50 protein-coding genes and 3 pseudogenes (1 of these 53 cut by a window edge) are annotated in these 57,671 nt (G+C 42.3%); 17 read left to right on the forward strand and 36 right to left on the reverse strand.

Annotated features, from left to right (window positions below):
* From AAC155_RS11570 to AAC155_RS11580, 3 genes and pseudogenes are all read left to right on the forward strand, one after another.
* Positions 1-716 (forward strand): helix-turn-helix transcriptional regulator (locus AAC155_RS11570; protein ID WP_445260688.1); only part of this gene is annotated, 716 nt, incomplete at its 5' end.
* Between the two features lie 160 nt (positions 717-876).
* Positions 877-1,600: pseudogene (locus tag AAC155_RS11575) on the forward strand (helix-turn-helix transcriptional regulator).
* A gap of 317 nt (positions 1,601-1,917) precedes the next feature.
* Positions 1,918-2,640: a helix-turn-helix transcriptional regulator gene (locus AAC155_RS11580; RefSeq protein WP_113042260.1), complete on the forward strand. Its 723-nt coding sequence runs from the start codon at positions 1,918-1,920 to the stop codon at positions 2,638-2,640.
* Between the two features lie 320 nt (positions 2,641-2,960).
* On the opposite strand, the gene AAC155_RS11585 is transcribed toward AAC155_RS11580, so the two are convergent.
* The 3 genes from AAC155_RS11585 to AAC155_RS11595 all read right to left on the reverse strand — a co-directional run bounded on the left by AAC155_RS11585 (position 2,961) and on the right by AAC155_RS11595 (position 6,130).
* Complete coding sequence (locus AAC155_RS11585; protein WP_125026268.1) at positions 2,961-3,170, reverse strand: helix-turn-helix domain-containing protein; 210 nt, start codon at positions 3,168-3,170, stop codon at positions 2,961-2,963.
* 562 nt (positions 3,171-3,732) lie between these two features.
* Positions 3,733-4,926 (reverse strand): MFS transporter, encoded by a 1,194-nt coding sequence (locus AAC155_RS11590; protein WP_011145281.1) that lies wholly within the window; start codon positions 4,924-4,926, stop codon positions 3,733-3,735.
* 22 nt (positions 4,927-4,948) lie between these two features.
* Positions 4,949-6,130: a cysteine desulfurase family protein gene (locus AAC155_RS11595; protein WP_113042261.1), complete on the reverse strand. Its 1,182-nt coding sequence runs from the start codon at positions 6,128-6,130 to the stop codon at positions 4,949-4,951.
* Between the two features lie 28 nt (positions 6,131-6,158).
* Here AAC155_RS11595 and AAC155_RS11600 point away from each other — a divergent pair, with 28 nt between their 5' ends.
* The gene (locus AAC155_RS11600; protein WP_158536555.1) at positions 6,159-6,299 is read left to right on the forward strand and encodes a hypothetical protein; all 141 of its coding nucleotides are present in this window, start codon (positions 6,159-6,161) and stop codon (positions 6,297-6,299) included.
* A 21-nt stretch (positions 6,300-6,320) separates the two neighbouring features.
* On the opposite strand, the gene AAC155_RS11605 is transcribed toward AAC155_RS11600, so the two are convergent.
* From AAC155_RS11605 to pyrG, 5 genes are all read right to left on the reverse strand, one after another.
* Complete coding sequence (locus AAC155_RS11605) at positions 6,321-7,028, reverse strand: hypothetical protein (protein WP_041380620.1); 708 nt, start codon at positions 7,026-7,028, stop codon at positions 6,321-6,323.
* Positions 7,029-7,836: 808 nt separating this feature from the next.
* Complete coding sequence (locus AAC155_RS11615) at positions 7,837-8,106, reverse strand: type II toxin-antitoxin system RelE/ParE family toxin (protein ID WP_110091105.1); 270 nt, start codon at positions 8,104-8,106, stop codon at positions 7,837-7,839.
* Positions 8,107-8,108: 2 nt separating this feature from the next.
* The gene (locus AAC155_RS11620; RefSeq protein ID WP_113042263.1) at positions 8,109-8,366 is read right to left on the reverse strand and encodes a type II toxin-antitoxin system RelB/DinJ family antitoxin; all 258 of its coding nucleotides are present in this window, start codon (positions 8,364-8,366) and stop codon (positions 8,109-8,111) included.
* Between the two features lie 146 nt (positions 8,367-8,512).
* Positions 8,513-9,814: a phosphopyruvate hydratase gene (gene eno, locus AAC155_RS11625; protein ID WP_112876847.1), complete on the reverse strand. Its 1,302-nt coding sequence runs from the start codon at positions 9,812-9,814 to the stop codon at positions 8,513-8,515.
* A gap of 72 nt (positions 9,815-9,886) precedes the next feature.
* A complete protein-coding gene (gene pyrG / locus AAC155_RS11630) occupies positions 9,887-11,524 on the reverse strand; it encodes a glutamine hydrolyzing CTP synthase (RefSeq protein ID WP_113042264.1) in 1,638 nt (545 codons plus the stop codon).
* Between the two features lie 333 nt (positions 11,525-11,857).
* On the opposite strand from pyrG, the gene AAC155_RS11635 reads away from it, so the two are divergent.
* The 3 genes from AAC155_RS11635 to AAC155_RS11645 are packed head-to-tail and all read left to right on the forward strand — an operon-like array spanning position 11,858 to position 13,545.
* The gene (locus tag AAC155_RS11635; RefSeq protein ID WP_113042265.1) at positions 11,858-12,205 is read left to right on the forward strand and encodes a hypothetical protein; all 348 of its coding nucleotides are present in this window, start codon (positions 11,858-11,860) and stop codon (positions 12,203-12,205) included.
* A gap of 1 nt (position 12,206) precedes the next feature.
* Positions 12,207-12,809: a restriction endonuclease fold toxin 5 domain-containing protein gene (locus AAC155_RS11640; RefSeq protein WP_113042266.1), complete on the forward strand. Its 603-nt coding sequence runs from the start codon at positions 12,207-12,209 to the stop codon at positions 12,807-12,809.
* A 13-nt stretch (positions 12,810-12,822) separates the two neighbouring features.
* Positions 12,823-13,545 carry an Imm52 family immunity protein gene (locus AAC155_RS11645; protein ID WP_113042267.1) on the forward strand — a complete coding sequence of 241 codons (723 nt, stop codon included), beginning with the start codon at positions 12,823-12,825 and terminating at the stop codon, positions 13,543-13,545.
* 28 nt (positions 13,546-13,573) lie between these two features.
* Here AAC155_RS11645 and AAC155_RS11650 read toward each other — a convergent pair whose 3' ends face one another.
* The 5 genes from AAC155_RS11650 to rlmD are packed head-to-tail and all read right to left on the reverse strand — an operon-like array spanning position 13,574 to position 18,237.
* The gene (locus AAC155_RS11650; RefSeq protein ID WP_262405144.1) at positions 13,574-13,699 is read right to left on the reverse strand and encodes a hypothetical protein; all 126 of its coding nucleotides are present in this window, start codon (positions 13,697-13,699) and stop codon (positions 13,574-13,576) included.
* Positions 13,700-13,713: 14 nt separating this feature from the next.
* On the reverse strand, positions 13,714-14,463 hold the full coding sequence (gene mazG / locus AAC155_RS11655) for a nucleoside triphosphate pyrophosphohydrolase (RefSeq protein WP_228900732.1): 750 nt from the start codon (positions 14,461-14,463) through the stop codon (positions 13,714-13,716).
* The gene (locus tag AAC155_RS11660; protein WP_228900718.1) at positions 14,369-14,614 is read right to left on the reverse strand and encodes a hypothetical protein; all 246 of its coding nucleotides are present in this window, start codon (positions 14,612-14,614) and stop codon (positions 14,369-14,371) included. Before AAC155_RS11660 ends, mazG begins: the two co-directional genes overlap by 95 nt.
* Before the next feature lie 33 nt (positions 14,615-14,647).
* On the reverse strand, positions 14,648-16,879 hold the full coding sequence (relA, locus tag AAC155_RS11665; protein WP_113042269.1) for a GTP diphosphokinase: 2,232 nt from the start codon (positions 16,877-16,879) through the stop codon (positions 14,648-14,650).
* A 41-nt stretch (positions 16,880-16,920) separates the two neighbouring features.
* A complete protein-coding gene (gene rlmD / locus AAC155_RS11670) occupies positions 16,921-18,237 on the reverse strand; it encodes a 23S rRNA (uracil(1939)-C(5))-methyltransferase RlmD (RefSeq protein WP_113042270.1) in 1,317 nt (438 codons plus the stop codon).
* A 53-nt stretch (positions 18,238-18,290) separates the two neighbouring features.
* Here rlmD and AAC155_RS11675 point away from each other — a divergent pair, with 53 nt between their 5' ends.
* Positions 18,291-20,642 (forward strand): ATP-binding protein, encoded by a 2,352-nt coding sequence (locus AAC155_RS11675; protein WP_113042271.1) that lies wholly within the window; start codon positions 18,291-18,293, stop codon positions 20,640-20,642.
* Here the strand turns inward: AAC155_RS11675 and dgt are convergent.
* The gene (dgt, locus tag AAC155_RS11680) at positions 20,626-22,152 is read right to left on the reverse strand and encodes a dGTPase (RefSeq protein WP_113042272.1); all 1,527 of its coding nucleotides are present in this window, start codon (positions 22,150-22,152) and stop codon (positions 20,626-20,628) included. The two genes, AAC155_RS11675 and dgt, sit on opposite strands and share 17 nt — an antisense overlap.
* A 126-nt stretch (positions 22,153-22,278) precedes the next feature.
* Here dgt and mtnN point away from each other — a divergent pair, with 126 nt between their 5' ends.
* Complete coding sequence (gene mtnN / locus AAC155_RS11685) at positions 22,279-22,980, forward strand: 5'-methylthioadenosine/S-adenosylhomocysteine nucleosidase (protein WP_113042273.1); 702 nt, start codon at positions 22,279-22,281, stop codon at positions 22,978-22,980.
* Here mtnN and AAC155_RS11690 read toward each other — a convergent pair.
* Positions 22,943-23,164 carry a hypothetical protein gene (locus AAC155_RS11690; RefSeq protein WP_158536556.1) on the reverse strand — a complete coding sequence of 74 codons (222 nt, stop codon included), beginning with the start codon at positions 23,162-23,164 and terminating at the stop codon, positions 22,943-22,945. The genes mtnN and AAC155_RS11690 overlap by 38 nt on opposite strands.
* A gap of 27 nt (positions 23,165-23,191) precedes the next feature.
* Between AAC155_RS11690 and btuF the strand changes: the two genes are divergently transcribed.
* Positions 23,192-24,019 carry a vitamin B12 ABC transporter substrate-binding protein BtuF gene (gene btuF / locus AAC155_RS11695; RefSeq protein ID WP_113042274.1) on the forward strand — a complete coding sequence of 276 codons (828 nt, stop codon included), beginning with the start codon at positions 23,192-23,194 and terminating at the stop codon, positions 24,017-24,019.
* Between the two features lie 86 nt (positions 24,020-24,105).
* Here btuF and erpA read toward each other — a convergent pair whose 3' ends face one another.
* The gene (gene erpA, locus AAC155_RS11700) at positions 24,106-24,450 is read right to left on the reverse strand and encodes an iron-sulfur cluster insertion protein ErpA (protein WP_113042313.1); all 345 of its coding nucleotides are present in this window, start codon (positions 24,448-24,450) and stop codon (positions 24,106-24,108) included.
* A gap of 341 nt (positions 24,451-24,791) precedes the next feature.
* Here erpA and AAC155_RS11705 point away from each other — a divergent pair, with 341 nt between their 5' ends.
* Both AAC155_RS11705 and hemL read left to right on the forward strand, forming a co-directional pair.
* On the forward strand, positions 24,792-25,577 hold the full coding sequence (locus tag AAC155_RS11705; protein ID WP_113042275.1) for a DUF1460 domain-containing protein: 786 nt from the start codon (positions 24,792-24,794) through the stop codon (positions 25,575-25,577).
* Positions 25,578-25,627: 50 nt separating this feature from the next.
* Positions 25,628-26,911 (forward strand): glutamate-1-semialdehyde 2,1-aminomutase, encoded by a 1,284-nt coding sequence (hemL, locus tag AAC155_RS11710; protein WP_113042276.1) that lies wholly within the window; start codon positions 25,628-25,630, stop codon positions 26,909-26,911.
* A 40-nt stretch (positions 26,912-26,951) separates the two neighbouring features.
* Here the strand turns inward: hemL and AAC155_RS11715 are convergent, their stop codons facing one another.
* From AAC155_RS11715 to AAC155_RS11800, 18 genes and pseudogenes are all read right to left on the reverse strand, one after another.
* Positions 26,952-27,212 carry an antitoxin gene (locus AAC155_RS11715; RefSeq protein WP_113042277.1) on the reverse strand — a complete coding sequence of 87 codons (261 nt, stop codon included), beginning with the start codon at positions 27,210-27,212 and terminating at the stop codon, positions 26,952-26,954.
* A 141-nt stretch (positions 27,213-27,353) separates the two neighbouring features.
* Positions 27,354-32,216: a non-ribosomal peptide synthetase gene (locus AAC155_RS11720; RefSeq protein ID WP_113042278.1), complete on the reverse strand. Its 4,863-nt coding sequence runs from the start codon at positions 32,214-32,216 to the stop codon at positions 27,354-27,356.
* Positions 32,213-36,922 (reverse strand): non-ribosomal peptide synthetase, encoded by a 4,710-nt coding sequence (locus tag AAC155_RS11725; RefSeq protein WP_113042279.1) that lies wholly within the window; start codon positions 36,920-36,922, stop codon positions 32,213-32,215. Before AAC155_RS11725 ends, AAC155_RS11720 begins: the two co-directional genes overlap by 4 nt.
* On the reverse strand, positions 36,919-40,425 hold the full coding sequence (locus AAC155_RS11730; RefSeq protein WP_113042280.1) for a non-ribosomal peptide synthetase: 3,507 nt from the start codon (positions 40,423-40,425) through the stop codon (positions 36,919-36,921). Before AAC155_RS11730 ends, AAC155_RS11725 begins: the two co-directional genes overlap by 4 nt.
* Before the next feature lie 285 nt (positions 40,426-40,710).
* Positions 40,711-41,028 (reverse strand): annotated as a pseudogene (locus AAC155_RS11735) (hypothetical protein); the annotation flags it as partial.
* Positions 41,029-41,236: 208 nt separating this feature from the next.
* Positions 41,237-41,569, reverse strand: coding sequence for a helix-turn-helix transcriptional regulator (locus tag AAC155_RS11740; RefSeq protein ID WP_240002839.1), 333 nt, complete (start codon positions 41,567-41,569; stop codon positions 41,237-41,239).
* Positions 41,570-41,930: 361 nt separating this feature from the next.
* Positions 41,931-42,152, reverse strand: coding sequence for a DUF6392 family protein (locus AAC155_RS11745; RefSeq protein WP_113042281.1), 222 nt, complete (start codon positions 42,150-42,152; stop codon positions 41,931-41,933).
* A 114-nt stretch (positions 42,153-42,266) separates the two neighbouring features.
* Positions 42,267-42,728 (reverse strand): DUF6392 family protein, encoded by a 462-nt coding sequence (locus tag AAC155_RS11750; protein ID WP_191214849.1) that lies wholly within the window; start codon positions 42,726-42,728, stop codon positions 42,267-42,269.
* A 125-nt stretch (positions 42,729-42,853) separates the two neighbouring features.
* Positions 42,854-43,108 (reverse strand): annotated as a pseudogene (locus AAC155_RS11755) (bacteriocin immunity protein).
* A 61-nt stretch (positions 43,109-43,169) separates the two neighbouring features.
* Positions 43,170-43,637 carry a DUF6392 family protein gene (locus AAC155_RS11760; protein ID WP_113042282.1) on the reverse strand — a complete coding sequence of 156 codons (468 nt, stop codon included), beginning with the start codon at positions 43,635-43,637 and terminating at the stop codon, positions 43,170-43,172.
* Between the two features lie 105 nt (positions 43,638-43,742).
* Positions 43,743-44,201, reverse strand: coding sequence for a DUF6392 family protein (locus AAC155_RS11765; RefSeq protein WP_113042283.1), 459 nt, complete (start codon positions 44,199-44,201; stop codon positions 43,743-43,745).
* Positions 44,202-44,310: 109 nt separating this feature from the next.
* Positions 44,311-44,778 carry a DUF6392 family protein gene (locus tag AAC155_RS11770; RefSeq protein WP_065822745.1) on the reverse strand — a complete coding sequence of 156 codons (468 nt, stop codon included), beginning with the start codon at positions 44,776-44,778 and terminating at the stop codon, positions 44,311-44,313.
* On the reverse strand, positions 44,775-45,182 hold the full coding sequence (locus tag AAC155_RS11775) for a hypothetical protein (protein ID WP_228901633.1): 408 nt from the start codon (positions 45,180-45,182) through the stop codon (positions 44,775-44,777). Before AAC155_RS11775 ends, AAC155_RS11770 begins: the two co-directional genes overlap by 4 nt.
* Positions 45,183-45,264: 82 nt before the next feature.
* On the reverse strand, positions 45,265-45,516 hold the full coding sequence (locus tag AAC155_RS11780; protein WP_113042285.1) for a bacteriocin immunity protein: 252 nt from the start codon (positions 45,514-45,516) through the stop codon (positions 45,265-45,267).
* Between the two features lie 7 nt (positions 45,517-45,523).
* Entirely contained in the window at positions 45,524-45,949 is a 426-nt protein-coding gene (locus tag AAC155_RS11785) for an HNH endonuclease signature motif containing protein (RefSeq protein WP_113042286.1), read from the reverse strand.
* Between the two features lie 53 nt (positions 45,950-46,002).
* Positions 46,003-46,272, reverse strand: coding sequence for a DUF6392 family protein (locus AAC155_RS11790; protein WP_223121431.1), 270 nt, complete (start codon positions 46,270-46,272; stop codon positions 46,003-46,005).
* Between the two features lie 81 nt (positions 46,273-46,353).
* Positions 46,354-46,806 (reverse strand): DUF6392 family protein, encoded by a 453-nt coding sequence (locus AAC155_RS11795; RefSeq protein WP_011145252.1) that lies wholly within the window; start codon positions 46,804-46,806, stop codon positions 46,354-46,356.
* Positions 46,806-48,479, reverse strand: coding sequence for an S-type pyocin domain-containing protein (locus AAC155_RS11800; protein ID WP_113042288.1), 1,674 nt, complete (start codon positions 48,477-48,479; stop codon positions 46,806-46,808). Before AAC155_RS11800 ends, AAC155_RS11795 begins: the two co-directional genes overlap by 1 nt.
* A 217-nt stretch (positions 48,480-48,696) precedes the next feature.
* Between AAC155_RS11800 and AAC155_RS11805 the strand changes: the two genes are divergently transcribed.
* Positions 48,697-48,885, forward strand: coding sequence for a hypothetical protein (locus AAC155_RS11805; RefSeq protein WP_158536557.1), 189 nt, complete (start codon positions 48,697-48,699; stop codon positions 48,883-48,885).
* A 75-nt stretch (positions 48,886-48,960) separates the two neighbouring features.
* On the opposite strand, the gene mrcB is transcribed toward AAC155_RS11805, so the two are convergent.
* Positions 48,961-51,420 carry a bifunctional glycosyl transferase/transpeptidase gene (gene mrcB, locus AAC155_RS11810; protein WP_113042289.1) on the reverse strand — a complete coding sequence of 820 codons (2,460 nt, stop codon included), beginning with the start codon at positions 51,418-51,420 and terminating at the stop codon, positions 48,961-48,963.
* A gap of 93 nt (positions 51,421-51,513) precedes the next feature.
* Entirely contained in the window at positions 51,514-53,952 is a 2,439-nt protein-coding gene (gene hrpB, locus AAC155_RS11815) for an ATP-dependent helicase HrpB (protein ID WP_113042291.1), read from the reverse strand.
* A 92-nt stretch (positions 53,953-54,044) separates the two neighbouring features.
* On the opposite strand from hrpB, the gene sfsA reads away from it, so the two are divergent.
* The 4 genes from sfsA to pcnB form a co-directional block, all read left to right on the forward strand.
* Positions 54,045-54,752 (forward strand): DNA/RNA nuclease SfsA, encoded by a 708-nt coding sequence (sfsA, locus tag AAC155_RS11820; protein ID WP_113042292.1) that lies wholly within the window; start codon positions 54,045-54,047, stop codon positions 54,750-54,752.
* 195 nt (positions 54,753-54,947) lie between these two features.
* A complete protein-coding gene (dksA, locus tag AAC155_RS11825) occupies positions 54,948-55,403 on the forward strand; it encodes an RNA polymerase-binding protein DksA (RefSeq protein WP_011145244.1) in 456 nt (151 codons plus the stop codon).
* A gap of 63 nt (positions 55,404-55,466) precedes the next feature.
* Positions 55,467-56,417: a tRNA glutamyl-Q(34) synthetase GluQRS gene (gene gluQRS, locus AAC155_RS11830; RefSeq protein ID WP_113042294.1), complete on the forward strand. Its 951-nt coding sequence runs from the start codon at positions 55,467-55,469 to the stop codon at positions 56,415-56,417.
* A gap of 90 nt (positions 56,418-56,507) precedes the next feature.
* Positions 56,508-57,671 carry the 5' portion of a polynucleotide adenylyltransferase PcnB gene (gene pcnB / locus AAC155_RS11835; RefSeq protein WP_262405145.1) on the forward strand. Its footprint extends 339 nt past the window's final position, so only the first 1,164 of its 1,503 coding nucleotides appear in the window; its start codon is at positions 56,508-56,510; its stop codon lies off the right edge, out of view.

Genomic DNA, 57,671 nt, shown 5'->3' on the forward strand with positions numbered 1-57,671 from the left:
ATAACACGATGAGTTTCTCTGTAAACAAGGATCTGGATGTTCATTCAAAAAGCTTTGACGCCTTTATATCATATATGGAAAACAGCAATGATATTTGGGCTATAAAAGACAAGGAACATCGATTCATCTATGCCAATGATACAATGATTTATTACAGCGGTCTTCCTAAAGGTTTTAATATAGAAGGGAGGCTTGATGGTGAGTGTCCAGCACCGTGGTCTGAGTTTGAAAATATTATACAAGCTAGTTGTGATGTTGTAATGACGAGTCAAAAAACCATTCCAGTATTAAACACCTTGACTTATGGTGGGAAACAAAAAATGATCCAACCATTTCTGACCAATGTTACACCGCTAATGAAGGATGGAGAATGCATTGGCATTGTTGGACACGGCAAAAAACTTGAAATTTACTCCATGTATCATTTTGAAAATAACATTCATCCAGAGTCATTAACTTTTGGCAAACCAACTGATTTATTTACCGACAGAGAGTTCGATATAGTATTTTTTGCATTACAATCGCTAAGCGCTAAAGATATTGCCAGAAAATTAAGTATTACCTATAGAACGGTACAAAGCAGGCTACATATCATTTATCAGAAAATAGGGATAAATTCATTAAGCCAGTTAAAAGAATATTGCAGGGGTAAGGGGTATGATAACTATGCTCCTACCCGATTTATTAACACGAATCCCTATATAACTCTGGCATAACAATGCACAGCATCACTGTCGTTACTATGTCATTAGGGTTCTGCCAAGCAGAACCTTATGCTCCGCCCAAAACTCACTCAGCAGCGCGAAGGGTGATTTTACGGGATACCTCACATGGAGGTTATCACAGTTTTATAGTTCAATCATGATAGGTGAAATTATGAAAGATAACACGATGAGTTTCTCTGTAAATAAAGATCTGGATGTTTATTCAAAAAGCTTTGATGCTTTCATATCGTATATGGAAAACTGTAATGAGTTCTGGTATATAAAAGATAAGGAATCGAGATTTATCTATATGAATGATTACGGACTTCATCATAGCGGACTACCCAAAGGGTTTAATGTTGAAGGTAAACTGGATAGTGAGTGTCCGGTTTATTGGTCTGAGATTGCTGATATTATTCAATCTAATGATCGTAGAGTGATGGAGGAAAAAAAAAGTCATTCCTACTTTGATTACATTTATGTATGGCGGTAGGGATAAAATTATTCAACCATTTATGGCGGACGTCACGCCTTTGATAAAAGATGGAGAGTCGATTGGCGTAGTAGGCAGAGCTAAAAAGCTAGAAATTTTTTCAATGTATCATATGGAAATTAATAAACCTCCTGAATCATTATCATTTGGCAATCCAACTGATTTATTTACTGATAGAGAGTTCGATATAGTATTTTTTGCTTTGCAATCACTAAGCGCCAAAGATATTGCTAGAAAATTAGGTATTACCTATAGAACGGTACAAAGCAGGTTACAATTTATTTACCAAAAAATAGGAATAAACTCATTAAGCCAGTTAAAGGAATATTGCAGAGATAAGGGGTACGATAATTATGCTCCTACCCGATTTATTAACCCTAATCCCTATATACCTCTGGCATAACAATGAACCACACCGTTATCATCACTATGCTATTAGGGTTCTGCTTGGCAGAACCTTAAGCCTTGTTTCTCTCACATTCCATCCAGCATATTTCATATTGCAATTACTCATTAAAAACATAATTACTAATAAAAATTTTACACAATATAGAATATTAGCATATTGAAGGTGATTACAGGAAACTGCTCCTCTGTAAAATCATCCGCACCAAATAGGTGCCCAAAAACTCATAAATATAATTATCCATTGTGTCGCAAAAGTGATAACCTTACATGGAAATTATTCCAGTTTTACCGTTTAATCATATAGGTGAAATTATGAAAGATAACACTATGAGTTTCTCTGTAAATAAAGATCTGGATGTTCATTCAAAAAGCTTTGATGCTTTCATATCATATATGGAAAACAGCAACGATTTTTGGATCATAAAAGATAGCGAATCTCGATTCGTTTATGCTAATGATGTTACACATTATTACTGCAACCTACCCAAAGGTTTTAATATGGAAGGTAGGCTTGATATTGAATGTCCAGGACCGTGGGTTGATTTTGTAGATGTTATACAAGCTAATGATAGAAACGTAATGACGAGTCAAAAAACCATTCCGGTACTAAACACTTTCACTTATGGCGGAAGACAAAAAATAATCCAACCACTACTAGTCAATATTACTCCTCTAATGAAGGACGGAAAATGCATTGGCATTGTTGGGCACGGTAAAAAACTTGAAATTTATTCCATGTACCATTTTGAAAACAACAGGCACCCTGACTCATTAACTTTTGGCAAACCAACTGATTTATTTACCGACAGAGAGTTCGATATAGTATTTTTTGCATTACAATCACTAAGCGCTAAAGATATTGCCAGAAAATTAAGTATTACCTATAGAACGGTACAAAGCAGGCTACATATCATTTATCAGAAAATAGGAATAAATTCATTAAGCCAGTTAAAAGAATATTGTAGGGGTAAGGGATATGATAACTACGCTCCTACCCGATTTATTAACACGAATCCCTATATAACTCTGGCATAACAATGAACCACTCCGTCACTGTTCCATTAGGGTTCTGCCAAGCAGAATCCTACCCACTTCCAAAAAAATTTTTGGTTTACCCGCTTTTGTAATATTACGCCTATCTGGCGATCCGTGAAATCAACAGAAATATAGAGAGGAATGTCAGCACAGTACAAAAGATTAAATAATTTATACAGAAAAATTAATTATGACAAACATCAAGGCAGGGAGTTAATCACTCCATTTTAATCATACCTGAAACTTTCCACAAAACACTAGAAAAGTTTCAGGTACTTAATCTCTTCTCATTGACTTTTTTTCGAGAAGTTTATTTTAATTCATTTTGAATATCTGCTTGGCCATATTTCAAAAGGCTCACAATTTAGAGCGGTAGCAATGAGTTTCTCACCTTTAGGCCACGGACGATGCAAAGCATTTGATAAAGTGGATGATGCAAGCCCCGCATCCCTTGAAACAGCAGCTAACGACGTTCCCCGTTTTTTAAGCCCTGCAATAATATCAGCCGGGTGCCAGTCGTTTTTTACAATCATTCCTTATTCTCCTTTCAGTTTGGTTATTCAAGGTGCTATATTCATACTTTCTTCAAATTTATATTTTTATACCCGTTATCTTTCAAGTTGCCTCTTTGTTGGCTGCACTCGCTCACCCCGGTCACATAGTTATCTATGCTCCCGGGGATTCGCTCCCTTGCCGTCGCGATGTATCTTGAAATCCATAGGGTATATATTGTTACAGCTTTTCCCCTGAGTCCGCACTGGTGCGGAATACTAAAAAATAACTGTACTAAAACGTTAAATCCCGCTAAGTACAGCCAAATATTCTCCGAATAAGAAAATATTATATCTAACGATTAAAAGTCATAAATGAATTTTAATCGTTAATAAATGTTCTTTTATGAATACTCGAATATTTAAAAAGTTTAGTTATTTTGGGAAATGTTGGAAGCTGCATTAAATACATTAATGAATGCCCTAAAAAAGCGCTTCAATTACGAGGAATAACACCCATTAAATACTTTATGTCCATCGAAAAGTTACTTGTGCAACGGCAAATCAGCCAGTCGATAATTATCGACTGGCTGAATGACTGTTAACGTGCTTCATTCTGTGCCGTTAACCTATCCTTAATGCGGCAAAACCATCTCCCTCCCAATAACGCCACCCCAAGTTCAAGAGAAGCTATTGCAGCTAGAGTGAGGATAAACAAGGTCTTGCCCGCACCCACTAATATCCATCCACCTATTGCAGGAAATCCAAATATCCCCACAAAGTAGGCGACAACGAACCAAGTGAGGGCAGCGTGACGATTCTCAAGCGCAGAATCGTTTACTGCCCATGTTTGAATAACGGGATACACCAATCCATAGCCTATTCCCGTTAACATGGCCGCCAAAACCTGGAACATGGGGTTAACTGGTATGCCTAACAGGGCCAGAATGCCCATGATTAAGAATAACATCAGCGCGATGACCAATGGGATACGGGGCATCATCGATAAACGCCGGGCTAACAAAAGCCGCGACACAACCACAGTCGCTGCATGTACAGCAAAGAATGTACTTGCATTTGCTTGAGTCCCTTCAACCAACGAACTTTGGAACGACATCATTCCAGAGAATACGCAGCCTCCCAGACCTACCATCACAATAGGACGGATCGCACTGCTGGCAGCAATCTTGGTTATTTTTCTCACCCAAGGTCTCAGTGATAACTCCCGTTGACCATGCGGTTCCCTGATCCCAAAGGTCGCCAGAAGTAGTGAGGCGAGGATGCCAATGACGCCAACAAAGAGAAACGTTGTTTGTATGGGCACTCCTGCCTGTTCAACCGCGGCGGCGAGGAGGATGGGACTGCCGCAAATTCCAGCCATTTGAAACGCGCTGAAACGGGTAAACCAGTGGCCCCTGTCAGCATCAGTGACACGCTCTGACAACGCCATAGGCCCACTGATATAGAACATTCCCCAACCAAGTCCAATCAAAAATGCTGCGATACGCGGGATGTAACTCAGTTCACCGCTGAAACCCCCTAAAAGAAAATAACCACAAGACATCGCCAGCGCCGCGAGGGCTGCAAGGCGTGATGCTTCCAGTTGCCCGGCAAACCATCCAACCAAAGGAACGCCAATCAAAGTGCCGACCAAGGCCACGCTAAGGGTCGTCCCAGTGTCAATGTCACTCCCCCCTTGTGAGCGAAAATACGCGGAAATAAGAAAGGTGGCACCATATCCCCCCGCAGTGAACAGGGTTCCGAACAGGAGAAAAAGTGCCGACATTGTTCGCATAAGTCAAACTCCATCTTAATTATTACAGGACGCCGAATGGCTTTGGCACCATCGACCTCAGTTTATTCACCGCTTTTTCCAGACGGAGACAAACATAGCGTATCTCGTCTTCATTATTAAATCTTCCTAACCCGAAGCGCACACTGGCTTGAGCCTGTGCATCACTGACGCCTATTGCCTTCAGTACATGTGACGGTGCCCTGTTAGCGGATGTGCATGCAGACCCAGAGGACAACGCAACTTCGGAAAGCTCCAGCAAAAGCGAATCAGCATCCAAACCGTTGAAGGAGACATTTAACAGACCGGGAAGGCATTCGGTAAGATGACCGTTTATCCGAACGTCAACCACATTCTCGATAATATACGAGCGAAGTAAATCCCGTAAATAACGTAACCTCATCGACTCATCAGGCAAGTTTTTAACCGACAGTTCGACGGCCCGCCCGAAGCCTACTATCCCCGGGACGTTAAGAGTTCCAGAGCGTAAGCCTCGCTCATGTCCCCCACCAACGATGAGAGGAGCGAGTGTTATATTCTTATTACGTGAATCGATATAAAGTGCACCGACCCCCTTTGGTCCATATATTTTGTGCGCAGAAAATGAGGCAAGGCTGATATTCATGCGCTGTACATCAAATTTTATTTTGCCGAGCGCTTGCGTGGCATCGGTATGAAGAGGAATGTCATGTTCCTTACAGATCGCGCCTATCTCTTCAATTTTTTGTATTGAACCAATCTCGTTGTTGGCGGCCATAATCGAAACGAGATAGGTATCATCTCTTATTGCACGAGATATTAAATCTGGGGATACGATGCCGTCGCTTTGCGGCGGTAAGTAGGTCACCTCCGTTCCCATTGCTTCGAGCCTACTACAACAATCAAGGACAGCCTTATGCTCAATTGTCGATGTGATGACATGCCCCCTTTTGCCCCGATGTTGAAGGCCCGCGATTGCAAGATTGTTCGACTCGGTGGAACCCGACGTGAATATAATATCGGAATGACTCGTCGCATTTATCGATGTTGATATCAATTTTCTTGCATTATCAACAGCTTCCATAGCTTTCCACCCAAATGCATGGTGATTACTGGCAGCATTTCCATAAGCGCTGGTAAAATAGGGCATCATAGTTTGAAGCACGTCGGGATCTAATGGCGTTGTAGCATTGTTATCCAAATATATCGGCCGGGTTAAGTTGTACATAATTTATTTCCCCCACTAACAAACGAAGATGAAATTATTTTTTTATTATCTTGACTATATCTATACCCTATGGATTTCAAGATGCATCGCGGCGGCAAGGAAACGAATCCCCGGGAGCATAGAGAACTATGTAACCAGAGTGAATGCAGCCAACAAAGAGGCAACCTGAAAGATAACGGGTATATATCTGCTAGGCAGTAATTACATCACCTTGACTCACCTCCCCCTCTTCATTAACAAGATTAAGACGAATGGCGGTTGAAACACCGAGCATATGACTGAGTTGCAGCCCACGCACATAGGCCAAAGCTCTCGACCAAGCGCAATCCTCAAAGAACACCTCCAGAATAGTATCTGAGCCTTTGTGATCACCGGCAGCTTTCTCAAAGTACTCCTTCGTAATTGCTGCACAGGTGAGTTTCTGAGTCGGCTCTTCGTAAGCAGCATCTGATGTCGGTGGTTTGCCGTCAGCGAGGTTTTTGGACACCATCCGCCGTGTGATGATTTCGGGTATTTCTCCAGAGGCTAGGATGTGGACAAGGTGCTGCCTGGCTGAATCTTCGTGAATAACACGTATCTCACTGAGCGGAATCTGATATTTTTCTGCTACGGGCAAGAAGATATTCCTGATCGAGGCGTGGAGATGACTCAGACGAGGGTTCCGTTTTTGAGAATTAGTGAGATTATTTATCAGGAACTGGAGGCGGAATATCCCATGATGATCGAACGCCACGGATATCCTCGGTAATTGACCACATTCATCTTGGCTTCGTTTGGCGAACATCAGAGCAGCCTCAAAGGCTTTCAACTGAGCCTCGACAACTATCTCGCTATCCTTATTGAGATAAACTCGTGAATTCCCTGCCAATATGCTTACGTTAGTTTCTCGCTGATTCATTTTCATCAATATCCTTTTCCAAGATGGATCGTACGTATAAGGATGACCGCAAAAATCCATTAATTTTTAGATCGGGGAAGTTCTATAAAGAGTGGTCAATATAACGAATGGAAAATAAGGCGATCTTTATAATTTCACGTACGTTAAATATCTTTTTCTCTTGCGACCCCGGTTATGAAATAAATATGTCTGATATCAAGCAAAAGTATAATTGCCATAAAAAAGCTGAGTTCTGAGTTCTGAGTTCTGAGTTCTGAGTTCTGAGTTCTGACTAAAGGTTAGCGTGTCTTTTCTATTAAAAAATAGATCTTCGTCTTGTTTAAATGTTTTTTTCTTTTTAACCTTGCAGTCGAGGCTCTGAGCCCGACCATCGGACATCATTTAGCTCTCAGCTTACCGGGTAATTCTGTCACACCAATACAAGGCTCTAGTTGCCAAGTATGGATATGTCCGAACTGTTGTTGAGACAGCTAACTAAAATCCGTTATATCAAGGTAAATCTTCTCAGCAACATTAAAGGGGGGATTCTCGCTATTAAGCCATCGGCGAAAAGTTTCATATGTGAAAACATGGCTGCACCGACCGACTGCCTCAGGAAAACTCAAAAATTGACGTTGTAGAAGTTATCAGGCTATTACCCTTATGAAGGAAGGTTTTAGCCTTTCATTTGGAAGAATAAAATTATTTCAGGTTTGTCATGCTCAAACATCAACCTATTACACACAGCTCAACTTAATTCTTTCTCTTCGAATCACAGCTAGCTCTCCGCTCAACAAACATATTTAAAAATCCATCAGTTATCCTCTTACTATCCGAATAAATCAGCATGGCTACCAACTCGATACAAGATCAATTCAGTGTCCGTACGTCGATAAATCAGTAGTAAATCCGGTGCTCCATGACATTCCAAATAACCAATATAGTTACCGCTCAGACGGTGTTCTTTGTACTTCGGTGGTAATGGCTGGCCGGTTTGCAAAAGCGCAAGAGTTTTCATAATGATTTCTTGCGCTTTTTTATTGTTAACGTACTTTTTGGCATCCCTTTTAAATCGGCTCTGATAAACGAAAATCAGCACTGTTACCAACCTAAATCACTTTTTAATTCATCAAGCGTGTTGGAACGGTGAACACCTATCCCGTTCTCTAGATCATGAATTGCCTGTAACGTCTCGCTATTCGGTTGCAGCAACCCATCCGGTAGCCGACCTTCTGCGGCTAATCGATTAATAACCATACGTATAACGGTAGATAAATCGAGCCCAAGTGCTTTGGCATTTGCCATTGCCGCCGCTTTGCAGGCTGGTGACACCCTGGCTCTGACAACAGTATCAGTCATAGTAAATGCTCCCCTGTGTGTTTGATTAGAACACCGTAGCCTTTTTGTAGCCACACGTCAAAAGATTATAAATATGACTTGGTAGCCAATTATCTGAGGAGGGTTTTACCCCTCCTGTTTAATTCTAATACTTAATTAATTACCTATTAAGCCTGACCTTTTACTTCTTTCAGGCCATAGAAAGGAGCGCGGTTACCCAAAGCTTCTTCAATACGGATCAACTGATTGTATTTAGCAACGCGATCAGAGCGACTCATAGAACCGGTTTTGATTTGACCTGCCGCGGTACCTACTGCCAGATCAGCAATAGTCGCATCTTCAGTTTCACCAGAACGATGAGAAATTACCGCCGTGTAACCTGCGTCTTTTGCCATTTTAATCGCTGCCAGTGTTTCAGTGAGAGAACCAATCTGGTTGAATTTAATCAAAATGGAGTTAGCAATGCCTTTCTCAATACCTTCTTTCAGGATCTTAGTATTGGTAACAAACAGGTCATCACCAACCAACTGGATTTTTTCGCCCAGCACTTTTGTCTGGTAAGCGAAGCCTTCCCAGTCAGATTCATTCAAGCCATCTTCAATAGAAACAATCGGATATTTTCTGGTCAAATCTTCGAGGTAATGAGTGAACTCTTGAGAAGTGAAAGTTTTACCTTCACCTTTCAGTTCGTAATTACCGGTTTCTGGGTTGTAGAATTCAGAAGCAGCACAATCCATAGCCAAAGTGACATCTTTGCCCAGAACATAACCCGCTTGTTCTACCGCTTCTTTAATAGCAGCCAGTGCAGCCGCGTTAGATTCCAGGTTAGGCGCATAGCCCCCTTCGTCACCAACCGCAGTACTCATGCCTTTTGCTTTCAGAACTTTAGCCAAGTTATGGAAAACTTCAGAACCGATACGAACCGCCTCTTTCAGCGTTTTTGCTCCAATCGGTTGAATCATAAATTCCTGGATATCAACGTTGTTATCCGCGTGCTCACCACCATTGATGATGTTCATCATCGGCAACGGCATAGAAAATTTACCCGGAGTGCCATTCAATTCAGCAATGTGCTCGTACAACGGCATGCCTTTCGCTGCTGCTGCGGCTTTAGCGTTAGCCAGAGAAACCGCCAGAATCGCATTAGCACCAAATTGAGATTTATTTTCAGTACCATCCAGGTCGATCATGATCCTGTCGATGTTAGCCTGATCTTTCGCATCCTGACCGATAACTGCCTGTGCAATCGAGCCATTTACTGCATCAACAGCTTTCAGTACACCTTTACCCATAAAACGGGATTTGTCACCGTCACGCAGTTCCAACGCTTCACGGGAACCGGTAGATGCACCAGAGGGTGCAGCCGCTAAACCCACAAACCCCCCTTCCAGATGCACTTCTGCTTCTACGGTTGGGTTACCACGGGAGTCAATGATTTCACGACCGATCACTTTAACGATTTTGGACATTAGGTTTTCCTCAGTACAAGTTACATTTCAGGTAAGTGACGGAACACGTCATACCGCCACTCACTGCACATCTTATTTGAGCTGGCCTTTCTGATATTTACCGGCGGCTTTAATAAAACCAGCAAATAACGGATGACCATCACGAGGAGTGGAAGTAAATTCTGGGTGGAACTGACAAGCCACGAACCAAGGATGCTCTGGAATCTCAATAATTTCTACGAGCTTATTGTCCACTGAACGACCCGCTACCCGCAGACCCGCATCTTCAATACGTTTCAACAATAAGTTATTCACTTCATAACGATGCCGATGACGTTCAACAATCGTATCTGCCCCATACAAGGTGCGCACTAAACTCTCTTTTGTCAGGTGGCATGGCTGACCACCCACACGCATCGTTCCACCAAGATCACTCTCTTCGCTACGCACTTCTAAATTACCGTCTTCATCTCGCCATTCAGTGATCAGACCAATAACCGGAAACCGGCAATCAGGTTCAAATTCTGTTGAGCTGGCTTTTTCCAAACCCGCAACATGACGAGAAAACTCAATCAATGCTACCTGCATGCCGAGACAGATCCCCAGATAAGGAATTTTGTTCTCACGCGCATAACGGGCTGTCATGATTTTGCCTTCCACACCACGACCACCAAAACCACCAGGCACCAGAATCGCATCCAACCCCTTCAATAATTCAACGCCACGGGTTTCAACATCTTGGGAATCAATTAGCTTGATATTCACCGTTAGACGATTTTTCAATCCACCGTGCTTCAATGCCTCAATCACGGATTTGTACGCATCGGGCAGTTCAACGTATTTACCCACCATCCCAATAGTGACTTCACCGGAAGGGTTAGCTTCTTCGTAAATGACTTGTTCCCATTCTGACAAATTTGCTTCCGGGCAATCGAGGCTGAATCGTTTACAAATATAATCATCTAAGCCTTGAGATTTCAATAGCCCTGGGATTTTATAAATGGAATCAACGTCTTTTAGGGAGATAACCGCTTTCTCCGGCACATTACAGAAAAGAGCAATTTTTGCCCGCTCATTAGCCGGAATGACGCGATCTGAACGACAAATCAGAATATCCGGTTGAATACCGATAGAAAGCAGCTCTTTTACCGAGTGCTGAGTCGGCTTAGTTTTGACTTCGCCAGCCGCTGCCAGATAAGGCACCAGTGTCAGATGTAGATATAAAGTGTGTTCACGACCAACTTCTACTGCCATTTGACGAATGGCTTCGAGGAATGGCAAGGATTCGATATCACCGACAGTACCACCAACTTCCACCAGTACCACGTCATGACCTTCACCACCACTGATGATGCGATCCTTAATTTCATTGGTGATGTGAGGAATGACTTGAACCGTCGCGCCAAGATAGTCGCCACGGCGCTCTTTACGCAAAACTTCGGAATAAACCCGACCCGTGGTGAAGTTATTGCGACGAGTCATTTTAGTGCGGATGAAACGCTCATAGTGACCTAAATCGAGATCAGTTTCAGCACCGTCTTCGGTAACGAAAACCTCCCCGTGTTGGATTGGGCTCATCGTACCTGGATCGACATTGATGTACGGGTCCAGTTTCATAATCGTGACATTGAGTCCACGGGCTTCGAGTATAGCCGCCAAAGAGGCTGCGGCAATGCCTTTACCCAGAGAGGATACGACCCCGCCGGTCACAAAAATATAATTAGTTTTCATGCTGAACCTGAAAGTTTAGGTTTAAAAGATGATGGATATAACCAAGACGGGAAAGCAGTATACCCGAACCTTAAATGCGCTACAAATAATCTGCGCATAAATAAGGTTATTTTCCCCTTCACCGCATTCTCAATGTAGACATGAAGTACATACACAAACTTCATTTTTCATGAAGCCAATCGTTATTGGCTCTTTTCAACGTCGAATGATTTTATTGCCTTAATTGATTAAAAAACAGTATGATTGCTTCCATTGAGATCATTTCGTCTGAATTTAACACAGATAGAAGACCCAATATAGATAATAGTAGCTTATGAGTTAAGGGGTGATGCCATGATTATACTGACTCAGGAACAATTCGATAAAATTATTGATATAGAGGACAATACTTATATTGAAAAAATCAGGCAATGCATTTTGTCAGAACATGCCGATTTGGTTGTGCATGAGGATGAGAAAAATTTGCATAAGCGACTTAAAGAAGCCTATCGGTATTTAATCGAAGACCTGGGCTTTAAAGATAAAAAGCTGATTAAATCATACCTTTATTTAACAGCATTTAATCGTGACTTCCACGGTGTACCAGAAATCAAAAATGCCCTTGAAGCAGGGGAAAACCCGGAACAACAATACAAAGATATCTTGAGAATAATAGATAACTTGTTGAAAAGGAGCAATTAACATGCCTTTACCTCTGGTAGTTCCGGTCGCCCTGACTGCGGCTGAATATGCAGCATCAGCCCTTACGGGCATATTAGTTGGCGTTGGTGTTGGCCTCGGTGTTGAGGAGATGACAAAAGAGGATGAAAAAGAGGAATCGCTAGCCCAAACAGATGAAATCAGTACAGCAAGGGAAGAATGCAAGGTGTGTCCAGCCACTGAGAAAGTAAGTTCTAGCTGGGAGAGTACCAGTTCATATTCGCAGGTTACCCTAGATTATCAACTCCAGATAGCTAAAACCGTTTACAAACCGGACGCCAAACTTATACAAGTTTGGGAATGCTTAGGCGTGAGTTTTGATGGTTGGCGCCCGGAATGGTGCCTGTTTCTGGAATCCAAAGCTAAGTATGATCAGTTTTTTAGGAATGGAGAACCGATGGGATGGTGGACAGGAAGTGAGCCTATGAAAGATCAAGGAAGGCGACAACAAGCCGTGTGTACTTCATTGAACGGCATTCCAAGTTCTCACTGGCATTTTATGGAGCCAGTTAGCGCTGCTTACTATTTACAGGAATTTTCTAGTTATCCCAATATTAAAGTATTTCATACTCCCTTATTTAGATAATCTGAGGTAATACATGGCTATTTTATCGCTAAAAATAAAACTATATTTTGACTGGAAAGAACCCTTGACTCCCCAAGTAGTACTTGCTGATTTATATAAAATAACACAACGGATTGACCTATTCTTCGGGCGTCATAAAACTTGGTATTTAACAGGTCATACTCGTAAAGAAGCATTGGAACACCTTGTTTTTGAAGAACAACACCCGACGGAGAAAGCGGCTCAAGAGTTTGAAAAAAGTTATAAAAAAAATTTCCCTTTTATAGGAAAACAAATCTGGGATGGTGAAGTTGATGATCTTGCCTGTTCCCTATTTTATGAGAACTATCGTATTGATAGACTAGGGCAAACTGAAATAACAATAAGACTCAATATTGACGAAAAAGAGTTTCAGTTTTCACGGTTGATTGATTTTATTACCTTTTTAGTTCTCAGCCATAATGCTCCCTACATTATGGTGGAAACTAACGGCTATACCTTGAAACGAAATCAGGTATTTCCCGGCAGGTTAAGTGCAGGCTGGATGATTTATTTACCCTTCGTTATAGACCGCTCATTGTTACCAATGGCAGATGAAATCTTGCCTATTGCCAATGATAAAGAGCAATTGGGCACATTAATCATCACCAAAAAAGGCATTTTTGACGGTGAAAATCAGGACGATATTGATAAAGCCAATGATGTTGAAATTCAGTTGTTAAATCTGGGATTACTGCCATTAATGACTGAAGTTTAACGGCGACGAGATAATTTTCTATTCTTCATCATTCTTTTGATATCTCTTCGTGAATCAGCGCCACTTTCCATTTCCGCTTTTTTCGTGCTGATAACAGCCCCCTTGGGCTGTTTGCCATCCCTTTACTCAAAAAAATAAAAATTCCAGCTTTCATGCTACTCTTTCCGATTACTGTTTCTTAACCTGTTGCCATATTTGTTCCATTTCTTCCAATGTTGCCGCTTCCAAGGTATGGCCTTGGTTCAGGATCTGCTTTTCTACTTCTCTAAATCGGTTCTCAAACTTATTGCATGCTTTTTGCAATGCAATTTCCGGTTTGTATCCGAGATGGCGCGATAAATTCACAACGGCAAACAACAAATCGCCAATTTCCTCTTCCAGATGTTGTTGATCAACCACCGCCTGATAAGCTTCATCCATTACTTCGTCGATCTCTTCATAAACTTTGTCCAGCACCGGCCCCAAGGTATTCCAATCAAAACCGACCGCAGCACAACGTTTCTGTATTTTATACGCTTTCATCAATGCAGGCAGACCTGCCGGAATGTCATCAAGGATCGAATGCAAATCTTTTTGTGCTCTTTCCTGCGCCTTATGTTTTTCCCAACCACTGATAGCCACATCACCGCTGATATCCTGCTGCTGACCAAAAATATGTGGATGGCGACGTTCCAGCTTATCGCTAATTGCATTGCTGATATCATCAAAATCAAACAACTGTTGCTCTTTGCCCATTTCAGCATAGAACACTACCTGGAATAACAGATCGCCCAATTCTTCTTTTAGATCAGAAAAATCACCCCGTTCAATGGCGTCAATGACTTCATAAGTCTCTTCTAATGTATAAGGCGCGATAGTTTTGAATGTCTGTTGCTTGTCCCAAGGACATCCCTGTTGAGGATGGCGCAATTGCGCCATAATCCCCAGTAACCGTTCTATACCCGTCATCTTTCAAGTTGCCTCTTGGTTGGCTGCACTCGCTCACCCCAGTCACATAGTTCGCTATGCTCCCGGGGATTCTCTCCCTTGCCGTCGCGATGCAGCTTGAAATCCATAGGGTATATAGCAAATGATTTCATTTTTTATCCAAATTTTCCTGCTGTCAGTTGCCATGAAGACGTTTAGCTTCAATAATATCCGGTAACTGATTGATTTTCGCCAAAATCCGCCCCAGTACTTGCAGGTTATAAATCTCAATACTCATGTCAATAGTAGCAATCTGCTGTTTTATATCACTACGGCTACTCACCCCAAGTACGTTCACCTTCTCATTAGCCAAAATCGTGGTGATATCACGCAACAATCCACTGCGATCATTCGCAACAACACGCACAACCAGTGAGTAACCGCTGGAATAGCTCTCTCCCCAAACCGCATCCACCACCCTTTCCGGCGCATTTGCCTGCAACTCGGCCAGTTGTTCACAATCAACCCAGTGGATAGAGATCCCTCGGCCACGAGTGATAAAGCCGACAATCTCATCGCCGGGAATGGGCTGGCAGCAACGGGCAATGTGATGCATCAAATTACCCACACCTTCTACCACAATCCGCCCATCATCTTTAGCAGAACTACGCTGTGGATGTGATTTACTCTCTAAATTGCGAAGCGCTTCCCGATCTGCATCCTCTGCGGTGGTTTTCTTAAGTTTGCTTTGTAAGAAATTGACCAACTGGTTAATACGGATATCACCAACCCCAATGCCCGCCAGTACTTCATCAAGTGTATGGACGTTATAACGCGCAATGAGCAACTTTTCCGCTTCTTTTAGGCTGAGATCCAGATGTGCCAGTTCATTATCCAGCATCTGACGACCCGCGATAATGTTTTTATCCCGATCCTGTTTGCGGAACCAGTTATGGATTTTCGCCCGACCACGGCTTGTGGTGACATATCCCAAGTTTGGATTTAACCAATCACGACTTGGGTTCGGGTGTTTCTGCGTGATGATTTCAATCTGATCGCCCATTTCCAACTGATAGCTGAACGGCACAATGCGACCACTAATTTTCGCGCCAATACAACGATGCCCCACATCGCTGTGAATATGGTAGGCAAAATCCAGTGGCGTAGAACCGGCCGGGAGATCAATAACATCCCCTTTCGGTGTAAATACATATACCCGATCATCAAACACCTGGCTGCGAACTTCATCTAGCACCTCATCAGAATCAGCCATCTCTTCCTGCCATGCGATCAGTTTACGCAGCCATGCAATACGCCCTTCATATCCAGCACGATTGCCCGCTATTGCCCCTTCTTTATATTTCCAGTGGGCAGCAATTCCTAATTCTGCATCTTCATGCATCTGGCGGGTACGGATCTGAATTTCCAATGTCTTACCGCCCGGCCCAAGGACTACGGTATGAATGGATTGATAGCCATTAGGCTTCGGATTAGCAACATAATCATCGAATTCATCCGGCAAATGACGATAGTGAGTATGTACTATCCCCAGAGCCGCGTAACAATCCTGTAAACGTTCAACCACAATCCGCACAGCCCGAACATCAAACAGCTCATCAAATGCCAGTGATTTTTTCTGCATTTTGCGCCAGATGCTGTAGATATGTTTAGGGCGCCCGTATATCTCAGTCGTGACGCCCTCTTTGAGCATATGTTTACGTAATGTATTGACAAAGTGATCAATATACTGCTCACGATCAATGCGCCGCTCATGCAGTAATTTCGCAATTTTTTTATATTCATCAGGATGGAGATAACGGAAGCAGTAATCCTCAAGTTCCCATTTAAGTTGACCAATGCCCAGACGGTTAGCAAGCGGCGCATAAATATTGGAACACTCTTTCGCAGCCAGTACGCGCTCATCTTCAGTCGCCTCTTTAACTTCCCGCAAATGGGCAATCCGCTCTGCCAATTTGATAATGACACAACGAAAATCTTCCACCATTGCCAGTAGCATCCGGCGCACATTATCAACCTGTACAGAGCAGATTGAATCGTGATGAGTGGCTTTTAACTGGCGAATGGCATCCATTTCCATCACGCCTTTCACCAGATTGGTAATCGTGCTGCCAAACGCTTCGGTGACAGTTTCAGCACCGAGTAATTTTGCATCCATTAACGGGAACAGTAACGCCGCACGCATACTGTCGTTATCCATACTTAACGTGGAGAGAATCTCAACCATTTCTACGCCACGCCATAATAGAAGTTCTGAATCAGGATGATTTTGCGCTTTTTCGTGACAATAACGCCAGGTTTCGGCTAATTTCTCACCAATTTGAAGATTCGCTATATTTAAACTCGCGATCCACCGGTTTACTGCAAACTCTCCCGCAGGGGTTAAATGAGCACTTCTTACCGCAACCATAATCTCTCCCGACGACTTCATAACTTTCATCTAGCCATGATCTAACGGCTAAATAGCACCATTGACTCCAAATGGCTTGTATGTGGAAACATGTCCAGCATCCGCACACTGATAATATGATAGCCAGCCTCAAGCAGAATCTTACTGTCCCGTGCCAATGTTGTTGGATTACAAGAGACGTAGACCACTTTTTCAGGGGCCAGCTTGACAATGTGTGACATGACTATTGTCGCACCAGCACGCGCCGGATCTAATAGGACTTTATTAAACCCCAACTTTGCCCAAGGTTGATGACGTATGTCAGCTTCCAAATTTTCATGGCAGAAAGATAGGTTATCCAAATTATTTAATCTGGCATTATATTGCCCATTAGCTACCAGTGTGGCAACCCCTTCGACGCCAACCACCGACTGCACTATTTGACCAATAGGTAAAGTGAAATTCCCCATTCCACAGAACAGATCAAGCACGTTGTCGTTCGGTTGTAAATCGAGCCACTCTATCGCCTGAGCAACCATTTGTTGATTCACCTGATCGTTAACCTGAATAAAATCTCTTGGACTGAAAACCAGTTTCAGTCCACCTACCTGATACCAGGGTTCCGGCGGTTCATTCAGCGACTCAAGTGAAGTTTCATCCGCCGCCAGATAGACCGCGACATTATGTTGCACGGAAAATGTGCATAGTTTCTCTTTATCTTCCCATTTCAAGGGATCAAGATGGCGCAATATTATCAATGGACCATTATCTGCCAGCACCAATTCCACATGCCCCAACCGTTTAACCGCTTTCAAATTATTCAGACACTGAGATAATGGCCGCAATAACTGTTCCAATTCAGGCCGCAAAACAGGGCATTCTTTTATAGCAACTAATTCATTGGATTGATTTTGACGAAATCCCATCACCAGTTGGCGCTGTTTTATTTGATAATGTAAACCAAGCCTTGCCCGGCGCCGATAACCATATTCAGGGCCAAGAATCACCGGCTTAGCAGAAACCGTTACACCCGTTTCCCGCCTGATCAGGTGTTCGAGAACGTTGGCTTTACTTTCACGTTGTAAATCGGGTGCAACATGTTGTTGCTGACAACCGCCACATACTCCAAAATGAGGACAACGGGGATTCACACGATATGGACTGTCAGATAAACGCTTAACCAACTTTGCTTTTGCAAACTGTCGCTTCTCTTCCGTTAGTTGTACCTGTGCCTGTTCACCGGGCAATAACCCGGCGATAAAAATAGTTTTACCCTGATGGCGAGCTACGCCCTGCCCCTGGGCATCGAGATTATCAGCAGTAACTGTGATGATATGCCGATTTACTGTTCGGCGATTGGGGGAATAAAATTGCACCATGATTCTTACGGACTATGAATTATTAAGTTCTTATTTTCCCATAATGGACGATTATGACCAAATATAGCTTACGCATCCGCATGATGAGCCTGATCCTAGTTCCAATTTTACTGGTTGGCATGTTTTTCAGTATCTCATTTCTCTGTTATCACTATCGTGAACTGGAAAACCAAATTGTTCGATCTGGGATCAGTATTATTGAACCCCTGTCCATCGCCAGTGAAATTGGCATCAACCTGCATAACCGTGAACGTGTCAATTCATTGATCACCCGGCTTCACCGCAGAAATTCTGAGATAGTTCGGGCGATTGCCATTTTTAACGATGATAATCAGCTATTTGATAGCTCAAACTATAAATACAATTCAGCTCAACTACAGATCTCGCCAGATATGCCTCTTCCAACCACCTTGACAAAAATGGAGGTTAAAAACAGTATTATTTTACGTATGCCCATTATTTCAGAACACCATTTATCCCAGAATCAGCAGCATTCTGACTCCCCATCTTTACATCCGATTGGTTATATCGCCATTGATCTTGATTTACGGTCAGCTCACTTACAGCAATATAAAGAAATCGTTATTTTTATATTACTATTACTCATTTGCCTTGGTTGGGCATCGCTGTTCGCCTACCATTTGGTGCATAAGATCACAAAACCTATCAGCGATATCGTCAGTACTGTCGATAGAATTCGCCAGGGGCAGTTAAACAGCCGTGTCAGTGGGAAATATTTTGGTGAATTAGATACGCTGAAAAACGGCATTAACGCAATGGCAAAATCGCTTTCCCGCTATAAAGAAGATATGCAAAATGATATTGATCAGGCCACGTCGGATCTGCGGGAAACAATGGAGCAATTCGAAATTCAGAACGTTGAACTGGCAATAGCGAAAAAACGCGCACAGGAAGCAGCCAGAATAAAAACGGAATTTCTGGCAAATATGTCTCATGAATTACGCACACCACTTAATGGCGTCATTGGCTTTACCCGCCAAACACTGAAAACACCTTTAACAATACAGCAAACTGAATATCTGTATATTATCGAGCGCTCCGCTAATCATCTACTGAATATTATCAATGACATATTGGATTTTTCGCGGCTTGAAGCGGATAAATTGGTATTAGAAAACGTTCCATTTCTTTTACAGGATATGATTGATGAGGTCATGGTGTTACTGACACTCAGCGCCAAGAGTAAGAATATTCAGCTCACTCACCACATTGATCCCCAAATTCCCAGACTGGTCATAGGCGACCCTATGCGCCTCCAGCAAATACTCACCAATATTATCGGTAACGCGATTAAATTCACTGACCAAGGTTCTGTGGAGATAAAGATCAATCTGCTACAACAGCAACACCATAAAATCAATTTAGAGATTATTGTCAGTGATACAGGCATCGGTATCAGCCCTGAGCAGCAACCTCATCTATTTCAGGCTTTTCACCAAGCAGATGCCAGTATTTCTCGCCGTTATGGCGGTACCGGCCTCGGTCTGGTCATTACAAGGAAACTGATCCGAGAAATGGGCGGAAATATTAGTTTTACCAGCGAGCCAGAAAAAGGTTCTGTTTTCCATTTTGATTTATGGCTAGGGAAAGATGATTTCATTCTGACCGACTCAGAGGTACCACAAAAAGCACTTATCCACCTCCCTCGTTTACCCATGACAGTCATGGCCGTTGACGATAATCCAGCTAACCTCAAACTAATAGGTTCATTACTAGAAGAAATCGTGGAAAAAACCGTGCTATGTAACAGTGGAGAAGAAGCTTTGCAGTCAGCAACCTCTCACCATTTTGATCTTATTTTGATGGATATTCATATGCCAGGTATGGATGGCATCTGTACTTCCAACCGCATCCACCAGCTACCGCAACACCGCAGTACACCGATCATTGCGGTTACAGCTTATACCTGCCGACCAAAGAGCGATACAGATCAATCTCCATTTGAGGATTTCCTGACCAAACCTCTCGATGAAGATCGTCTGAGAGCAGTGTTAGATCGCTACGTTAAGACGACAGAATCACAACATATTAACTGGTCATTAGCGTTACAACAGGCCACCGGAAAAGAACAGTTGGCTGTAGATATGCTACAAATGTTGGTAGATTTACTGCCAACAATTAAAACAATCACAGAAAAAGTTTTGTCAGGGGAAACGGAGGAAGATTATCAGCAGCAGATCCATAAACTACACGGTAGCTGCTGTTATAGTGGCGTGCCACAACTTAAAGCTCTCTGCCAATTAATTGAACAACAATTACAACAAGGCGTTCAATTAACCGATATAGAACCTGAATTGTTGGAACTGACAGATGAAATTGATCATGTCCTTAGCGCCGCAAAAAAAATATTGAGTCGCGGCGAGAATCTTAACTACACACAATAAACTTACGATACTCTTCATAAGCATAATTATCTGTCATGCCACTGATGTAATCCTGAATAAGACGAGCGCGATAATAGAATTCGAGCAGGTCTTTTTCAGCTTGGTCAGTGGCAACAATTTTCTCTACTGCTTCACCATAAGCGAGACGATGCTTGGTGGAAAGTTTGTGTAGCAGCCGAGTTTCCATAAAATAATCTTTGTGGAAATTGTTCTGGTTCAGTTCCACAAAATCCTGACGGGGCATTTTCAATAACGGGCAATAAAAATCTAATAACCCATTAATGACTCGGTATCCCTGCAACTCTAATTTTTCAATCTCTGGATGATTAAATACTCTCTTACAAGCAATGTTTTTCAACGTCCTAAGCAACCGATGCTCCTCGCTCTTATCTTCAAGTAGTGCTTGATTAAATGAGCCCTCAAAAACAGCCGGCAGATGATCAATAAAACGACGAGCAGTATAAGGAACAAGTTTGCCGGTAATATAAACCCGCAAATACATAAAAAATTGATCCTGCTGGCTTCGACGTAATTCGTTACCGTGAGTTCCCTTGTACGCCTTTCTGACCGTTAAGTCGAATAGATCCCCGGCCCGATGACCGCCATTTTCTTGCCACTCCTGTTCCAAATATCCCATCAGTGTATCGACGCTGAAAATCTTTTTTTCAACAGCATCATCCAAATCAGCAATGCAATAAGAGATATCATCTGCTGCTTCCATAATATAAGTCAGTGGGAAGCGACAGAACTCACCCATTTTAAGCTCACGACGTAATTCGCGAACAAAATGCTCCTCCGACCAATAAAAACCTGGCTTTTTCATCAAATAATTAAATTGATTTGGTGTTTCTTCAAGACGAAAAGCAGGGCAAGTATATTTTAGAATACAACCAACCTGAGCATAAGTCAGATTGAGTTTTAATAAGCTATGCACCATACGGATAGCCTGAGCATTCCCTTCAAACTGACATAAATCTTTACGCAACTGGCGACGAAAGAGATCTTTTTTCACATCACCACATAAACGCAATTCGAAGATTTCGCATCGATCTTCTCGCTTAATATTTTCCAGGGAAAAATTAAGATCGAGCTTTTTGGCAAACCAATCTTTAATTGCCGCTTCACCAAAATGACCAAATGGTGGATTACCAATATCATGCATTAAACAAGCCATTTCAATCAAACTTTCAAATGATAATAGCCGTTTATCCAACCCGTAATCGGCCAGCAAATTACGCGTTTTCAATTCATTAATAATCGTTTTCGAAATATAGCGCCCAACCTGTTGCACTTCCAATGAATGCGTCAAGCGACTGCGGACAGCGGCATTATTTTCCAGCGGAAAAACCTGTGTTTTTTGCTGTAAACGACGAATAGCCGCTGAATTCATAATCCGCCCACGATCACTTTCAAACTGGCGAATAACCTGCTCTTCATCATTAGAATCAACATGATACTGACGGTATTTACGCTGATAGTTAAGCTTCTGACTAAAGTCTATCCCGGACATTTATCCTCCGACTTGTGAGATAGCACTGTTTTACATCACAGATTATCTGATTGTTCCGTATTAGATGTTAAACTCAAACACGGAATGATTTTATATGATTAATTAATCAACAGCGAGTATGACATCATGAAAGTAGGCGTGATAGGTGCTATGGAGCAAGAAGTGACTTTATTGCGCGATCAAATTGAAGATCGCCAAACATTGTCACGAGGTGGCTGCGAAATCTATACCGGTAAACTCAACGGCGTGGAGATTGCACTGTTAAAATCCGGTATTGGTAAAGTTTCTGCTGCAATTGGTACAACTTTACTGCTTGAACATTGTCAGCCTGATGTGATTATTAATACCGGATCTGCCGGTGGCCTTGATCCGAAATTACAAATCGGTGATATCGTGGTATCCCGTGAAGTTCGCTATCACGACGCTGATGTTACCGCTTTCGGTTATGAACCCGGTCAAATGGCGCAATGCCCTGCGGCTTTTGTGGCGGATGACCAGCTAATTGATCTGGCAGAAAAATGTATTCATTCACTGAATCTGAATGCAGTACGTGGGCTAATTTGCAGTGGTGATGCATTTATTAACGGCGCAGAACCACTAGCGCGTATCCGAGCCACTTTCCCACAAGTGACGGCGGTAGAAATGGAAGCCGCAGCAATAGGGCATGTTTGCCATCAATACAACACCCCATTTGTAGTGGTACGTGCTATCTCTGATGTGGCGGATAAAGAATCTCATATCAGCTTTGATGAATTTCTTGCCGTGGCGGCTCGCCAATCTACATTAATGGTCAACGCAATGCTGACAACTCTGAATAAAGACAAATAATATACCCGTTATCTTTCAAGTTGCCTCTTTGTTGGCTGCACTCACTCACCCCGGTCACATAGTTACCTATGCTCCCGGGGATTCGCTCCCTTGCCGTCGCGATGCATCTTGAAATCCATAGGGTATATATTACTGAAAGAATCACGCCCTGATAAATATTTTCGGGCGTGTTTGCGGGCGACATATTTAATGTTTTAAAGAGCACCCTTCAATGAAATGGATAAAAAGCACGGGTTCAATTGGATTATCGCTTTTACTGTTTCTCAGTAGTGTCAGCTATTCTCTGTATGCAGCTCCCTTACGGGTAATCAGTTTATCTCCATCAACGACAGAATTAGCCTATGCCGCCGGGCTAGGTGACAATCTGATTGCCGCCAGCGCCTACTCTGATTATCCCCCTCAAGCCCGTAAACTTGAGCAAGTAGCTAACTGGCAAGGCATCAATCTGGAACGCATTATTACCCTTAAACCTGAGCTGATTCTGGCATGGCGTGGCGGTAATCCCCAACGTCCACTGGAACAACTTGCTACTTTTGGCATTAAAATCTTTTATTCCGATCCCACCACCACCGAACAGATAGCGCAGGATTTAGAACGACTCGCTGAATATAGTCCTCACCCAGAACAAGCAAAAAAATCCGCGACTGAACTTCGCCAACGATTTGCCAATTTGCAACAAAAATATGCCACTACAACCCCCAAACCGGCCTTTTTACAATTCGGCACTTATCCTCTGTTCACTGCTTCAGGACATACACTGCAAAGTGAAGTGCTTTCTATCTGTGGCGGCAGAAATATTTTTGCCAACAGCCCTGTTCCCTGGCCTCAAGTCAGTCGTGAACAAGTACTCATCAGGAAACCTGAAATAATTGTTATCAGTGGTGGACAAGAACAGGTCAAATTAATTGAAAATTTCTGGCATCCACAATTGCGTGCCAAAGTCATTACATTACATGAAGATTGGTTTCACCGCGCGGGACCGCGCATCATTCTGGCAGCCGAACAGCTATGCCAGCAATTGAATGACAAGGATTCTTGATAAAGCAAAATCGTTTAATAGGATTGCAAGAGGATTCCCGAAGATGGGTCATAATATTCAGACCCATTACGGGAAATCGCCTGGAATCAGATACTGAAAGAAGAACCACAACCACAAGTTGTCTTAGCATTAGGGTTCGTGACGATAAAACGTGAACCTTCCAAACCTTCGGTATAATCAACACAACCGCCAACCAAATATTGTAGGCTCATCGGATCAACAACCAACTCCACACCTTGTTTCTCAATGGTCATATCACCTTCATTTATTTGATCATCAAAGGTAAAACCATACTGAAAGCCACTGCATCCACCACCGGTGATATAAACCCGTAAACGCAAGTTTGGGTTTTCTTCATCCGAAATCAAAATTTTCACTTTGTTAGCTGCGGCATCCGTAAACTGCAAAGGTAATGCGATATTATCGCTCATCATTTTTACTCCAGACTGGAACTCGGCAAAAATATTCAGAAGACAGCAAAAATTTGCCGATCATTAATAACTCGAATTATCCAATACCTGATTGGTTCATTCAAGTATTGTCATTTTGACAACACACGAACCGCCAAAAAATTATCACACATTTGTTTACCATCACTGCTACCTTAGCGACAAACGCTGGCTTTTTACGATAGCTTCAAAGATCAGTAAACCGTCACGTGTAGTTAAACCCTCCGTCAATCAATTAACAATTAAGAAAGAAAAAATATTGATTTATCATCATAATTAGTTACTTTATTGAATATTTTTCAAAGTAGCCATATGGAGTTCCTATGCGAAAAATGTTGCCACTGATGCTTGCTGTCACCTTGACAGGTTGTGCCGCTCATAGCAAACAAGCCGATATTGACAGCTATAGCTCGAAAAAAATTAATGAAATTATAGAAAACCAAGTAAAACCGGGAAACAAAGATAATCCCGGAGAAATAATAAAAAACGTCTCTTATCAATTACTGGGCACACCTTATGCCGCAAATAAACTTATTGGCTCCCCTACTGAACCTGAAAAATTAGTTATAGACTTCAACGGGCTAGACTGTTTTACTTTCCTTGATTATGTAGAATCGCTAAGAAAATCCAACGACCAAAGTGATTTTGTAAAAAATCTCATCCAGACAAGATATATCGACGGAAAGATTAGCTTTTTACAAAGAAAACACTTCTTTACAGATTGGTCAATCAGAGAAAAATTAAATGCCAAAGATGTAACGGATGAAATAAGTTCTTCTTACATAAAAATCACAAAAAGCCTGAATAAAAAGGCTGATGGTAGCGAATATATCCCCGGACTGGGTGTTACCAAAAGAGATATCAAATATATTCCAGGCGATAAAGTCAACGATGCCGTTATTAAAAACCTAAAAACGGGTGATTATATAGGAATATATACCCATCTTGCCGGATTGGATGTCACACATACAGGGATTTTTATTATGACAGATCATGGCCCAATGCTGAGGAATGCATCCTCACTTGCTGCGAATAAAAAAGTTGTCGATTCACCATTTCTTGATTACGTGAAGAATAAACCCGGAATTATCGTTCTAAGAGCATTATAATCCGAGGGGCAAGCGACAACCCCACTTAAAAATAGATTCAGGAGCCTTTCATGAGCCAATCCGACATCCTCTATTCTCAGGCAAAGCAACTTATTCCCGGTGGCGTCAACTCTCCGGTACGTGCATTTAATGGTGTTGGCGGTACTCCGTTGTTTATCAAACATGCTGATGGCGCTTATCTCTATGATGTTGATGGTAAAGCCTATATCGATTATGTCGGTTCCTGGGGGCCAATGGTACTGGGACATAACCACAGCACTATCCGTAATGCTGTCATCAAAGCCGCAGAACAAGGATTGAGTTTTGGCGCACCAACTGCCGCCGAAGTAGAAATGGCACAGTTGGTGACTGAACTGGTGCCATCAATGGATATGGTGCGCATGGTTAACTCAGGCACAGAGGCGACCATGAGTGCTATCCGTCTGGCCCGTGGCTATACCCATCGCGATAAGATCATCAAATTCGAAGGTTGCTATCACGGCCATGCTGATTGCTTGCTGGTGAAAGCCGGTTCTGGCGCATTGACCATCGGCCAACCAAATTCGCCAGGCGTTCCGGTTGATTTCGTCAAACATACGCTGACCTGTACCTATAACGATTTGAGTTCAGTTCGAGAAGCGTTTGAACAATATCCCGAAGAGATCGCCTGTATTATCGTCGAACCGGTTGCGGGCAATATGAACTGCGTACCGCCACAACCAGAATTTCTACCCGGTTTGCGCGCGCTGTGTGATGAGTTCGGTGCTCTGTTGATTATTGATGAAGTGATGACAGGTTTCCGCGTCGCCCTCTCCGGCGCACAATCTCATTACGGTGTCGAACCCGATATAACTTGCCTTGGCAAAATCATTGGCGGCGGTATGCCCGTTGGCGCTTTCGGTGGACGCTATGAAGTGATGGAGAAATTAGCGCCAATTGGCCCCGTTTATCAGGCGGGAACTTTATCCGGCAACCCGATTGCAATGGCTGCCGGCCTTGCTTGTCTGAAAGAAGTTTCTCAACCCGGTGTACATCAACGCTTGACCGAGCTAACAGATAATCTGGCTGCCGGCCTGACGGAAGCAGCAAAAGCGGCCGGTATTCCTCTGGTGGTTAACCATGTCGGCGGTATGTTCGGCATTTTCTTTACCGATGCAGAAACCGTCACTTGCTATCAGGATGTGATGAATTGCGATATTGAGCGTTTTAAACATTTCTTCCACCTGATGCTTGATGAAGGAATTTATTTAGCACCTTCTGCATTTGAAGCGGGTTTTATGTCTATTGCTCATACTGATGAAGATATTCAGCGTACTGTTAATGCAGCCGCTCGCTGCTTTGCCAAGCTAAAATAATTTCTTTTTTTCAAATAATAGCGCCGTATTTTTACGGCGCTTATTCTTTCCATCCTTCGAATGGATCACAGGATTGTTCTTGCTGACACCACTCTTCTTTATTCAGAAAATCATCAGCAACAGTTGTTCCCTTCAATGCCGCAAAAAATCCGGTCCAATCGTGTGGCTTACAGGACAGTATTACATCTCCTGTTTCAGGATCTTTTCGAATAAAAACTTTATTAGAGTCAAACCAATAAGCTGCTGGCAAGCATACCGCTTGACTCTTCCCATCCATAAATAATTTAGCTTTATGGCTCATACAACCTCCTGATATTGATTGGAATACCCCAGAGCTTATCACAAATATTAATACATAAATCAAAAGAGATTTGATAATCATGAAACAGATGTCACGATTGGCTTCATCCCTGAGGCCAATCTCTTCATATCTTAGAAAAAGTCACCCATAAAACTGACTAATACTCTCTTTTTCTTGGCCGGATACGATGACATTTAACAACCGTTCATAATATGTAGCCATCCTATCAATGACTGATTCTGTATACAGTTCAGGATTGTAATTGAGTTCACAACTGATATTTTGTGGCATGTATAAGAAATTCATCCCAAGTGATTCAAAAGGAATTATTTCGGTCTCTATCACTTCCACATCAAGATTTGGCAGTGATAATTTTTCATCTTTAGACATGTCGATAAAATCATAGAAACTTTGTGCATCCAAATAGTTAAACAGAACGTTAAATATATTATCTCTCGCCTTTTCTCCCACCGCGTCAATTACGACAGACATGTGGATATTAGAATTCTCTATGGCGCGATGAATAGACTGACTAACCTGCTTAATGATTCCTTGTAGGCTCATTTCCTTACTGATATTTGATTTTACTATCAAGTCACCCAAGAATAATCCTATTGTTTGATGGCTTTCTATGCGAGTTCGGTCAGCTTTTGGTGAGGTAACAATATGTTGTGATTCACCAGAGTGCATAAAAAGACAAGTGTGGAACAAAGCCATAAATAACATATAAGGTGTGATCTTCTGGGTTTCACAATATTGCAAAACAGCTTTATCCAGCGAATCTGGTATTTTGATATGACGGGCGTGAGACCGATATTTTGAAGCCAGATGTTTTCTGAAAGAAACAGGAAAATCGCGTTCTGGATTAACATCATAAAATTGTTGTTGCCAGAATTTAATTTGTTTTTTAGCTGCCTCAGTCGCATGGATTTCTTGCAAGTCATAAACATAACCAGAATATTGCATGGCAACGGGTAGCAATGTGTTTTCTTGCCCCTGTGAATAAGCCGTATATAACTGTTTAAATTCATTCATAATGATATTGACAGACCACCCATCGGAGATAATATGGTGTACGTCAATAAATAATACCGTGATTGTTTCCGAAACAGGCAGTAGGAATGTCTTGATTAGCGGGCCATTATAAACATCAAAAGGTGTTCTTAATTTCTCTTCCCAGAGCTTATTAATTTCAATAATGATTTGTTCTCTCTCGATTCCTCTTGGTAACGCTTCAATAACTTGAAGATTAATTTTAATACTGTTATCAGGCTGCATGAAAATTTGCCCATTTTCTTTATAAAACTTAAAACGCAAACTTTCATGTCGCGCTAAAATGGTATTTAAACTTTTTTCCAACGCACTGTGATTCAATTCTCCTTCCATCAGCAAAGTAATGGGTACGTGGAAACTGTCCTCCAACAATGCTTCTTGAATAAAATACCAATACATTTTCTGACAATAAGAAATAGGCATTTTTCCATCAAATGTATTGTGATCAGATATATTGTGTGTTGTCTTCGGCGCGGATATTTCATGCTTATGACTGTGACGAATTACACTGGCAATCTGAGCAATGGTTGGATTTGCAAATAACTCATGCATACTGAAATTATTGGTCAAAGTATTTCTTATGGAAGCGGTTATTTTAACTGCCAAGAGTGAGTGACCACCGAGTGAGAAGAAATTATCATAAATACCAATTAGATTGATTTTTAGATGTTCTTGCCATAACTGACAAAGTTTTTCCTCGATTTCATCTCTCGGTGCAATATAAGCCTGACGACGTAAGTCATTTTCATCTGGAATGGGTAACGCTTTTTTATCCACTTTATTATTCAAATTCAGTGGAATACGTTCCAATGGGATATAGAGACTGGGCACCATATAGTCAGGTAGTTGTTTTTTCAAGGCGGATTCCAGTAGCTCTGCAAGTTCTCCACTAATAGCAGGAAGTAGCAGGTAATCAGCTAAATGCGTTTGGCTGTAATCTGCATTAAAAGCGGCTGCTTTCTCCGCCAGCCAATTCGTACTCGGGCAAACATAAGCAATGAGTTTCCTATCCTCACTGTCATAACCATCAGCGATCACGGCAGCATTACTTAAAATCTCCTGCCCCGCCAACACCGATTCGATTTCCCCCAATTCAATACGATGGCTGCGAATTTTAACCTGCGAATCCAGGCGGCCAATGAATTCCAACTCACCTTCTGGCGTCCAGCGTACTAAATCACCAGTACAGTAAAGTCGGTCTGCCGGGTCGGTACTGAAGGGATCTCGGATAAATTGTTTTTCCGTGATATCCGGTGCATTCCGGTAACCGCGTGCCAGTTGAATGCCACCGATATGCAGTTCCCCGACAGCCCCAAGAGGCACCAGATTACCGTCGGAATTCAGGATACGCATCACAGTATTAGGCAACGGTTTTCCAATCGTCACTCGCTTATCTGCTGTTAATAAGGCGGAGGTCACAATCGAAGTACATTCTGTTGGGCCATAAACGTTAAACAGCTTTCTGCCCTGCGACCACTGCGCGGCAATATGCGGCGCCACAGCCTCCCCTGCCAGCAACAAGGTTGAAATTGTGCGCCATTTGTTAAAATCCAAGTGAGGTAACAGCGCCGGCGGGAGTACAGCGTGGGTAATGTGGTGTTTTTCAACCATCTCATCCAGCCATTCAGGCGAACGGCGGTGTGTTTCTGAAATCAAATACAATGTGGCGCCATAGGCCAAGGTCATTGCCATTTCCAACACTGCGGCGTCGAAGCTCCAGGAAGCAAACTGCAACCCGCGAATATCAGCATCCGCACCAAATAACGCGGCTTGTGCTTGCGCCAGATTCACCCAACCCTTGTGCTCCAGCATCGCTCCTTTTGGTCGGCCAGTAGAACCAGAGGTATAAATGACATAGGCCAGATGATTTTCTGTCAGGGGCACTGAACGATGAACGATATTGCCAGTGGGCAGGTTCTGCACATGTGACTGTACCGTTTCAGCATCCAGACAGATAACGCGTTGCTGGCTGATAGGCAATTTATCAACCAGCGGTGTTTCGGTCAGGATAAATTCAGCGCCGCTATGCTCCAACATGTATTGCAGGCGGGCTTGCGGATAACTGGCATCCAAAGGCACATAAGCTCCACCCGCTTTGAGGATGCTCAGCAGTGCAATCACCGTTTGCAATGACCGGGGAAGGCAAATTGCAACCAGAATATCTGGCTGGATACCCTGCTCAATCAAGTAATGCGCCAACTGATTGGCCTGAGCATTAACAGCCTGATAACTTAAAGACTCTTCACCAAAAACCAACGCGGTTTTTTCAGGATTCAGTGCCACCTGTTCTTCAAACAACTCATGAAAGCAGCGCCCTTGTGGGTAATGGTTCTGTGGCCCATTTAATTCATGCAGTAAGGTATGCTGTTCAGCTTCTGTCAATAATGGGAGTTCATGAATGGAGGGTTCTTTATTTACTGAATCATCTGTCATCACCTCAACAATGCCAGAAAGCAAGGTTTCGTAATTGGCGATAAATCTTTCAATGGTACTGCTATAAAACAGACTCGTATTTGAAATCCATATTATAGATAATTCGCCCGTCTGTTCTTCCTCAAAAACATGGATTTCCAAATCAAACCGAGTCGTTCTAAGTAAATTATCCTCGGATTCAATAATATTATCCTGTTCCAGTATTGTGTCACGTTGGTTATTCTGTACTGCAAACATGATTTGGAAGATGGGGTTATGGTTTGGGTTCCGTTCCGGACTGAGCTTTTCTACCAACATCTCAAACGGCAAATCTTGATGTTCGTAAGCATCCAGAATGGTACGGCTGTTTTGTTTTAATAATTCACTGAACGTCGGCTGACCGGATAAATCTGTTCTGATAACCAATGAATTAACAAAAAAACCGATCAGCGGTTCAATATCAGGATGTTGTCTGCCGGCAATTACTGTTCCAACCAGAATATCTTTCTCATTACTATAGCGGCTCAGCAATACAGTAAAAGCCGTTTCCAGAAACATGAATAAGGTAACGTTATGCTTAGCACACAGTCCTCTAATTGCTTGGGTTAACCGCGAGGAAATATGTTGTGTATGAAAACACCCTTCGATATTTTGTTTCTCTGGCCGTGGATTATCCAGCGGCACACGGTGGACTGGTGAAATTCCGGCTAACTGCTTCTGCCAATATATCAGCTGTTTTTTCAGCATATCACCTTGCAGCCAGCCCTGTTGCCACTGGGCATAATCGGCATATTGAATTTTCAGCGGCGGTAGCAGATTTGTCTCACCCTGACAATAAGCTTTGTATAACGTGAAAAATTCATGGAGAAATATTGCCATCGACCAGCCATCGAAGGCGATATGATGTATCGTATAAATAATAAGGTAATCATTTTCTGCCAATTTTATTAACCTAATGCGCAGCATCAAATCTGTATTAAGGTTAAAAATCAGATTCTCTTCTTCCTTACTGAGTTGTTTTACCTGATCGTTTTTTTCAGTTTCAGGTAACGCAGATAAATCATGATGTGTAATAGGTAAATCGAAATCCGTGGCAATAAATTGCCGCGGCTCGTTATTGATGATTTTAAAATGGGTACGCAAGACTTCATGGCGTTCAAGTAATGCCTTAACGGCTGCCTCAAACGCCTTTATGTTAATGGATTCCCGCAGCCTGAAATCCCCCATACAGTTATACTTGGGGCTGCCTCCATCCAGCTGATCAATAAACCATAAACGCTGTTGAGCAAATGAAAGCGGATAATGTTCTGCTTTGCCATCACGCCGAATATCTTGCAAAAAGTGATGCGTTTTAGTTTGCTCTTCTGAATCGAGCTGGTTCAGAAAATCAATCAACTCCTGTTTATGCCATTTCCATTCACTGAGCAAAGCGGGTGAAATACTGCTGCGGCTGGTCTCGTATTGTAAACGGTTATCAGTAACGAACAGCGTAATTCCCTGATCTAAAGCCTCATTGACAATTCGCGCTGCATTTTTCATATATCACCTTTCAACAGTTCTTGTGCTGTTTCTTTCCCAGCCTGAAAATGTTTTCTTTTTTCTTTGATAAGATGAATAGTGACAACCTGTGATAGCTGCTCAAGTGTCGGGTGTTCAAAAACACTTCTCAACGGAACTTCTATTTCTAATTCGTTACGTATTGAACTAATAAGGCGCGTTGCCTGAAGTGAATGTCCACCCAAGGTGAAGAAATTGTCATAGATGCCTACTTGGCTGACATTCAATAACCGCTTCCATAACTGGCCGATCTTAATTTCTATTTCATTTCTTGGCGCCACATAGTTTTGTCGGCGTAAATCGTCTTCATTTGGGATCGGTAACGCTTTTTTATCCACTTTATTATTTAACGTGAGTGGCATTCGTTCCAAAGGAATATAGAGACCTGGAACCATATATTCTGGCAATTGTTGTTTCAGTGCGGATTCGAGTAATTCTGAAAGTTCCCCACTAATGGCCGAAATTTGCGGATAATTAGCTAAATGGGTTTGATTATAGTCAACACGTGCTTGTACAGGTGGTAACTCTCCACGACTAAAAATCACATCCAGTAAATCAGGTTGCTGTTGTGACCATGTAATGCCGCATTGATAACCACATTGTTCAGCATATTGCAGTAAGGATTCGAATTCCTGAACCTGTTGTAATGCCTGTGGGGAGAAACTACCGACATTTGCTGGTGGCGTTATCATCTGATTGGCTGACCAGTGACGCAGACCTTCTGCCAAAGTGAGGTCATCTTTAATTCTGGCGTTGGGGATACCTGAAATACCCAATATATCCTCCGTGCCCATCTGCAACAAATTACGCAGACTTTCAAAAGAATCGAAATTATGCCAATTTGAAAGCAATTCATTACAAGATTTGGTATTTTCACCTCTTTTGTGCAATATGACATCATAACGATAACGCAACATTTCATTGTCGCCGATGCCACGTTTAACCAGAATATCAACCCGGCCAATTTCAGGGTAACGCTCCGGTAATTGGGCAAAATAAGTTGGACTGAGTAAAAACTCGGGTTCTTGTTGTAAACGCCGCTGAATACGGTTCGCCAGCGCCCCTACCTGAATACGTTGCCCGTTAAGATGACTTTGCTCTATCGCTGTAGCATGGGCGGTTAATAGATCTAAGTTGCGGATATCTCCCAACAAAATTTTCCCACCCGCTTCAACCGCCGGTATTAACTGTTCAAGTACTCTTTCCAGATATTGAACATTAGGGAAATATTGGACAACAGAGTTAATCACGACAGTATCAAATTCATCAGCACTCAATGTTCCTAAGTTGAGTGCATCTCCTCTTCTGAGCTGCACATGTGACCAGCCACGTTGTTGCAGAATATGTTGATGCCGATTTAAAACCTCAGCCGAAATATCGGTCGCCACCACTGATTCGCACCATTCAGCATAGCGATACAACAATAATCCGGTACCACAACCAATTTCCAGTAAGCGATGAGGATGCAGGGCTTTAATCCTGTGCATGATTCCTGCTAACCATTCCTCCATTTGCTCAAGGGCAATCGGCTGTTCAGTATAGCTGTTCATCCAGCCGCCGAAATCACTGTCTAATGCGACTACATCACCTTTCTGAGCGCTCCCTTTTTGAGTATTAGCCGTTGTGGGTTGACGGTACTGCTCATCAAAAATTTCTGTCCAGTTCTCAACGCTGCTTGCGTTAAATTCAACAGCTTTTTCACCTAACCACCCTGTACTTGGGCAGACATACGCAATGAGTTTTTTATCTTCATCTTGACCATAAGCGATCACAACAGCACTACTTAAAGCATCATGCCCGGACAAAACTGTCTCGATTTCACCCAACTCTATGCGGTGACTACGGATCTTAACCTGAGAGTCAACACGGCCGATAAATTCCAACTGACCATCCGGTGTCCAGCGTACTAAATCGCCGGTTCGATAAAGCCTGTTTTCCCTGCCATCCGTTGAGTGTGAGCTGAATGGATCACGGATAAACTGCCTTGCTGTGATTTCCGGTGAGTTTCGGTAACCGCGTGCTAACTGAACACCGCCAATATACAGTTCCCCGATAACGCCCATCGGAGCCAAATTACCTTCCGGATCAAGAATACGCATCACAACGTTAGGCAAAGGTTTTCCAATCGTAATCTTCTCGTCAGTTAATAAAGCTGTGGTGACAATGGATGTACATTCTGTCGGGCCATATACGTTAAACAGGTTTCTATTCTGTGACCAACGAACAGCAATCTGTGGTGGCACGGCTTCACCCGCCAAAAGCAAAGTTGAGACAGAACGCCATTTGTTAAAATTCAGATGAGGAAGTAGCGCCGGGGGTAGTACAGCATGAGTTATCTGATGTTTTTCAACCACTTCATCCAACAATTCAGGGGAACGCCGTTGGGTTTCGGAAATCAAATACAGTGTTGCGCCATAGGCCAATGTCATAGACATCTCTAAGATCATGGCGTCAAAACTCCAGGAGGCAAACTGCAACCCCCGGCAATGTGAGTCAATGCCAAATAAATCTGCTTGCGAGAATGCCAGATTAACCCACCCTCTATGTTCCAGCATCACCCCTTTCGGTTTACCAGTAGAGCCGGAAGTATAAATCACATAAGCCAGATGATTTTCCGTGAGCGGAAGTGGACGCTCAGTAATATTATCTGTAGGCATATGTTGTAGCTGAGACTGTACTATCTCTGTATCCAGACAAATCACTTTCTGCTGGCTAATTGGCAGTTTTTCAACGAGGTGAGTTTCGGTCAGGATGAATTCGACTTCACTGTGATCCAACATATATTGGAGGCGGGCTTTCGGATAACTGGGGTCTAACGGTACATAAGCGCCACCCGCTTTAAGAATACCCAATAATGCCACAACAGCTTGCAATGACCTTGGTATGCAAAGTGCAACCAACGTGTCCGGTATGATCCCTTGTTCAAGCAGATAATGTGCCAATTGGTTAGCTTGCTCATTTAATGACTGATAGCTCAGGGTGTCATCGCCAAGAATCAGGGCATTTTTTTCAGAGTGTTGTGATACCCGCTCTTCGAAGAGTTCATGGAAACATTTCCCGGTCGGATAAGGAATTTGTGGCCCGCTCCATTCATGCAGTAAGGTATTCCGTTCAGCATCTGCCAATAATGGAAGGTCATGAACGGACGGCTCACTGATACCAGCATGATGCTTCATCACATCAACAATATTGGTCAGCAAAATTTCGTAATTGGTGATTAATCTATTAATGGTCGCATTTCTGAACAGGCTGGTGTCAGAGATCCATCCAATAGATAACTCACCTTCGTCTTCTTCATAAATATGGACTTCCAAATCAAATCGGGTGGTCAGAAGGGAACGTTCTTTAGATGTAACAATGCTATCCTGCTCCAGAGTTGTATCCCGTTGATTATTCTGTACTGCAAACATGATCTGGAAAATAGGATTATAATTTAAATTCCGTTCTGGACTGATTTTCTCCACCAGCATCTCAAAAGGCAGGTCTTGATGTGCATAAGCATCCAGGATCGTACGACTATTTTGTTTTAATAGTTCACTGAATGTAGGCTGACCGGATAAATCCGTTCTTATCACCAGTGAATTGACGAAAAATCCAATCAAAGGCTCAGTGTCACGGTGTCTTCGCCCTGCAAGCGGCATGCCAACCAGAATATCCTTTTCACTACTGTAACGACTCAACAACACAGCAAAAGCCGTTTCCAGAAACATAAATAACGTCACTTCATGTTTGGCGCACAGTGCTCGTATTTCTTGAGTCAAAGCTTTTGAAATACGTTGTGGATGAACATTCCCTTCAAAATTTTGTTTTTCTGGCCGTGGATTATCCAGTGGAAAACGGTGAAGTGGTGAAATACCTGATAATTGGTTTTGCCAGTAATCCAGCTGTTTTTCCAGAATATCCCCTTGCAGCCAGTCCCGTTGCCATTGGGAATAGTCAGTATATTGAACTTGTAATGGCGGCAGAGGATTACCCTCGCCCTGGCAATAAGCACGATATAATGTCAGCAGCTCACTGATAAAGATTGCCAGCGACCAGCCATCACAGGCGATATGATGAATCGTATAGAGAATGAAATAATCATCATCTGTTAATTTCAGCAACCGAATACGCAGCATCAGGTCAGTGCTGAGATTAACAGCTTGTTTCCACTCCTGCTCACCGAGTTGTTTAAGCTGTTGTTCCTGCTCAAATTCTGAAAGTGTGGACAGATCATGTACTGTAATAGGCAAATCATAAGAAGTCGCAATAACCTGCCGTGGCTCATTATCAATAATTTTGAAATAAGTACGCAGCGATTCATGGCGTTCAAGCAATGTTGCTATAGCCGCCTCAAAAGCGTTGAGATTAAGCGACTCTCTCAACCTGAAATCACCTGTGCAGTTATACTGCGGACTACCTTCGGTAAGTTGATCGATTAACCACAAACGCTGTTGAGCAAATGAAAGTGGGTAATGTTCCGCACGATCATAACGCGGAATACCTTGCAGTCGGTGAGTGTCCGAATCCTCTTCTGAATCGATTTGCTTCAGGAAATCAATCAATTCTTGTTTATGTTGTTTCCATTCACTGAGCAGTTCCGGAGGAATGCTATCTCGGCTGGTTTTATATTTCAGTTTGTTATCAATAACAAACAGAGTAATCCCTTGATTTAAAGCTTCATTGATAATTTGTGCCGCATTTTTCATATATCACCTTCCAATAGTTCTTGTGTTGTCTCTTGCCCAGCCTGGAAATGCTTTCTTTTTTCCTTAACCTGATGAATCGTGGCGATTCGTGCTAATCGCTCAAGTGTTGGATACTCAAAGACACTGCTCAACGGTATTTCAATGTTTAGATCATTGCGTATTAAGCTGATAAGGCGGGTTGCCTGAAGAGAGTGACCACCCAACATGAAAAAGTTGTCATAAATGCTGACTTGGCTAACGCCCAACACTTCTTGCCATAACTGGCTAATTTTTCTCTCCACTTCATTTCTTGGCGCAACATAACTTTGTTGTCGGAAATCATTTTCATTTGGAACAGGCAACGCTTTTTTGTCCACTTTGTTATTTAACGTGAGTGGCATTCGCTCTAGCGGAATATAAAGGCTTGGAACCATGTATTCTGGTAATTGTTTTTTCAGTGCTGATTCAAGTAGCTCCGAAAGTTCAATTTTAATATCGGAAGACTGAGATGCGTTGTCGGCATTAAATTTCAGCCCTTTTTTATCCAGCCAATCTTTGGTTGGACAAACATAGGCAATCAATCTTTTATCGTTCCCATAAGTAATAACCGCAGCACTGCTTAAGGCGTCATGTCCGGCCAATGCAGTTTCGATTTCTCCCAACTCAATCCTAAATCCTCTAATCTTGACTTGAGAGTCAATCCGACCAATAAATTCCACACTACCATCAGGCAACCAACGGGCTAAATCTCCCGTTAGGTATAAACGTAAGGATTGGGAATTGTCCGTTAAATCAGTAATAAATTTCGTTACGTTTGTTTCAGGGGCATTCAAGTACCCACGCGCCAGTTGGATGCCACCAATATATAATTCCCCGGCAACACCAATAGGTACTAGATTGCCTGATGGATCAAGAATACGAATAACGGTATTGGGCAATGGTTTCCCAATCGTAATTTTGTCATCAGTTAATAAGCCCGAAGTCACAATGGCAGTACACTCTGTCGGGCCATATACATTGAACAGTTTTCTGCCCTGTGACCAACGAACAGCGCTCTGTGGTGGTACAGCTTCCCCCGCTAAAAGCAAGGTTGAAACGGAACGCCATTTATTAAAGTCCAGATAAGGCAGCAAAGCAGGAGGTAATACAGCATGGGTAATCTGATGTTTATCAACTAACTCATCCAAATATTCAGGGGTATGCTGTTGGGTTTCTGAAATTAAATAAAGTGCTGCTCCATACGCCAATGTCATAGATATTTCTAAGATCATGGCATCAAAACTCCAGGAGGCGAACTGCAATCCCCGGCTATATGAATCAACACCAAATAAACCCGCCTGTGAAAGTGCCAGATTTACCCACCCCTTATGTTCCAACATAACCCCTTTCGGTTTACCCGTAGAACCAGAGGTATAAATGACGTAAGCCAGATTATTTTCCGTTATTGGGAATGAGCGTTCAGCGATATTGTCCGTAGGCATGTGCTGCAATTGTGATTGCATTGTTTCCGTATCCAAACAGACGACTTTCTGCTGGCTGATTGGGAGTTTTTCTATCAAATCTGTTTCGGTCAGAATGAACTCAGCTTCGCTGTGTTCCAACATATATTGAAGACGAGGTTTCGGATAGCTGGGATCTAACGGCAAATAAGCTCCCCCTGCTTTAACAATCCCCAGTAGCGCTACTACAGCGCGTATTGAACGAGGAATACAGAGTGCGACCAATGCTTCTGGTTTGATATTTTGCTCTGTCAAGTAATGAGCGAGTTGGTTAGCTTGTTTATTTAATTCCTGATAGCTTAATGAATTGCCGTCAAAAATAACTGCTGTTTTTTCAGGATATAGAGCAGCTTGTTCCTCAAACAGTTCATGAAAACAGCCGCCATGTTGGCTATGATCCGGCAGGCCATTCCATTCATGTAACAAAGTGTGTATTTCAGCCTCTGCTAATAGTGGAATGTCATGGACAGAAGGTTCCCTGTGTATCAGATCGGAGCCAATACATGGCTTCATGACACTAACAATATTAGCAAGCAAGGTTTCATAATTAGCGAGCAATCTTTCAATAGTCATATTTCTGAATAAGTTGCTGTCATAAACCCATAAAAGGGATAATCCTCCCTCTTCTTCTTCATAAATATGAATTTCCAAATCAAATCGGACTTTCAAAAGCAGACGTTCTTCAAACTCAATATTATTATCCTGCGCCAGTATCGTATCACGCTGAGTATTCTCCAGAGTAAAAGCGATTTGAAATATAGGGTTATAATTTAAGTTTCGTCCCGGACTCATTTTTTCCACCAGCATTTGAAATGGCAGATCTTGATGTGCATACGCATCCAGGATAGTACGACTGTTCTGCTTTAATAACTCACTGAAAGTGGGCTGACCGGATAAATCCGTTCTGATCACCAGAGAGTTAACAAAAAAACCAATCAAAGGCTCAATATCATGGTGTCTTCTCCCTGCAAGTGGTGTTCCGACCAGAATGTCTTTTTCATTACTGTAACGACTCAACAATACGGCAAAGGCTGTCTCCAGAAACATGAATAATGTGACTTCATGTTGGTGACATAATGCTCTTATTTCTTGTGTTAAATCCTTTGAAATACGTTGATCATTAAGATGCCCCTCAAAATTCTGTTTCTCTGGTCGTGGGTTATCCAGTGGAAGACGGTGAAGTGGAGAAATACCTGATAACTGGGTTTGCCAATAATCCAATTGTTTTTTGAGAATATCACCTTGCAGCCAATTTCGTTGCCATTGAGCATAATCGGTATATTGGATTTTAAGTGGCGGTAATGGGGCTATTTCTCCTTTATTATACGCGCGATATAGGGTAATAAGTTCATTGATAAAGATTTCTATTGACCAACTATCACAGGCAATATGGTGAATGGTATAGATAATCACATAATCATTTTCGGCCAGCTTTATCAGGCGAATACGCAACATCAAATCAGTACTAAGGTTAAAAACCAAGTTATCTTCTTCTTTACTGAATCTTTTGATTTGAGATTCTTGCTCAGTTTCAGAGAATGCAGTCAGATCATGTAGTGTAATGGGTAAATCATAGGAATGTGTTATGACTTGCCGTGGCTCATTATCAATAATTTCAATATGGGTACGTAACGCCTCATGACGCTCAAGCAACGTTTTTACCGCAGCCTTAAAAGCATTGAAATTCAGTTGTTCCCGTAATCTCAAATATCCGGGACAATTATATTGGGGACTACCTTCGGTAAGTTGGTCGATAAACCACAGGCGTTGTTGAGCAAATGAGAGTGGATAATGTTCTGCATGACCATCACGTTGGATATTCTGTAATTGATATGTTTGAATTTCTTCTTCTGCATCTATCTGGCTCAAGAAGTCGATCAACTCTTGTTTATAATTCTTCCATTCACTGAATAATTTCGCTGGAATACTATCACGGCTAGTTTCGTATTGTAATCGGTTATCAGCAACAAACAGAGTAATTCCTTGATTTAAAGCCTCATTTACAATTTGCGCTGCATTTTTCATATATCTCCTTGAAAATATAATATCAAATTATTTACACACGTGATTATTTATTATGTCCATAATTATATACCCTATGGATTTCAAGTTGCATCGCGACGGCAAGGGAACGAATCCCTGGGAGCATAGATAACTATGTGACCGGGGTGAGTGAGTGCAGCCAACAAAGAGGCAGCTTGAAAGATGACGGGTATAAAATAACAAATTTTTAATCATGTTAACATATGGGCATCGAAAATCATTAATAACGTTGTTTGATCTTGTTATCAAAATAGCGAAAAAAATAAATCATTTTTCATAATTATAACCACACCCTATTTTATTATTATCTGTTATTCCTATAGGAAATGAATTAAAAAATATTTTCACTTTTTCGCGCAACTGCCACATATACTGGCAGAATGATTTCGTGTCACCGTTTCATACAGAGATTGCACAGGCGTTCAAATTTATTCAGCTAAGGATAATAAACATATAAAATAATAGGTTAATAGGATGACGGGCCAGACAATCATTGACCAGTCGGATTTTATGAATACTGTAATTATCCAAAATTAACGTTAGAGTTTCAGTGTGACAATATTCACCCAAGATATTGATAAATACTTAAATATTCATTACCATTATTTACACAACCTCTTTATTCATTATATATACCCTACGGATTTCAAGATGCATCGCAACGGCAAGGGAGCGAATCCCCGGGAGCATAGCGAACTATGTGACCGGGGTGAGTGAGTGCAGCCAACAAAGAGGCAACTTGAAAGATGACGGGTATATGTAAATTCACTATAAATTACGTTGATAACTTCCATTACCATTCTGGTGTATCCTCTTCAATATGTTTTTTTCTAAGACCAGATGCTCGTTGTCGTTTTTTTCCTTGAAGTTTAGCGAGTTGGATAGGAGATATGCTTTGTTTAGGAAGAAAAAGATTTAATTGTTCGGTTAAGTTTAATGCTGCCATAACGGCAACAAAAATCTCTAATTGGACTTTACCTTTTTCAGCATTCAGTACAGTTTTTCTTGTGACGCCTAAAAGCTTAGCAATTTCAGCTTGAGTCAGATCATTGTTTAGTCGAGCTTGTTTCAAGCGCTCTCCCAATTCTTCTGCAATTGCTAAAGCTGTTTTTTCATGTGATATCATAAAGACCCCAAAATGACACATTAAAACCATTATTATCTATAATGGTCAATTATAAGCACATTATATATCAATCGTAACTTTGTATACTAATGTCCTATTAAAAAGACATTATAGACTTTAATAGTGATAAAATCCTATATACCCTATGGATTTCAAGATGCATCGCGACGGCAAGGGAACGAATCCCCGGGAGCATAGATAACTATGTGACCGGGGTGAGTGAGTGCAGCCAACAAAGAGGCAACTTGAAAGATGACGGGTATATATGGAACATTATGAGATGAGTTGATATAGGTAGAAACTGAATGCACACGTCATTGGATTAACCCGAGGGAATGGCAATTGATTTAGATAAACATAACTAGGCCGTTACTTCATCGATCAATGTCAGAGTAACAGGTGTTAATTTCTTACTGGTCCGGTTAAAAGCCAGAAATATCCCCTCTTTCTGCATATCTAGCGACACATAATCGTCACCAGAATCTCCTCTAGGCTTACTCTTATAAGGAGTTAAACCTTCATTAAAAATTTCCTGATAAGATTTACCCAGGCTATTTATTAACGCTTCAATATTGATCGCCATTATTTATATAACCTCTTAACTCATATCTAACCTCTAGTATATAAACATGGATAATGGTTTATTAGCCGCCATCCAATAAAGATAGAAAACTGAAAAAAATATCCCAGAAAACGTCTATACAACTTGCTCAAATGCTAATACATCTACTCGAAAATCAGTTAAATATGAAAAATTAATATTTGTATTAGGGTATTGTTCTCTTAGTTTAAGTATATAAGCATCAAACCCACCCATAAGCCCTATTACCGGAACTTTTTTTGGACCACCGCTGGAATCAGGTTCCCCCATGAGTGTTCTAACGGTTGTTTTATCCATTGAGTTTAAAAATGGAGGAGGCATATCGCCATTATATGAATCATTATTATCATAAACATTGATTAATACAAACTCCACTGAATGCAGCCTCCTTGAAACATTGTGAAAAGTTAGCCTCAGACCGGGTTCTGGTTTACAAAAAAATTCATCGTCTCCTTCAAACAAATATTCAAATTTATTAGTTGGAATAATCTCCTTTTCAATTAGTTGCTCCGCTGTTTGTCCCAAGTTATCAATTAACTCTTTAATGTTGATTACCATTATTTTCATAACCCCTGTTCTTGATTGAGCTAAGGCTATATTCCCCGCTCAAAAACCAACCCTCTAATACGCAAATCAGCTAAATATAATCGCGGAAATCTCTTTCCTAATTTACCGAATCCCTTTTATTTTTTGAAGCCAGGTTTGCCGTTTTTAGATCTCCATTCTTTTATAGCTTTTAAAATTTCCTCTGGGGAATCATCTTCTCCATTTTTGGGATAATAAATTAAATCTGCGCCTGAAGGGTGTTCAGTTATTTTTATAAATTCCTCTAATAGATCATCTTGCTATTTCTCTGTGCCTTCATCCGATATTATTCTTTAAATCAACTCTATAAACTCATTTTCGGTATATTCTTCCAATTTATTTTTCAGATCCATTTTATTTTACCTCTTTGTTAAAATGAGTTGGCTATTAAAAAGATTTCCCTTTTATTATTGACTACCAACGCACTTCTGATGTGGGTAAGAATGCCACTACTTTAACACGTTCTAATAAATCGTAATTAATTTGCATACTAGTTGGAATATGAAAGTCTAGCAGCGTATATAACTCCGTCCAGCCAATATCTCTCTTTAATATTTTCTGTGGAGGAAGTGATTTTTCAGGACTTCCAAAATGCTCATGAACCCATTGCCTAGACATCATCGGAACTAATGGTGAAGATAACTCATTTGGAAACCGGTATTGTGGTTTCTTCTCGTCAATTAAAGTAAGCTCTATAGCAAATAAAACCTTACTAACCCTTTTAAAGGACAAGTAAATACCTTCTTTAGTCATATTTAAAGATATATCAAGATCTCCAGCAAACCCTATTGGTTTGGTTTTATAAGGAATTAATCCTTCATTAAAAATTTCCTGATAGGTTTTCCCTAAACTATTAATTAATTCTTCAACATCGATCGTCACTATTTATATAACCTCTTTATTTATATCTGATCTATAGCATATAAACATGGATAATGGTTTATTAACTGCTATCAAATGAAAGTAGAAAAATATTCCAGAAAGCGTTTATACAATATGCTCAAAGATTAATGCATGTACCCGTAAATCAGCCAAATAGAGAAAACTAATTTCTGTATTAGGATATTGCTCATTCAGCTTATATGTATAAGAATCATATCCACCAACAATACCAATAACAGGGATTTTTTCTGGGCCACCAGCAGAATCTGGTTCCCCCATAAGGGCTCTAACAATTGCTCTATCCATTGAATGTAAAAATGGGTAAGGCAATTCTCCATTATATTCTCCACTACCTTCATAAGCGTTAATAAGTGTAATTTGTACAGATTCTAATATACTTGAATCAGCGTGAAACACTAATGTAAGGCCAACGTCAGGTCCACAATTGAACATATTAACATTCTCAAACAGAAACTCAAACTTTTCGGCTGGAATAAATTGTTTTTCAACTAACAGATCGTCTGTCTGTCCCAAACTTTTTATGATTGCAATAACATCCACCATTATTTGTACAACTCCTGTTCTTGATTAAACCAATCCATCTGCTATTTCATTTTTTCAAATTACTCACAAATGAATTGGCTTTCAATAATAACCACCCATCTATTACTAACTACCAACGTACTTCTGATGTAAGCAAGAACATTACAGATTCAACACGCTCAAACAGGTCATAATCAACCTGCATACTAGTCGGCATCCGAAAATCCAATAACGTATATAGCTCTGTCCATCCAACATCCTTCTTGAGAATTCTTCGCGGAGGAAGAGCCTTTTCTGGTTTACCTAATTGTTCGTGCAGCCATTGCCTGAACATCAATGTCTTCAAAGGAGAAGGCAACTCATTAGGAAATTGGTAGGAGGATTTCTTCTGATCAAGCAAAAGAAGCTCTATAGCAAACAGAATTTTGCCATCCCTCTTAAAGGCCAAATACATACCCTCTTTAATCATATCCAAAGTGATATCAGGATCTCCTGGGTATCCTGTTGGCTTAGTCTTATAAGGGATTAACCCCTCATCAAAAATTTCCTGATAAGGCTTACCCAAACTGTTTATTAATGCCTCTACATTGACTGTCATTTATATAACTCCTGTTCTTGGTTAATCTTATGCATTTTGGCTCTAGCATCCTCAAGCTGCTCTTCTGTTGCACCATACTGCTTCAACGCTGGTTTTATAGCATCAAAATCACGATCTACAGCCGCTCTCAAATCATTAGCATCTTGCTCTATTTGAGACAGAGAGTTTCGGCCTCCATAAGTTGCACTAAACTTTTGATGTACCTCAGCCGGAATAATAATGGCAGCAACATCCTTAGCGTCTTCATTTAATTTAGAAATTGATAAGGTTGGATATAGCTTCCTCAATTTAGCTCTCACAGCCGCTGCCGAAGGCATATGATCAGCATGCGTTCCATTCCTCAGTCGCCCCGCAAAATTTCTATACAAATCTACTTCAAACAATTTCACCGGTGGTTTACTCAAATACACATACACCGGCGGCATATTCGGAATAGAAAATACCAGAATATAATCGCGGAAATCCTTTTCATCACTTACTCAATCTCTATTTTTTAAAGCCAGGTTTGCCGTTTTTGGTTCTCCATTCCTTTATCACTTCAAGCACACCTTCAGGACTATCTTCAATGCTATCTTCTGGATAGAAGATTAAATCACCGCCAGAGGGGTGTTCTGAAATTCTTTCAAATTCATCTATAGCTTCTGATTCTTCCTCCTCTGTTCGAAAATTTCCATTAAATATTTTCTTTATCAAGGATAAAAATTCATTTTCAGTAATATTCATTACATTATTTTCCATAGTTTATTCACCTCCAGCTATGTAGTTCACTATGTCTCTTTGGCGTAACAACACTAATGTTATCAACATTATAAACATCTCCACCTTTAGAAATAGGCTTTTTATGATGTAACTCGTATTTTTTCTTTTTTCCTTTCCATTCGTCTTTCCTTGGAGCTGGAGCTTTTCCTTTTTTCATATTTCCCATATTCGCAGTTTTAGATTGCTTAGAAAACTCAGGGTCATTAGCAACTTCTTTCCAAAACGCATTTCTGAAATTATCAAAGTTATTAAACTTCCTCCCACGCAACTTATCTGCTATCTGACTGGGAATTGGTGCTCCCATATCTTGCCCTGCGCGACTTAACCAGTTTCCTTCGATTTTTTGTCCCCGACCAGTTACCACTCCCGGTTGATTCCGAGGAGTATTAAACATCACATAGATCGGCTCCATGCCTGAATCGGCTGGGAATACCAGAATATAATCACGGAAATCTTTTTCCTACGTTACGGGCAGCGATTTAAAGACAAAAATGGGGGTGGCATTTCACCTCTATAAATCTTCATCCTTGGCCCAGACGTAATTAGAGTAATACCGACTGAGATTAACAACCTTGATTTATCTTCAAAAACTAACGTTAATCCATCCTCTGGCATACAGAGAAATTCATCGTCTCCTTCAAACAAATATTCAAACTTTCCTGTCGGGATAAGTTGTTTTTCAATTAATAAATCTGCTGTTTTCCCTAAGCTATTAATAAGCTCCTTAATACTCATGCCTAACCTCTAGCATACAAGCACGGATAATGGTTTACTAGCCACTATCCGCCGATTATAATATGTAAAAAAGCTCTCTTCTCAGATAGTGTTGAAAGTAAGAGCTCTCACTCGATAATAAGCATCATAAATAAAAATGACTTCCACGTTTGGACAAGATTTTATACGATTTATATAAGCATCGTATCCACCAATAACACCTATAACCGGTGCTTCTATCATATCTTTTGACTCCATAGGTTCTCCATATTCAGCTCTTATCATTGCCTTATCCATTAAAGGTAAAAATGGATAAGGCAAACTACCATTATATTCATCATGATCACCATGTATATCAATTAGAGTTATCTGGACTGAATTCAATTGCCTAGATTTAGAATCAAAAACTAATGTGATTCCTTTTTCAGGTTCGCAATTGAACGATTCATCCCCTTCAAAATGAAACTTAAATATTCCTTTAGATATCTCACCATCTTCAACTAACGTTTCAGCGGTTCTTCCAAGACATTTAATTAATTTCGTAATGTCAGCCACTATTTATACCACCCTTGTTCTTTATTCAGTTGGTGTAATTCTTCTCGTGCCTTGTTCAACTGATCATCTGTATAGCCTTCTTCTCGTAGGCCGGGAACTTGAGCATCAAAATTACTGTCTACCGCCACTCTAATATCTGATGCGTCTTTAACTTGTTTCGCCTTTGTATTCCTGCCCTTATAAGTTTCACTATAGCCTCTGTGAACCCTATGAGGGATAGCTATGGATACACCACTATTGAGTATCTTATCTATGTCTTTATCTGTTGCAGCCTTACCTAACTTATTTTTTAAAAACAATTTCAACGCTGCCTTAGAAGGAATATGATCAATATCCAACCCATCATTACGGCTACGTCCAGCCAGATCCTGATATTCTCCCACTTCCAACGGTTTCACCGGTGGTTTACTCAAATACACATACACCGGCGGCATATTAGGAACAGGGAGGATCAGAATATAATCACGAAAATCCTTCTCTTCCGGCATAGGTAACGATTCAATATCGCTGCCCACTTTATCCGGGATCGGCAACACGGTTATTTGCGACGGAATAAACGGCTGTTCTTCATTCCCGGTATGGGCTGGAACCTTGAATTCCTGTTCGTTCGGCGTCCATAAAATTATCGGCCGGTATTCTCCCGGTTCCCAAAACTCGTAATTACCGGTGGTCCGATTCAGCGTCATCATGCGAACCGGCACTTTATCCAGACCACCTTCCGGGCTGACGTGATATCCCTGAACCGTCATCCTGCCGCTTTTTTCATCTCTGATCCAGCGAAAACGTACACGAGTTGGTGCTTTACCGTACTGTTCCGCTATCTGTCTCAGGCGATACGGATCTAAGTAATCCTCCTCACCTTCATTCAGCTTAGGTGAATAAAACAGCCCCATTAACCCAACTGTCACCGGATTCGGTGCCGCCAGCCAACGTCCAGCACTGATAGCGCCGCCGCCAATGTAACGCATCACCAGCGTTTCCCCTTCCGCTACCGCGCTACGAGCAGTGGCGGCCACGGCGGTAGCGGCTACTTCGGCTTTATCTTCACCACTACGGAACCACCGTTTATACCACGGTAATTTTTTATCCTGCGGTTTATCCGGTTCAGGCGGCTGTTTCTTACCTTGCAGAGGCGGTTCTGGTTTTTGCGGCGTCACCGGAGTGGGAGATGACGGAACCTGATATATCGCCATTCTGCCGAAGTTATCCGCCGGTTCGGCTTCGGTTCCGGCATCGGTACAACCTTTACCCCGTAAGCAGGATTTCGCAAACACCGGTATCGGAGGCTCTTTAGTCACAGGAGGTGCGGGCTGAACGTTTCTCGCTTCCTCCACCGGCGACGAGAAATTCTGGGCCGCCATATTAACAGGGGCTGTAGCCCGATTATTGGGCTGCTCCTGCTTCTCATAGCTGTCCATCTCCGAATTGATAAAACTAGCCCGACAGGGGCAAGTACTGACACTATCCAATGTGCCAGCCAACTTACGTCCCATATCAAACACATCTGATACACCACCGACAATCGTATAACTACCGGGATGTTTGCCACAGGTGACCTTATCTCCTTCACGAGCGGTTGCCCGTCCATTAAATGTCATGGTGTGGTCACCGGTAATAATCTGCCCGCCACAGGTTGTCTTATCACCAACGAGCAAGAAATATCCTATTGCCATCTATTCATCTCTCCATTGATTTATAGTATGGAGAGTGGATCTAATTGAAATTATCGTCATATCATTATCACCATGAGTTAATACACATGATTAATAATTCACCATATTTCACTTAAAAAACATATAGAAATATTCTGAAAATTGCTTATTTTATTGTCTCTAACAGGTGTAAAACATCATTTTTTTGCAACAACTTATATGCAATTAAATAACAATTATGGGTATCACCGCCATTGCGATGATCATATATACCCTATGGATTTCAAGATGCATCGCGGCGGCAAGGGAGCGAATCCCCGGGAGCATAGATAACTCTGTGACCGGGGTGAGTGAGTGCAGCCAACAAAGAGGCAACTTGAAAGATGACGGGTATAAAGTCGAAAAGATAATGGCGCGGTATGTTTAGGAAACCGGTAAACTCAGAAAATCAAAACGCTGACCAGAAGATCAGCGCTTTGTCATTCATCTCATCAAATAGTTATTATTGACCAAACATCTCTCGCAACCAGCCCGGTGCTTGTTCTTGCTGTTGAACAGGTGCTGATACCGCTGTTTGTTGGCACAAACTCTGTGGGTCATAAGTCCAAACCGGTAATGTTCTCCAGCCACTGCCACTACAGCTAAAACTACCATCCTGATTAACCACCATATCGACAATGCCTTCCGGTGGAATGTTATTCAACATCAACGGCGTCTGATTTTCCAGATAACGGCGATACACATTCAACGCCCCTGTAGCACCTGTCAGATTGGTCGGTTCATTGTTATCTCGGCCAACCCATGCTATCACTACCTCTTTACCATCGATTCCGGCAAACCAGCTATCACGCAGATCATTGGTGGTACCCGTTTTACCCGCCAGATTATAACGACCAAACTTAGCGTTCAGAGAACGAGAAGTTCCATTCGCTACAACCTGCTGCATACCATACAGCGTCAGATAAGCCGCCTGAGCCGGTACAGCCCGTTCAGCCTGTGGGTAACTTTGATATATCACGGTGCCATCTTCCGTGATGACAGAACGTAACGCGGAAAGCGTCGCGCGGTTGCCGCCACTCGCCATCGTCTGATATTCCTGCGCCACTTCTAACGGTGTCAAGCTGAGAGAACCCAGTAACATGGCCGGAACCTGCTGAATTACTTCCTCCGGTACGCCAAGCCGGATTAATGTGTTGCTAACATGATCAAGACCAACCGCCAATCCAAGATTCACCGTAGGAATATTCAATGAACTTGCCAGCCCATCTATCAACATGACACGCCCACGGAAACGACGGTCATAATTTCTCGGTTCCCAAACCTTGCTGTTCGGCTGTTTTACCGCAAGGGGTTCATCCGCCAGCCAGGTATTCAACCGATATTGATCCGGTTCACTCAATGCCGCCAAATAAGTAGAGGGTTTTGCCAGTGAACCAATTGAACGACGCGCCATCATTGCTCGGTTAAATCCAGCATATTGAGGTTGAGAACCACCAACCATCGCCCTGATTTCACCACTGATGCGATCGACAATCACCATTGCCCCTTCAAGGTCAGCAATTTTGCGGGTTTTTCTCAGGCTGGCAATCCCCTCTTCTACTGCGTTTTCAGCCGCATCCTGAGATACCGGGTCCAAAGTAGTGAAGATTTTCACGCCGGACAGATCATTTACTCGATCGCCAAGTCTATCCTGCAATTCCTTACGAACTAGCTGCATAAACGCCGGTTGTGGGGTGATAACACCACCTTTCGGTTTTACCCCCAGTGGACGAGCGCTCAATAACTTATAAAGATCTTCATCAATAATTTGCTGGTTTTGTAACAGTTTGAGCACCACATTACGACGCTGGAGAACGAGTTTAGGATTACGCCACGGATTATAGAGTGAAGCTCCTTTCACCATACCTACCAGCAACGCCTGTTGATCTAAACTCAATTCATCTACGGGACGACCAAAATAATAGAGGCTCGCCAGCGGGAATCCTCGGATCTCCCCATCACCACTTCGGCCTAAATAAACTTCGTTCAGATACAGTTCGAGAATCCGATCTTTGCTGTAACGATAATCCATCAGCACAGCCATATAAGCTTCATTGGCTTTGCGCACCAAAGTGCGCTCATTGGTCAGGAACAAGTTTCTAACCAATTGCTGCGTCAGGGTACTTCCCCCCTGAACGGTACGCCCGGCAGTCAAGTTAGCCAGTGCTGCACGCCCAATGGAAAGAATACGAATACCATCATGTTGATAAAAATGACGATCTTCGGTCGCCAGCAAGGTGTTAACCAGTAAATCGGGGAAACCAGAACGTGGCACAAATAACCGCTGCTCCCCATTAGGAGACTGCAACATGGTAATCAGCTTCGGATCAAGGCGGAAGAACCCAAATTGACGCTGATTTTCCAGATTTTCGATCCCTGCCAGACGGTTATCGCTGAACGTTAGCAAAGCGTGGATCTGCCCCTCTTTACTGTCAGGAAAATTAAACGGGCGGCGTAACATTTCAATGGTTTCACCTCTAACAGAAAACTCCCCAGGACGGGTAATTTTCGTCACCTGGCGATACTGCATCCCTTCCAGCAGATATACCATCTCTTTCTTACTGTAGTTCATGCCCGGTTCAAGATTAACCATGCGACCATAGACTGCCGCAGGTAACTCCCAAACTTTTCCATCAATGCGATCGCGGATTTTAGCATCCAGATAGACACCATAAGCCGCCAGTAATACGGCAAAAATAATAAATATTTTGAATAACAACCAGAACCAACGCCACTTTTTCTTAGGTGGACGGGAATACATTCCTTTCTTTGTCATGGGTTGATCCTCTTCATCATCGTAGTCCTCATCTTCATAGCCATTATTATCATCATCCAACAGATACCGTCTTTTTAATGGCCGTTTACGGCGGGATACCAACTTTTTGCCTTTACGTCCGATTGGTTGACGATCTTCACCAGACATTCCAAAATTCTCCAAAACCGCTCAGATGCTATTAATGGGTTTTCATATTTTTTAATGAATTTATTCACTTACAAAAACAAAGGTTAAATTCTATTATGAATATTTTTTTGTCCGCCGAGTAGGTACCGTATTTGCCGGATCATCCGGCCATAAATGTTTTGGGTAACGCCCTTTCATCTCTTTTTGTACTTCACGATAGGAGCCTTGCCAAAAAGCAGCCAAATCCTGCGTGATCTGCAATGGCCTTTGGGCTGGTGATAAGAGTTCAAGCACCAGCGTTACCCGCCCTTTTGCCAGAGATGGGCTTTGCTGTTCACCATACATTTCCTGCATCCGAACAGATAATACAGGTGGTTTATCACTGAAATAACGGATTGCTATCCGGCTGCCAGTAGGGACAGTGTAATAAATAGGCAGTTCATTATCCAGACACTGTTGTTGTTGCCAATCCAGTAAATTTTCCAGTGCTGGCAACAAATCAATCTGTTTCAGCCCTTTCAAATCACGCACACCAGTAAGGAACGGCATCAACCAATCATCAAGAGAAGCCATTAATGCATCATTATCTACTGCCGGCCACTGCATTTCAGGCAACCATTTAGCCGCGCATTGGATACGGATGCACAACTGAACTGCCGCAGGCGACCAGTTGAGCTCATGTAATCCCTCATTGCGTAACCAGTTTAGCAGGGCCTGTTGTAATTGCTCATCTGAAAGCTTTGCCAATCGTTGGGCTTTTACTGTCAAGCACCCACATTGCAGTCGTTTCCATGCTCGCAATGTCCCTTTGTTATCATCCCATTCAACGACACTCTGCTCGCTAAATAAATTCGGTTGCTGTTGTATCAGTCGTTCAATATCAAGAGGGCAAGCCAGCAAAATACGCGCATCAGGATTTCTGCTGTTTTGTAATAATGAAGGAGCCACCAGCCACGATTCGCCAGATAACTTTTCTTCATCATCGATCATCACCCCCAAACCATTAGCCAGTTGAAAACGCCCTCCCTTATCCCGATTTTTGGCTATTCTGTCAGGGAAACCTTGGGCTAATAGCATTGCAACAAATCCACCGTCTGGCTCACCAAAATGATCGCCCATATTCCTAGCTAACTGCTTTGCCCGCCGTAACCAATGAGCTTGTCGCTGCTCAACCCAATAAGTGATATCCGGCTGACCACCACGGGGCGGTTCTTCCAGAATCGCGGTCAGCATAGCAGCGGTTGCCAGCATATCGGCCCCTTGTTCCAACCCTGCACATAATATTGCAGCCAAGCGAGGATCACTGCCGGATTCCGCCATTTTTCTGCCTCTGGACGTTAACTGACCATTGTTATTGACTGCACCTAACTGTAATAACAGCGATTTGGCTACTGCCAGCGCTGCGTCAGGTGGCATATCTAGCCAGTACAATTGGGAAATATCATGACATCCCCACTGCAATAAGGAGAACCATAAACCACTGAGATCAGCATTCAGAATTTCGGGCTCACTATACTCTGCCGCTCTTTCTGCCTGTTCTTGGCTGAATAGATGCCAACAAACACCGGCTTCCAACCGTCCCGCTCGACCAGCTCGTTGTGTCATAGAAGCTTGACTGATGCGTTGAGTGATCAGGCGAGTCAATCCATTTTTGGGTTCAAAACGCGTCGTGCGTTCAAGACCACTATCAATCACCAGTCGAATACCTTCAATCGTTAAGCTGGTTTCTGCAATGTTAGTCGCCAAAACAACTTTACGGCGTCCACGTAATGAAGGTTCGATAGCTTTTTGTTGTTCAGCCAATGACAACGCACCGTACAACGGGCAAAGATCGGTATCCTCAGCAACTATCTCTTTAAGAAGTCCAAACACCCGTTGAATTTCCCCGCTGCCCGGCAAAAACAACAGCACAGAACCTTGCTCCTGTTGGAGTAACCGCAATACGACGGTGGCTACACTCTGTTCAAAAGGTTGATGAGCAGGCAAAGGACAATAATGTCTGGTCACAGGAAAGCTTCGCCCTTCTGAAATAATCACTGGCGCATCAGGTAATAAAGAAGAGAGCCGCTGATTATCCAGCGTCGCTGACATGATCAAAATTCGCAGATCATCCCGTAGCCCTGCCTGTACATCCAGCAACAATGCCAACGCCAAATCAGCCTGCAAGCCGCGCTCATGGAATTCATCCAGAATCACCAGAGAAACCCCTGTCAGCATGGGGTCCTGCTGTAACATTCGGGTTAAAATGCCTTCTGTTACCACTTCAAGGCGAGTAGTTGCACTCATTTTCGTTTCTGAACGCATCCGGTAACCCACGGTCTGCCCGATATTTTCATTCAGTTGAGCGGCAAGACGATTTGCGACACTGCGAGCAGCAATCCGCCGTGGTTCCAACATTATGATACGCCCAGAGAAATCGGCTTTTTTCAGAATTTCCAATGGCAAAGCCGTCGATTTACCGGCACCCGCCGGAGCATGAAGCAGGACCTGTTGTGAACTTTTCAACGCACTCAGGACAGGCTCGACGACCTCATATACAGGCAATAAAGACACAAACACTCCATACAAAGAAAGTTAACTTTCAACTGTCGGCATTGTAGCATTGCCCGCTTCAATCTTATGCCATCCGTCATTCAGGAGTTTTTATGGAATTCTATCCGCCCTTACAATCCGCCACACTAGTTCGTCGCTATAAACGTTTCCTGGCTGATGTCATCACACCGGAAGGCGAAACACTGACTATCCACTGCGCCAATACGGGCGCAATGACCGGCTGTGCGATACCGGGAGAGACGGTTTGGTACTCCACCTCTGATAATCCCAAACGTAAATACCCCAACAGTTGGGAATTGACAGAAACACAGGATGGTCACTGGATTTGTGTTAATACGCTCAGAGCAAATGATCTCGTCGCTGAAGCCATTGCACAAAATGCTATTCCAGAATTTTCTGAATATAAAAAAATCAGTCGGGAAGTGAAATATGGCGAAGAGAACAGCCGGATAGATCTGCTATTACAGGCAGAACAGCAAGTTAATTGCTACATTGAAGTGAAATCAGTGACCCTTCTCCAGGAAAATTGTGGCTATTTCCCTGATGCTGTCACGACTCGCGGGCAAAAACACCTACGGGAATTGCAACACATAGCAGAACAAGGGCAAAGGGCTGTTTTATTTTTTGCGGTCTTGCATTCCGGCATCAGGCAGGTCGCGGCGGCTGCACATATTGATCATAATTATTCATCTCTTTTGGAACAAGCGCAAAATTCTGGGGTCGAAGTTATCTGTTACCAGGCCAACATGACAGGAAAAGGGATGGTTTTAGGCGATAAGTTAACTTTTGTACTAAAATGATTAACTTACCGATTTACCTAATATTTGCAGCCAAGTTGTACAAGGTGTAAAGGCATGCAATACATTTGCTTCCACACCATTGTGAAACTAATGGCAGGAACAATTGCCAACCCTTGCTCCATCTGCTATTTATAACGGCCTATTTTTTTCCCCGCTAGGGGTTCGTTTGATAGTGCGTGTGTTAGGAGAAGTATTATGCAAGAAGGGCAAAAACGTAAAACCTCGTCCTTAAGCATTCTCGCCATCGCTGGGGTAGAACCTTACCAAGAGAAGCCAGGTGAAGAATACATGAACGATGCCCAGTTGGCGCATTTCAAGCTAATTCTTGAAGCATGGCGCAATCAACTCAGGGATGAAGTAGATCGTACTGTATCTCATATGCAGGATGAGGCAGCGAACTTCCCTGATCCAGTTGACCGTGCGGCGCAGGAAGAAGAATTCAGTCTTGAATTACGTAACCGCGATCGTGAGCGTAAATTGATTAAGAAGATCGAGAAAACCCTGAAAAAAGTCGAAGATGACGATTTCGGTTTTTGTGAATCCTGCGGCATTGAGATAGGCATCCGTCGTTTGGAAGCCCGTCCAACCGCAGATTTGTGTATTGATTGTAAGACGCTGGCCGAAATCCGTGAAAAACAGATGGCTGGCTAATTAATGGTGTTCCGAATACGGCGTCTTTATGACGCCGTATAAACAACCCCACTGATCTCCACTATGATAAAATCTGAACGTCCCCAGGCTTATATTGGGCGTTTCGCCCCATCACCTTCTGGTGACCTGCATTTTGGTTCATTAATCACTGCCATTGGCAGCTATTTGCAAGCCCGTGCTTGTCAGGGAAAGTGGCTGATACGTATTGATGATATTGATCCGCCCAGAGAAGTTCCCGGTGCTGCCAGCCGGATTCTTCACGCACTTGAACATTACGGTTTACATTGGGATGGTGAAATTCTTTATCAATCTCAGCGCCATGAGGCTTACTGTCATGTCCTTAATCAATTGCAACAACAAGGTTTAAGTTATTACTGCACCTGTACCCGTCAACGCATTCACCAGATTAATGGTTTTTATGATAGAAACTGCCGTGAATTAAATTTGCCCATTGATCATGCAGCAATTCGATTCAAGCAGCGTCATCCGGTTTACGGTTTTGAAGATAAATTACAAGGATATCTGAACGCCGATCCGGTCATGGCTGAAGAGGATTTTATTATTCACCGTCGTGACGGTTTATTTGCCTATAATTTAGTGGTTGTTATTGATGATGATTACCAAGGGGTGACTGAGGTGGTAAGAGGGGCAGATTTGATTGAACCAACTGTCCGCCAAATTGCGCTTTATCAGCAGTTAAATCTCAAAATACCTGACTATATTCATTTACCACTCGCTCTGAATAAGGACGGCAATAAACTTTCCAAACAGAATCATGCTCAGCCGATCCCATTGGATGATCCCCGGCCATTACTGATTGAAGCATTATCTTTCCTTAATCAATCTGTTATAGAAAACTGGCAAGATCTTTCTCGTGATCAATTGTTGCAAAAAGCAACAGCACGTTGGGATCTGGATCGAATTCCACGACAAGGTAAAATGCACGTAGATAACATGAATAAAGTTACGGTTAGTCATAACAACCATTCTCAAAAAATACACAGTAGGCTATGATTAGCCGCTGTTTTTTATTTGTTTTATATGATTAGTTACTTATCGAGGTGTACCATTTTTAACCGAGTAGCAAATTTCTGCCGTAACTTATTGATCCGCGAAGGGAAAAATAACCGCGAACTACAGGCAGCCAGTGAAAGGCCAGTCACCGGATCTGACCGTTCTGCTCAGGAAGAGTACATAACTCTTCACTCTAATCGCCAAAACCCTTATCAACCCTTATCCAATGTGGAGACACCAAGGAAGGTTGAACAGGAGAATCCTCATTCGGATTTATCGATAACGATAATTCCACGGGAACAACATTGTATTTCCCGCAGAGATATCAGTGAAAATGCACTGAAAGTCCTTTACCGTTTGAATAAATCCGGTTTTGAAGCCTATCTGGTTGGCGGTGGTGTCCGTGACTTATTACTCGGTACGAAGCCGAAAGATTTTGATATTGCCACCAATGCCACTCCAGAACAGGTGCGTAAATTATTCCGCAACTGCCGTCTGGTTGGACGCCGCTTTCGCTTAGCTCATATTATGTTTGGTCAGGAAGTGATTGAAGTCGCAACATTCCGTGGTCCACATGAACAAACGGGTTCTGATGATAAAAATCAGTCACAACAAGCACAAAGCGGCATGCTACTGCGGGATAACATCTTCGGCTCAATTGAAGAAGATGCTATGCGCCGCGATTTCACCATAAACAGCCTCTATTATGGTATCAATGATTTCTCTCTGCGTGATTATGCCGGTGGCCTTCATGATCTGGAAACCGGTGTTATCCGCTTGATTGGCGATCCTGAAACCCGCTATCGGGAAGATCCAGTAAGAATGCTGCGCGCGATCCGTTTCGCTAGCAAACTGAATATGACCATCAGCGAAGGTACCGCCGAACCTATTTCTCGTTTGGCTTTTCTGCTGAGTAATATTCCACCTGCCCGTCTGTTTGAAGAATCTTTAAAACTTTTACAAACCGGTCAAGGTTACAGCACTTATAAACTTCTGCGCGAATACCGCCTATTTCAACCACTTTTCCCATTGGTTCAACGCTATTTCACCGAAAATAACGATTCGCCAATGGAACGTATACTCAATCAGGTTTTGAAGAATACCGATTACCGGTTACAAAATGATAAACGGGTTAACCCGGCGTTTTTGTTCGCCGCAATGCTCTGGTATCCACTGGTTGAACATGCGGAAAAGCTGTCTCAAGAAGGTGGCCTGGCTTACTACGATGCTTTTGCATTGGCGATGAATGACATT

The sequence above is a fragment of the Photorhabdus sp. HUG-39 genome (genome assembly GCF_963878365.1).
GTDB lineage: Bacteria > Pseudomonadota > Gammaproteobacteria > Enterobacterales > Enterobacteriaceae > Photorhabdus > Photorhabdus kayaii.

Coding starts and splice junctions, on each gene's coding strand:
- AAC155_RS11580 (WP_113042260.1), top strand. CDS start 1,918: ATGAAAGATAACACTATGAGTTTCTCTGTAAATAAAGATCTGGATGTT.
- AAC155_RS11590 (WP_011145281.1), bottom strand. CDS start 4,926: ATGCGAACAATGTCGGCACTTTTTCTCCTGTTCGGAACCCTGTTCACT.
- AAC155_RS11595 (WP_113042261.1), bottom strand. CDS start 6,130: ATGTACAACTTAACCCGGCCGATATATTTGGATAACAATGCTACAACG.
- AAC155_RS11600 (WP_158536555.1), top strand. CDS start 6,159: ATGAAATTATTTTTTTATTATCTTGACTATATCTATACCCTATGGATT.
- AAC155_RS11605 (WP_041380620.1), bottom strand. CDS start 7,028: ATGAATCAGCGAGAAACTAACGTAAGCATATTGGCAGGGAATTCACGA.
- AAC155_RS11620 (WP_113042263.1), bottom strand. CDS start 8,366: ATGACTGATACTGTTGTCAGAGCCAGGGTGTCACCAGCCTGCAAAGCG.
- eno (WP_112876847.1), bottom strand. CDS start 9,814: ATGTCCAAAATCGTTAAAGTGATCGGTCGTGAAATCATTGACTCCCGT.
- pyrG (WP_113042264.1), bottom strand. CDS start 11,524: ATGAAAACTAATTATATTTTTGTGACCGGCGGGGTCGTATCCTCTCTG.
- AAC155_RS11635 (WP_113042265.1), top strand. CDS start 11,858: ATGATTATACTGACTCAGGAACAATTCGATAAAATTATTGATATAGAG.
- AAC155_RS11640 (WP_113042266.1), top strand. CDS start 12,207: ATGCCTTTACCTCTGGTAGTTCCGGTCGCCCTGACTGCGGCTGAATAT.
- AAC155_RS11645 (WP_113042267.1), top strand. CDS start 12,823: ATGGCTATTTTATCGCTAAAAATAAAACTATATTTTGACTGGAAAGAA.
- AAC155_RS11650 (WP_262405144.1), bottom strand. CDS start 13,699: ATGAAAGCTGGAATTTTTATTTTTTTGAGTAAAGGGATGGCAAACAGC.
- mazG (WP_228900732.1), bottom strand. CDS start 14,463: ATGGCGCAATTGCGCCATCCTCAACAGGGATGTCCTTGGGACAAGCAA.
- relA (WP_113042269.1), bottom strand. CDS start 16,879: ATGGTTGCGGTAAGAAGTGCTCATTTAACCCCTGCGGGAGAGTTTGCA.
- rlmD (WP_113042270.1), bottom strand. CDS start 18,237: ATGGTGCAATTTTATTCCCCCAATCGCCGAACAGTAAATCGGCATATC.
- AAC155_RS11675 (WP_113042271.1), top strand. CDS start 18,291: ATGACCAAATATAGCTTACGCATCCGCATGATGAGCCTGATCCTAGTT.
- dgt (WP_113042272.1), bottom strand. CDS start 22,152: ATGTCCGGGATAGACTTTAGTCAGAAGCTTAACTATCAGCGTAAATAC.
- mtnN (WP_113042273.1), top strand. CDS start 22,279: ATGAAAGTAGGCGTGATAGGTGCTATGGAGCAAGAAGTGACTTTATTG.
- AAC155_RS11690 (WP_158536556.1), bottom strand. CDS start 23,164: ATGTCGCCCGCAAACACGCCCGAAAATATTTATCAGGGCGTGATTCTT.
- btuF (WP_113042274.1), top strand. CDS start 23,192: ATGAAATGGATAAAAAGCACGGGTTCAATTGGATTATCGCTTTTACTG.
- erpA (WP_113042313.1), bottom strand. CDS start 24,450: ATGAGCGATAATATCGCATTACCTTTGCAGTTTACGGATGCCGCAGCT.
- AAC155_RS11705 (WP_113042275.1), top strand. CDS start 24,792: ATGCGAAAAATGTTGCCACTGATGCTTGCTGTCACCTTGACAGGTTGT.
- hemL (WP_113042276.1), top strand. CDS start 25,628: ATGAGCCAATCCGACATCCTCTATTCTCAGGCAAAGCAACTTATTCCC.
- AAC155_RS11715 (WP_113042277.1), bottom strand. CDS start 27,212: ATGAGCCATAAAGCTAAATTATTTATGGATGGGAAGAGTCAAGCGGTA.
- AAC155_RS11720 (WP_113042278.1), bottom strand. CDS start 32,216: ATGAAAAATGCAGCGCGAATTGTCAATGAGGCTTTAGATCAGGGAATT.
- AAC155_RS11725 (WP_113042279.1), bottom strand. CDS start 36,922: ATGAAAAATGCGGCACAAATTATCAATGAAGCTTTAAATCAAGGGATT.
- AAC155_RS11730 (WP_113042280.1), bottom strand. CDS start 40,425: ATGAAAAATGCAGCGCAAATTGTAAATGAGGCTTTAAATCAAGGAATT.
- AAC155_RS11740 (WP_240002839.1), bottom strand. CDS start 41,569: ATGATATCACATGAAAAAACAGCTTTAGCAATTGCAGAAGAATTGGGA.
- AAC155_RS11745 (WP_113042281.1), bottom strand. CDS start 42,152: ATGGCGATCAATATTGAAGCGTTAATAAATAGCCTGGGTAAATCTTAT.
- AAC155_RS11750 (WP_191214849.1), bottom strand. CDS start 42,728: ATGGTAATCAACATTAAAGAGTTAATTGATAACTTGGGACAAACAGCG.
- AAC155_RS11765 (WP_113042283.1), bottom strand. CDS start 44,201: ATGGTGGATGTTATTGCAATCATAAAAAGTTTGGGACAGACAGACGAT.
- AAC155_RS11770 (WP_065822745.1), bottom strand. CDS start 44,778: ATGACAGTCAATGTAGAGGCATTAATAAACAGTTTGGGTAAGCCTTAT.
- AAC155_RS11780 (WP_113042285.1), bottom strand. CDS start 45,516: ATGGAAAATAATGTAATGAATATTACTGAAAATGAATTTTTATCCTTG.
- AAC155_RS11785 (WP_113042286.1), bottom strand. CDS start 45,949: ATGGAGCCGATCTATGTGATGTTTAATACTCCTCGGAATCAACCGGGA.
- AAC155_RS11790 (WP_223121431.1), bottom strand. CDS start 46,272: ATGAGTATTAAGGAGCTTATTAATAGCTTAGGGAAAACAGCAGATTTA.
- AAC155_RS11800 (WP_113042288.1), bottom strand. CDS start 48,479: ATGGCAATAGGATATTTCTTGCTCGTTGGTGATAAGACAACCTGTGGC.
- AAC155_RS11805 (WP_158536557.1), top strand. CDS start 48,697: ATGGGTATCACCGCCATTGCGATGATCATATATACCCTATGGATTTCA.
- mrcB (WP_113042289.1), bottom strand. CDS start 51,420: ATGTCTGGTGAAGATCGTCAACCAATCGGACGTAAAGGCAAAAAGTTG.
- sfsA (WP_113042292.1), top strand. CDS start 54,045: ATGGAATTCTATCCGCCCTTACAATCCGCCACACTAGTTCGTCGCTAT.
- dksA (WP_011145244.1), top strand. CDS start 54,948: ATGCAAGAAGGGCAAAAACGTAAAACCTCGTCCTTAAGCATTCTCGCC.
- gluQRS (WP_113042294.1), top strand. CDS start 55,467: ATGATAAAATCTGAACGTCCCCAGGCTTATATTGGGCGTTTCGCCCCA.